Origin of the sequence: Comamonas resistens (assembly GCF_030064165.1) — a bacterium.
Lineage (GTDB): Bacteria > Pseudomonadota > Gammaproteobacteria > Burkholderiales > Burkholderiaceae_C > Comamonas > Comamonas resistens.
Window position 1 is genome coordinate 4,606,891 of sequence record NZ_CP125947.1, and the last position, 57,671, is coordinate 4,664,561.

At 62.7% G+C, this 57,671-nt stretch carries 48 protein-coding genes (1 of these 48 running past the window's edge); 25 read left to right on the forward strand and 23 right to left on the reverse strand.

All coding sequences use genetic code 11. From position 1 onward, the window contains the following. Nucleotides 1–208: 208 nt before the first annotated feature. From QMY55_RS21425 to QMY55_RS21460, 8 genes are all read left to right on the forward strand, one after another. Nucleotides 209–2,137: an AMP-dependent synthetase/ligase gene (locus QMY55_RS21425; protein ID WP_283486125.1), complete on the forward strand. Its 1,929-nt coding sequence runs from the start codon at nt 209–211 to the stop codon at nt 2,135–2,137. An 11-nt stretch (nt 2,138–2,148) separates the two neighbouring features. After that, nucleotides 2,149–2,934 carry an ABC transporter ATP-binding protein gene (locus QMY55_RS21430; protein WP_283486126.1) on the forward strand — a complete coding sequence of 262 codons (786 nt, stop codon included), beginning with the start codon at nt 2,149–2,151 and terminating at the stop codon, nt 2,932–2,934. A gap of 10 nt (nt 2,935–2,944) precedes the next feature. Next, nucleotides 2,945–3,874 carry a branched-chain amino acid ABC transporter permease gene (locus tag QMY55_RS21435; protein WP_283486127.1) on the forward strand — a complete coding sequence of 310 codons (930 nt, stop codon included), beginning with the start codon at nt 2,945–2,947 and terminating at the stop codon, nt 3,872–3,874. Between the two features lie 18 nt (nt 3,875–3,892). Then, a complete protein-coding gene (locus QMY55_RS21440) occupies nt 3,893–4,957 on the forward strand; it encodes a branched-chain amino acid ABC transporter permease (RefSeq protein WP_283486128.1) in 1,065 nt (354 codons plus the stop codon). 182 nt (nt 4,958–5,139) lie between these two features. After that, nucleotides 5,140–6,456 (forward strand): ABC transporter substrate-binding protein, encoded by a 1,317-nt coding sequence (locus QMY55_RS21445; protein WP_283486129.1) that lies wholly within the window; start codon nt 5,140–5,142, stop codon nt 6,454–6,456. A 202-nt stretch (nt 6,457–6,658) separates the two neighbouring features. Continuing rightward, entirely contained in the window at nt 6,659–7,498 is an 840-nt protein-coding gene (locus QMY55_RS21450; RefSeq protein ID WP_283486130.1) for an ABC transporter ATP-binding protein, read from the forward strand. A 154-nt stretch (nt 7,499–7,652) separates the two neighbouring features. Beyond that, nucleotides 7,653–8,900, forward strand: coding sequence for a phenylacetate--CoA ligase family protein (locus QMY55_RS21455; protein WP_283486131.1), 1,248 nt, complete (start codon nt 7,653–7,655; stop codon nt 8,898–8,900). A 169-nt stretch (nt 8,901–9,069) separates the two neighbouring features. Further along, nucleotides 9,070–10,062 (forward strand): tripartite tricarboxylate transporter substrate-binding protein, encoded by a 993-nt coding sequence (locus tag QMY55_RS21460; RefSeq protein WP_283486132.1) that lies wholly within the window; start codon nt 9,070–9,072, stop codon nt 10,060–10,062. A 68-nt stretch (nt 10,063–10,130) separates the two neighbouring features. On the opposite strand, the gene QMY55_RS21465 is transcribed toward QMY55_RS21460, so the two are convergent. The 3 genes from QMY55_RS21465 to QMY55_RS21475 form a co-directional block, all read right to left on the reverse strand. Next, nucleotides 10,131–10,460, reverse strand: coding sequence for a DUF1840 domain-containing protein (locus tag QMY55_RS21465; RefSeq protein WP_283486133.1), 330 nt, complete (start codon nt 10,458–10,460; stop codon nt 10,131–10,133). A gap of 11 nt (nt 10,461–10,471) precedes the next feature. Continuing rightward, a complete protein-coding gene (locus QMY55_RS21470; RefSeq protein ID WP_407650554.1) occupies nt 10,472–11,734 on the reverse strand; it encodes a class I SAM-dependent methyltransferase in 1,263 nt (420 codons plus the stop codon). A gap of 87 nt (nt 11,735–11,821) precedes the next feature. Further along, nucleotides 11,822–12,439, reverse strand: coding sequence for a hypothetical protein (locus QMY55_RS21475; RefSeq protein WP_283486135.1), 618 nt, complete (start codon nt 12,437–12,439; stop codon nt 11,822–11,824). A gap of 44 nt (nt 12,440–12,483) precedes the next feature. Between QMY55_RS21475 and QMY55_RS21480 the strand changes: the two genes are divergently transcribed. Continuing rightward, on the forward strand, nt 12,484–13,671 hold the full coding sequence (locus QMY55_RS21480) for an aminopeptidase (RefSeq protein ID WP_283486136.1): 1,188 nt from the start codon (nt 12,484–12,486) through the stop codon (nt 13,669–13,671). Nucleotides 13,672–13,769: 98 nt separating this feature from the next. Beyond that, a complete protein-coding gene (locus QMY55_RS21485; RefSeq protein WP_283489032.1) occupies nt 13,770–15,455 on the forward strand; it encodes a phosphoethanolamine transferase in 1,686 nt (561 codons plus the stop codon). Nucleotides 15,456–15,579: 124 nt separating this feature from the next. Here the strand turns inward: QMY55_RS21485 and QMY55_RS21490 are convergent, their stop codons facing one another. The 6 genes from QMY55_RS21490 to QMY55_RS21515 all read right to left on the reverse strand — a co-directional run bounded on the left by QMY55_RS21490 (nt 15,580) and on the right by QMY55_RS21515 (nt 21,619). Next, on the reverse strand, nt 15,580–15,834 hold the full coding sequence (locus QMY55_RS21490) for an acyl-CoA-binding protein (RefSeq protein WP_283486137.1): 255 nt from the start codon (nt 15,832–15,834) through the stop codon (nt 15,580–15,582). Between the two features lie 180 nt (nt 15,835–16,014). After that, nucleotides 16,015–17,220: a porin gene (locus QMY55_RS21495; protein WP_283486138.1), complete on the reverse strand. Its 1,206-nt coding sequence runs from the start codon at nt 17,218–17,220 to the stop codon at nt 16,015–16,017. 242 nt (nt 17,221–17,462) lie between these two features. Next, nucleotides 17,463–18,434 carry a quinone oxidoreductase family protein gene (locus QMY55_RS21500; protein ID WP_283486139.1) on the reverse strand — a complete coding sequence of 324 codons (972 nt, stop codon included), beginning with the start codon at nt 18,432–18,434 and terminating at the stop codon, nt 17,463–17,465. A gap of 96 nt (nt 18,435–18,530) precedes the next feature. Then, nucleotides 18,531–19,499 carry a Bug family tripartite tricarboxylate transporter substrate binding protein gene (locus QMY55_RS21505; protein ID WP_283486140.1) on the reverse strand — a complete coding sequence of 323 codons (969 nt, stop codon included), beginning with the start codon at nt 19,497–19,499 and terminating at the stop codon, nt 18,531–18,533. Between the two features lie 17 nt (nt 19,500–19,516). After that, a complete protein-coding gene (locus tag QMY55_RS21510; protein ID WP_063663679.1) occupies nt 19,517–20,575 on the reverse strand; it encodes a BKACE family enzyme in 1,059 nt (352 codons plus the stop codon). A 195-nt stretch (nt 20,576–20,770) separates the two neighbouring features. Continuing rightward, nucleotides 20,771–21,619: a TauD/TfdA dioxygenase family protein gene (locus QMY55_RS21515; protein ID WP_283486141.1), complete on the reverse strand. Its 849-nt coding sequence runs from the start codon at nt 21,617–21,619 to the stop codon at nt 20,771–20,773. Between the two features lie 158 nt (nt 21,620–21,777). Here QMY55_RS21515 and QMY55_RS21520 point away from each other — a divergent pair, with 158 nt between their 5' ends. Then, the gene (locus QMY55_RS21520) at nt 21,778–22,812 is read left to right on the forward strand and encodes an AraC family transcriptional regulator (protein ID WP_283486142.1); all 1,035 of its coding nucleotides are present in this window, start codon (nt 21,778–21,780) and stop codon (nt 22,810–22,812) included. Here QMY55_RS21520 and QMY55_RS21525 read toward each other — a convergent pair. Beyond that, entirely contained in the window at nt 22,799–24,010 is a 1,212-nt protein-coding gene (locus QMY55_RS21525; RefSeq protein ID WP_283486143.1) for a M20 aminoacylase family protein, read from the reverse strand. The genes QMY55_RS21520 and QMY55_RS21525 overlap by 14 nt on opposite strands. A gap of 84 nt (nt 24,011–24,094) precedes the next feature. Further along, complete coding sequence (locus QMY55_RS21530) at nt 24,095–25,252, reverse strand: ABC transporter substrate-binding protein (RefSeq protein WP_283486144.1); 1,158 nt, start codon at nt 25,250–25,252, stop codon at nt 24,095–24,097. 156 nt (nt 25,253–25,408) lie between these two features. Here QMY55_RS21530 and QMY55_RS21535 point away from each other — a divergent pair, with 156 nt between their 5' ends. Further along, the gene (locus QMY55_RS21535; protein ID WP_283486145.1) at nt 25,409–27,460 is read left to right on the forward strand and encodes a molybdopterin-containing oxidoreductase family protein; all 2,052 of its coding nucleotides are present in this window, start codon (nt 25,409–25,411) and stop codon (nt 27,458–27,460) included. 155 nt (nt 27,461–27,615) lie between these two features. Beyond that, entirely contained in the window at nt 27,616–29,220 is a 1,605-nt protein-coding gene (locus QMY55_RS21540) for a sensor domain-containing diguanylate cyclase (protein ID WP_283486146.1), read from the forward strand. A gap of 114 nt (nt 29,221–29,334) precedes the next feature. On the opposite strand, the gene QMY55_RS21545 is transcribed toward QMY55_RS21540, so the two are convergent. From QMY55_RS21545 to QMY55_RS21555, 3 genes are all read right to left on the reverse strand, one after another. Beyond that, entirely contained in the window at nt 29,335–30,309 is a 975-nt protein-coding gene (locus QMY55_RS21545) for a Bug family tripartite tricarboxylate transporter substrate binding protein (protein WP_283486147.1), read from the reverse strand. Nucleotides 30,310–30,394: 85 nt separating this feature from the next. Further along, on the reverse strand, nt 30,395–31,453 hold the full coding sequence (locus QMY55_RS21550; protein WP_283486148.1) for a TraB/GumN family protein: 1,059 nt from the start codon (nt 31,451–31,453) through the stop codon (nt 30,395–30,397). 19 nt (nt 31,454–31,472) lie between these two features. Continuing rightward, the gene (locus tag QMY55_RS21555; RefSeq protein WP_283486149.1) at nt 31,473–32,546 is read right to left on the reverse strand and encodes a fumarylacetoacetate hydrolase family protein; all 1,074 of its coding nucleotides are present in this window, start codon (nt 32,544–32,546) and stop codon (nt 31,473–31,475) included. A gap of 109 nt (nt 32,547–32,655) precedes the next feature. Here QMY55_RS21555 and QMY55_RS21560 point away from each other — a divergent pair, with 109 nt between their 5' ends. The 3 genes from QMY55_RS21560 (at nt 32,656) to QMY55_RS21570 (ending at nt 35,214) form a co-directional block, all read left to right on the forward strand. Further along, entirely contained in the window at nt 32,656–33,447 is a 792-nt protein-coding gene (locus QMY55_RS21560; protein WP_283486150.1) for an IclR family transcriptional regulator, read from the forward strand. Nucleotides 33,448–33,511: 64 nt separating this feature from the next. Next, nucleotides 33,512–34,651: a DUF3108 domain-containing protein gene (locus QMY55_RS21565; RefSeq protein ID WP_283486151.1), complete on the forward strand. Its 1,140-nt coding sequence runs from the start codon at nt 33,512–33,514 to the stop codon at nt 34,649–34,651. Nucleotides 34,652–34,917: 266 nt separating this feature from the next. Next, nucleotides 34,918–35,214: a BTH_I0359 family protein gene (locus tag QMY55_RS21570; RefSeq protein WP_283486152.1), complete on the forward strand. Its 297-nt coding sequence runs from the start codon at nt 34,918–34,920 to the stop codon at nt 35,212–35,214. A gap of 89 nt (nt 35,215–35,303) precedes the next feature. Here the strand turns inward: QMY55_RS21570 and QMY55_RS21575 are convergent, their stop codons facing one another. Further along, entirely contained in the window at nt 35,304–35,534 is a 231-nt protein-coding gene (locus QMY55_RS21575) for a hypothetical protein (protein WP_283486153.1), read from the reverse strand. Between the two features lie 3 nt (nt 35,535–35,537). Then, nucleotides 35,538–36,632, reverse strand: a complete 1,095-nt coding sequence (locus tag QMY55_RS21580) for an AbrB family transcriptional regulator (RefSeq protein ID WP_283486154.1) — start codon at nt 36,630–36,632, stop codon at nt 35,538–35,540. A 216-nt stretch (nt 36,633–36,848) separates the two neighbouring features. Here QMY55_RS21580 and QMY55_RS21585 point away from each other — a divergent pair, with 216 nt between their 5' ends. Further along, nucleotides 36,849–37,754 (forward strand): ChaN family lipoprotein, encoded by a 906-nt coding sequence (locus QMY55_RS21585; protein WP_283486155.1) that lies wholly within the window; start codon nt 36,849–36,851, stop codon nt 37,752–37,754. Nucleotides 37,755–37,759: 5 nt separating this feature from the next. On the opposite strand, the gene QMY55_RS21590 is transcribed toward QMY55_RS21585, so the two are convergent. Together QMY55_RS21590 and QMY55_RS21595 are read right to left on the reverse strand one after the other, a co-directional pair. Next, nucleotides 37,760–38,083, reverse strand: coding sequence for a hypothetical protein (locus QMY55_RS21590; protein WP_283486156.1), 324 nt, complete (start codon nt 38,081–38,083; stop codon nt 37,760–37,762). After that, the gene (locus tag QMY55_RS21595; RefSeq protein WP_283486157.1) at nt 38,083–40,791 is read right to left on the reverse strand and encodes a sensor domain-containing protein; all 2,709 of its coding nucleotides are present in this window, start codon (nt 40,789–40,791) and stop codon (nt 38,083–38,085) included. Before QMY55_RS21595 ends, QMY55_RS21590 begins: the two co-directional genes overlap by 1 nt. Nucleotides 40,792–40,842: 51 nt before the next feature. On the opposite strand from QMY55_RS21595, the gene purU reads away from it, so the two are divergent. The 6 genes from purU (at nt 40,843) to QMY55_RS21625 (ending at nt 48,323) form a co-directional block, all read left to right on the forward strand. Further along, nucleotides 40,843–41,691, forward strand: coding sequence for a formyltetrahydrofolate deformylase (purU, locus tag QMY55_RS21600; protein ID WP_283486158.1), 849 nt, complete (start codon nt 40,843–40,845; stop codon nt 41,689–41,691). A gap of 24 nt (nt 41,692–41,715) precedes the next feature. Continuing rightward, entirely contained in the window at nt 41,716–42,618 is a 903-nt protein-coding gene (locus QMY55_RS21605) for a LysR substrate-binding domain-containing protein (RefSeq protein ID WP_283486159.1), read from the forward strand. Between the two features lie 235 nt (nt 42,619–42,853). Next, nucleotides 42,854–43,999 (forward strand): ABC transporter substrate-binding protein, encoded by a 1,146-nt coding sequence (locus tag QMY55_RS21610; RefSeq protein WP_283486160.1) that lies wholly within the window; start codon nt 42,854–42,856, stop codon nt 43,997–43,999. Between the two features lie 177 nt (nt 44,000–44,176). Beyond that, complete coding sequence (locus tag QMY55_RS21615; protein WP_283486161.1) at nt 44,177–45,325, forward strand: ABC transporter substrate-binding protein; 1,149 nt, start codon at nt 44,177–44,179, stop codon at nt 45,323–45,325. 128 nt (nt 45,326–45,453) lie between these two features. Continuing rightward, complete coding sequence (locus QMY55_RS21620; RefSeq protein ID WP_283486162.1) at nt 45,454–47,001, forward strand: FAD-linked oxidase C-terminal domain-containing protein; 1,548 nt, start codon at nt 45,454–45,456, stop codon at nt 46,999–47,001. Nucleotides 47,002–47,096: 95 nt separating this feature from the next. Further along, entirely contained in the window at nt 47,097–48,323 is a 1,227-nt protein-coding gene (locus QMY55_RS21625) for a PQQ-dependent sugar dehydrogenase (RefSeq protein WP_407650714.1), read from the forward strand. A gap of 14 nt (nt 48,324–48,337) precedes the next feature. On the opposite strand, the gene QMY55_RS21630 is transcribed toward QMY55_RS21625, so the two are convergent. From QMY55_RS21630 to QMY55_RS21645, 4 genes are all read right to left on the reverse strand, one after another. Further along, complete coding sequence (locus QMY55_RS21630; RefSeq protein WP_283486164.1) at nt 48,338–49,657, reverse strand: D-serine ammonia-lyase; 1,320 nt, start codon at nt 49,655–49,657, stop codon at nt 48,338–48,340. Between the two features lie 189 nt (nt 49,658–49,846). Continuing rightward, nucleotides 49,847–52,978 carry an efflux RND transporter permease subunit gene (locus QMY55_RS21635; protein WP_283486165.1) on the reverse strand — a complete coding sequence of 1,044 codons (3,132 nt, stop codon included), beginning with the start codon at nt 52,976–52,978 and terminating at the stop codon, nt 49,847–49,849. Nucleotides 52,979–52,992: 14 nt separating this feature from the next. Beyond that, entirely contained in the window at nt 52,993–54,303 is a 1,311-nt protein-coding gene (locus QMY55_RS21640) for an efflux RND transporter periplasmic adaptor subunit (RefSeq protein ID WP_283486166.1), read from the reverse strand. Between the two features lie 99 nt (nt 54,304–54,402). Then, entirely contained in the window at nt 54,403–55,671 is a 1,269-nt protein-coding gene (locus QMY55_RS21645) for a TolC family protein (RefSeq protein ID WP_283486167.1), read from the reverse strand. A 149-nt stretch (nt 55,672–55,820) separates the two neighbouring features. On the opposite strand from QMY55_RS21645, the gene QMY55_RS21650 reads away from it, so the two are divergent. Continuing rightward, nucleotides 55,821–56,510: a heavy metal response regulator transcription factor gene (locus QMY55_RS21650; protein ID WP_283486168.1), complete on the forward strand. Its 690-nt coding sequence runs from the start codon at nt 55,821–55,823 to the stop codon at nt 56,508–56,510. Nucleotides 56,511–56,520: 10 nt separating this feature from the next. On the opposite strand, the gene QMY55_RS21655 is transcribed toward QMY55_RS21650, so the two are convergent. Further along, nucleotides 56,521–56,862 (reverse strand): DUF5713 family protein, encoded by a 342-nt coding sequence (locus QMY55_RS21655; RefSeq protein ID WP_283486169.1) that lies wholly within the window; start codon nt 56,860–56,862, stop codon nt 56,521–56,523. An 81-nt stretch (nt 56,863–56,943) separates the two neighbouring features. Between QMY55_RS21655 and QMY55_RS21660 the strand changes: the two genes are divergently transcribed. Further along, on the forward strand, nt 56,944–57,671 hold the 5' portion of the coding sequence (locus QMY55_RS21660; RefSeq protein ID WP_283486170.1) for a heavy metal sensor histidine kinase. The gene runs 649 nt beyond the window's last position; the window shows 728 of its 1,377 coding nt (coding positions 1–728); the start codon lies at nt 56,944–56,946; the stop codon falls past the right edge of the window.

The following is a 57,671-nucleotide window of genomic DNA, read 5'->3' on the forward strand; positions in this document are numbered from 1 at the left end:
CCGGGCCTGCACAACAGCGGGATTTCCACGAGGCAGCAAATGCGTCATTTTCAGCAGCATTTGTTACAGCGGATTTCCACTATGCAGGCTTTCCCTCAAATTGTCGTCAAACAGACATCCTGACGTCAAAGTCATCCATAGCATGGCTGCAAGACTTTCGAGAACGGGCGCAAGACACCGTTTTCTCCCAAGACTCAAAGGACCCGGCATGACAACCACGTTCCCTCAACTGCTGCTCAAGCACGCGACAGAACGCCCTGATGCACCTGCTCTGCGCGAGAAGGAATACGGCATCTGGCAAACCTGGAGCTGGCGCGAGGCCGCGCAAACCGTGCGCCACATGGCCTGCGGCCTGCGCGCCCTGGGTCTTGAGCGCGGGCAGAATCTGGCGTTCATCAGCGACAACCGGCCCCATGTGTATCTGGGATTTCTGGCCGTGCAAAGCTGTGGCGCCGTCCCCATTCCGCTGTATCAGGACGCCGTCGCGGCCGAGATGATGTTTGTGATGGAGGATGCGGAAATCGCGTTCGCCTTTGCCGAGAACCAGGAACAGGTGGACAAGCTGCTGGAAGTGCGCGAGAGCGTGACCAGCATCCGCCACATCATCTATGACGACCCACGCGGCCTGCGCAAATACGACCAGCCCGGCCTGATCAGCACCGAAGAGCTGCTGGCCAAGGGCAAGGAGTGGGATGCGCAGCACGCTGGCGCCTATGAGGCCATGGTGCAGGCGGTGTCTCCCGGCGATGTCTCGGTCATCCTCTACACCTCGGGCACCACGGGCAAGCCCAAGGGGGTGTGCCAGACCCATGCCAGCTTTGGCGAATCGGCTCGCGGTGGCGTACAGACCGACAAGCTCGATGCTACGGACAATGTGATCTGCTATCTGCCCCCTGCCTGGGTGGGCGACCATCTGTTCTCGTTTGCGCAATGGCTGGTGGCGGGCTTCACCATCAACTGCCCGGAGTCGGCGGCCACGGTCTCCATCGACCTGCGCGAGATCGGCCCCAGCTATTACTTTGCACCGCCGCGCATCTTCGAGGGCATGCTAACCTCGGTCTCCATCCGCATGGAGGACGCCTCGCCGCTCAAGCAGTGGATGTATGCCAGGGCCATGGATGTGGCCCGCCGCGTGGGCTCGGACATTCTCGATGGCAAGAGCGTTGGCGCCATGGACCGGCTCAAGTACCAGCTGGGCAACCTCTTCATCTACGGACCGCTGCGCAACGCCATGGGCCTGTCGCGCATCCGCGTTGCCTACACGGCAGGTGCCGCCATCGGCCCCGAGCTGTTTCGCTTCTTCCGCTCCATAGGCATCAATCTGAAGCAGCTCTACGGCCAGACCGAGACCTGTGCCTATGTCTGCCTGCAGCGCGACCGCCAGGTGGAACTGTCGAGCGTGGGCCAGGCCGCGCCCGGCATCGAACTCAAGATTGCCGACAACGGCGAGGTGCTGGTCAAGGGCGTGTCGGTGCTCAAGGAGTACTACAAGCGCCCCGACGCCACGGCCGAAGTCATAGATGCCAACGGCTACTTCCACACCGGCGATGCCGGCGTGATCGACGCCAGCGGCCAGCTGCGCATCATCGACCGCGCCAAGGACGTGGGCAAGACCAGCCGCGGCGCCATGTTCGCGCCCAACTACATCGAGAACAAGCTCAAGTTCTTCCCCCACATCAAGGAAGCCGTGTGCTTCGGCCATGGCAAGGATCAGGTCTGCGCCTTCATCAACATCGACTACGAGGCCGTGGGTAACTGGGCCGAGCGCCAGGGCCTGCCCTATGGCGGCTATGTGGATCTGGCCAGCAAGGCCAAGGTGCTGGAACTGGTGGCCGACTGCATTGCCCAGGTCAATGCCGACCTGGCTTCCGAGCCCGGCATGGCCGACACCCAGGTCGCGCGCTTTCTGGTGCTGCACAAGGAGCTGGACCCCGATGACGACGAGCTGACCCGCACCCGCAAGGTGCGCCGCAACTTCATCGCCGACAAATACGGGGTGCTGGTCGATGCGCTCTACACCGGCAAGTCGGAGCAGTTCATCGAAACCCTGGTGAAGTTCGAAGACGGCCGCACGGGCAGCGTGAGCGCCACGCTGACCATTGTGGACAGCAAGATCCACCCGGCGGCCACGGTCTGAGAGGGAGCGACATGAATACAAGAACCACGGGCGACGTCATTCTGGACATCAAGAACATCAGCCTGCGCTTTGGCGGGGTGAAGGCCTTGACCGATATCTCGTTCAACGTCAAAGAGCATGAAATCCGCTCCATCATCGGCCCCAACGGCGCCGGCAAGAGCTCCATGCTCAACTGCATCAACGGCGTCTATACGCCGTCCGAGGGCTCCATCACCTTCCGCGGCCAGACCTTCAGCCATATGAACAGCCGCCAGGTCGCCGAGATGGGCGTGGCGCGCACCTTCCAGAACCTGGCACTGTTCAAGGGCATGAGCGTGATCGACAACATCATGACCGGCCGCAACCTCAAGATCAAAAGCAACATCCTCATGCAGGCCCTGCGCATCGGGCCTGCGCAGCGTGAAGAAATTGCCCACCGCGAGTTTGTCGAACACATCATCGACTTTCTTGAAATCCAGGCCTATCGCAAGACGCCCGTGGGCCAGTTGCCCTACGGCCTGCAAAAGCGCGTGGACCTGGGCCGGGCCCTGGCCATGGAACCTCAGGTGCTGCTGCTGGACGAGCCCATGGCCGGCATGAACGTGGAAGAAAAGCAGGACATGTGCCGCTTCATCCTCGACGTGAACGAAGAGTTCGGCACCACCATCGTGCTCATCGAGCACGACATGGGGGTGGTGATGGACATCAGCGACCGCGTGGTGGTGCTGGACTACGGCAAGAAGATCGGCGACGGCGCTCCCGATGAAGTACGCAACAACGAGGACGTGATCCGCGCCTATCTGGGTGCAGGCCACTGAAGGAGCAGTCATGGGATTTTTCTTAGAGACATTGTTTGGTGGCTTGATGGTGGGCACGCTGTATGCGTTGATCGCCATCGGCTTTGTGCTGATCTTCAAGGCCTCGGGCGTCTTCAACTTCGCTCAAGGAGCGATGGTGCTGTTCTCTGCCCTGGCCATGGCGCGCTTTTCGCAGTGGATTCCGGACTGGCTGGGCATGGAGCCAGGCCTGATCGGCAATCTGCTGGCCATAGGCGTCACACTGGCGCTGATGGTGGTCGTGGCCTGGGTGATCGAGCGTCTGGCCCTGCGCCATCTGGTCAATCAGGAGCCCATCACCTTGCTGATGGCCACGCTGGGCATTGCCTATCTGCTCGACGGCCTCGGCCCGCTGGTCTTTGGCTCCGAGGTCTACAAGATCGACGTGGGCATGCCCAAGGACCCCGTCTTCATCATGGACGGCTTGTTCCCCGGCGGCGTGATGATCAGCCTGGAAGACCTGTATGCGGCCTGCATCGCTGCCATCATGGTGCTGGCCTTGAGCCTGTTCTTCCAGAAAACCAAGACCGGACGCGCGCTGCGCGCCGTGGCCGATGACCATCAGGCCGCTCAATCCATCGGCATTCCGCTGTCGCGCATCTGGGTCATCGTCTGGTCGGTGGCCGGTGCTGTCGCCCTGGTGGTCGGCATCATCTGGGGCAGCAAGCTGGGCGTGCAGTACTCGCTGTCGCTGGTGGCGCTCAAGGCCCTGCCCGTGGTGATTCTGGGCGGTCTGACCTCGCTGCCCGGCGCCATCATCGGCGGCCTGATCATCGGTGTGGGCGAGAAGCTCTCCGAGGTCTATATCGGCCCCATGGTGGGTGGCGGCATCGAGACCTGGTTTGCCTATGGTCTGGCCCTTTGCTTCCTGCTGGTACGACCACAAGGTCTGTTCGGCGACAAAATTATCGACCGCGTTTAAGGCCGGAGGAGCGCATCCATGTTTTATCGTGAAAACGGCCAGTTCAAGACCAGCTATGCGGCAGACCAGCAGATCTTCGGCGTCGCTCAGGACCGCTGGGCCATTGCACTGGTGCTGGCATTCGCCTTTGTCGCAGTTCCCCTGATTTCCAGCGACTACACTTTTCAGGCGATTCTGATTCCCTTTGTCATCATGTCGCTGGCGGCGCTGGGGCTGAACATCCTGGTCGGCTACTGCGGTCAGATCTCGCTGGGCACGGCCGCCTTCATGGCCGTGGGTGCCTATGCGGCCTACAACCTCCAGACCCGTTTCGAGGGCATGCCTCTGCTGCTGGCCTTGATTGGTGGCGGTCTGATCTCCATGGTCTTTGGCATTGTGTTCGGCCTGCCCAGCCTGCGCATTCGCGGTCTGTATCTGGCCGTGGCCACGCTGGCGGCCCAGTTCTTCGTGGACTGGCTGACCACCCGCGCCGCCTGGGTGACCAACAACTCTTCGTCGGGCTCCGTCAGCGCCAAGCCATTGGCCATCCTGGGCTGGAGCATTGACACCCCGATGGAGAAATACCTGTTGTGTCTGGCCATCCTGTGCGTGCTGGGCCTGGCAGCCAAGAATCTGGTGCGCAGCTCCATAGGCCGCGAGTGGATGGCCATGCGCGATATGGATGTGGCCGCCAGCGTGATCGGCATCCGCCCCACCTACGCCAAGCTCTCTGCCTTTGCCGTCAGCAGCTTCATCGTCGGCATTGCCGGCGCACTCTGGGGCTTTGTGCACCTGGGTGCCTGGGAGCCCGCGGCCTTCAGCCTGGACCGCTCGCTGCAGCTGCTGTTCATGATCATCATCGGCGGCCTGGGCTCCGTCGTTGGCAGCATCTTTGGCGCTGCCTTCTTCGTGCTGCTGCCGCTGCTGCTCAACCAGGTGCCGCACTGGCTGGGCCTGCCGATTTCCACGGCCACGGCCACCTATCTGGAACACATGATCTTCGGCGCCCTCATCGTGTTCTTCCTGATTGTGGAACCTCACGGACTGGCCAAGCTATGGGCGACCGCAAGACAGAAACTGCGCGTCTGGCCTTTCCCGCATTGATGGCTCCCCCTGTGCCGCTTTGCGGCGTCCCCCTGAGGGGGACGGCACCATCGCAGCGAGGCGGCTCTTGCTTGGTGCCTCTGAGTTGGTTCATGCCTGATCGAGATTTGTTGAGTTTTTCCAAGACACCGCAGAGTGCCTGCAACCCGGGACAGCGTCCCATACAACCAAGGAGACAGTCGATGATGTTCAAGAAAATCGCGGTCGCTGCCGCTGTCGTGGCTGCAGGCATGGGGGCACTGGTGGCCTCTCCCGCAGCGCAGGCTCAGGAACAGTTTGTGCCGCTGCTGGTGTATCGCACGGGCCAGTTCGCGCCACTGGGCATTCCATGGGCCGATGGCAAGCAGGACTATCTGAAGCTGGTCAACGCCAAGGGCGGTATCAACGGCGTGAAGATCAAGTTTGAGGAATGCGAAACCGCCTATGACACGGCCAAGGGCGTGGAGTGCTATGAACGCCTGAAGGGCAAGGATGGCGGTGCTTCCGGCTTTGATACCCAGTCCACCGGCATCACCTTTGCCGTGACCGACAAGGCTCCCGGCGACAAGGTGCCCGTGGTTACTCCGGGCTACGGCCTGTCCCAGTCCGTGGACGGCAAGGTGTTCGAGTGGAACTTCCCGCTGCTGGGCAACTACTGGACCGCCGCCGACTCCATCGTGCAGGACATTCTGAAGAAGGAAAAGGGCAATCTCAAGGGTAAGAAGATCGCCTTGGTCTACCACGATTCGCCCTATGGCAAGGAACCCATTCCGCTGCTGGAAAAGCGCGCCGCCAAGGAAGGCTTCGAGCTGATCAAGCTGCCAGTAACCGCCCCCGGCGTGGAGCAGAAATCCACCTGGCTGCAGATCCGCCAGAACCGCCCCGACTATGTGCTGCTGTGGTCGGCCGGCGTGATGACGCCCACGGCCGTGCGCGAAGCCCAGGCTACGGGCTACCCCCGCGAGAAGATGTATGCCGTGTGGTGGGGCGGCTCCGACCATGACGTCAAGGACATTGGCGCAGGCGCCAAGGGCTACAACACCGTGACCATCCACAACACGGCCGACCATGACAAGGTGCATGACGAGGTCAAGGCCCAGCTGTATGACAAAGGTCAGGGCTCGGCCAAGGACACCAAGGAGCTGGGCCAGCTGGCGCATACCCGCGGCATGATGATTTCCATGCTGCAGGTCGAAGCCATCCGCACTGCGCAGGAGAAATTCGGCAAGGGCAAGGTCATGACGCCCGAGCAGGTTCGCTGGGGTTTGGAGAATATGAACCTGACCCAGGAACGCCTGAACGAGCTGGGCTTTGGCAAGCTCATCCGCCCCTTCAAGACCAGCTGCGACAACCACCTGGGAGCCGACTGGGCCCGCATCGCGACCTGGGACGGCAGCAAGTTCAAGGTGAACTCCGACTGGTACCAGGCCGACAAGTCCATGGTCGATCCGCTCTACAAGGAGTACGCGGACAAGTACGCCAAGGAAAAGAACATCAAGGTAAGAACCTGCACCCCCTGAGGCACTGCGTGCCTTCCCCCTCTCTGGCGCTAAGCGCCTGAGAGGGACGACATCCTCGCTGTGGGTGGTACGGCCAGCCCAGGCCCTTGCCTGGTGTCTCTGGGCATGGCTTGTTTCCTCGCAGCCGGATTTACAAAAAATCGGCCTCAAACGCTTATCCATCAAGCGCAGAAAGCTATCTATTTTGAGTTTAGGTGACAGCATGAGCGATACCCCGCAAACCGTTTCCACCCCTGTCCAGACCGCGCCGCTGGTGGAAGTCAATGGCATCGAGGTCATCTACAACCATGTGATCCTGGTGCTCAAGGGCGTGTCGCTGCAGGTGCCGCACCAGAGCATCGTCGCCCTGCTGGGCGGCAACGGCGCGGGCAAGACCACCACGCTGCGCGCCATCTCCAATCTGCTCAAGGGCGAGCGCGGCGAAGTCACCAAGGGCGGCATCACGCTGGAGGGCGAGCAGATCGCCAACCTCTCGCCCGCAGAACTCGTCAAGCGCGGCGTGGTCCAGGTCATGGAAGGACGCCACTGTTTTGCCCACCTGACGATCGAGGAAAACCTGCTGACCGGCAGCTACACACGCACGGACAAGGGCGAGATCGCTGCCAATCTGGAAAAGGTCTACAACTACTTTCCGCGCCTCAAGACCCGGCGCACCAGCCAGGCCGCCTACACCTCGGGCGGCGAGCAGCAGATGTGCGCCATCGGCCGCGCGCTGATGAGCAACCCGCGCATGGTGCTGCTCGACGAGCCCTCGATGGGCCTGGCGCCGCAGATCGTGGATGAGGTCTTTCACATCGTCAAAGACCTCAACGACAAGGAAAAAGTCACCTTTTTACTGGCCGAGCAGAACACCAATATGGCGCTCAAGTACGCCGACTATGGCTACATCATGGAAAGCGGCCGCATCGTGATGGACGGCAAGGCCAGCGATCTGGCCAGCAACGAGGACGTCAAGGAGTTCTACCTGGGCGTGGGCGGCGGCGAACGCAAGAGCTTCAAGGACGTCAAGAGCTACAAGCGCAGAAAGCGTTGGCTGGCTTGATGCCCCCTGAGCGGCTACGCCGCTTCCCCCGAGGGGGACGACAGCCTCGCTGCGCGGCGGCGCTTGCTCGCTGTCTCTCGCTTGGTACATGCCAGTTTTAAGGCTGCGCCCACTGATTTCAGTTTTGCTTGCAGATTTTTCGACAGGATTTGCCATGAGTGATTTCTACGATGCCCTGGAAACCCGCAGCCCCGAACAGCGCGAAGCCGACTTCATGGCCAGCCTGCCGCGGCAGATTGCCCATGCGCAGCAGCGCTCCAGCGCTTTTGCCGAAATTCTCAAGGGTGTGGACGCGTCCCGCATCACCAGTCGCGCAGCGCTGGCCACCTTGCCTGTGACGCGCAAGAGCGAACTGCTGGAGCGCCAGGCAGCCCAGCGCCCGGGACAGATTTTTGGCGGCTTCAACGCCATAGATCCGGGTCATGACATGCCGCGCCTGTTCGCCAGCCCCGGCCCCATTTACGAGCCCGAAAGCCGCCGCCCTGACTACTGGCGCATGGCCCGCTCCATGTATGCCGCAGGCTTTCGCGCGGGCGAACTGGTGCACAACTGCTTCAGCTACCACTTTGTGCCGGCCGGCTCGATGATGGAAACAGGTGCCCATGCCCTGGGCTGCACGGTGTTCCCTGGCGGCACGGGCCAGACCGAACAGCAGGTCCAGGCCATGGCCGATCTGCGCCCCGCCGCTTATGTGGGCACACCCAGCTTTCTCAAAATCATCGTGGAGAAAGCCTGGGAAATGGGCGTCAAGCTACCCAGCCTGAGCAAGGCCATGGTCAGCGGCGAGGCCTTCCCCCCCTCTCTTTGCCAGTGGATGCGCGAGCACGGCATAGACGCCTACCAAAGCTATGGCACGGCCGATCTGGGTCTGATTGCCTACGAAACCTCGGCCAGGGAAGGTCTGGTGCTGGACGAGGGCGTGATTGTCGAAATCGTGCGCCCTGGCACCGGCGACCCCGTGCCCGAAGGCGAAGTCGGCGAGCTGGTCGTCACCACACTCAATCCCGATTACCCGCTGATTCGCTTCGGCACCGGTGATCTGTCGGCCTTCATGCCCGGACAATGCCCCACGGGCCGCACCAACGCCCGCATCAAGGGCTGGATGGGCCGCGCCGATCAGGCCACCAAGGTGCGCGGCATGTTTGTCCACGCCAAGCAGGTGGCCGAGGTGGTCAGGCGCTTCCCGCAGATCGTCAAGGCCAGGCTGGTGGTGACCGGCGAAATGGCCAATGACCAGATGCAGCTGTGGATCGAAACCGTGGAAACAGCTCCTGGCTTTGCCCAGCAGGTCGTGGATGCCTTGCGCGAAATCACCAAGCTGCGTGGCGAGGTACAGATGGTTGCCCCCGGCAGCCTGCCCAATGACGGCAAGGTGGTGGAGGATGCACGCAGCTACCAGTGATTGGCACCTGTTTGCCTCAACTCAAAGTCAATGTGAATACTCGCTCAATCAGGGGATAACACTTAGAAAAAAGATAAAACCCCATGGATTCAGTCTCCCTAGAATGCGGATTCGCCTCGGGACAGGCCAGCCTTCCTGGTCTGTCCTACCGCATATTTAGGGAGACAGAATGAAGACTTATTTCAAGATCGCCGCCGTTGCTCTGGCCGCTACCGCAGCCATCAGCAGCCACGCCGACAGCAGCTACCCCGCTGCAGGCAAGACCGTGACCATCATCGTGCCCTTTACCGCCGGTGGCCCCACCGACAAGGTCGCACGCGATCTGGCCGAGTCCATGCGCAAGCACCTGAACAATGCCACCATCGTCATCGACAATGCCGACGGCGCTGGCAGCACCATCGGCACGGCCAAGGCCGCACGCGCCAAGAATGACGGCTACACGCTGCTGCTGACGCACATCGGCATGTCCACCATCCCGACGCTGTATCGCAAGCTGTCCTTCAACGTGCTCAACGACTTCGAGTACGCCGGCATCATCAATGATGTGCCCATGACGCTGATCGGCCGCCCCACCCTGCCCGCCAAGAACTTCGCCGAAGTCAAGGACTGGGTGGGCAAGAACCAGGGCAAGGTGAACCTGGCCAACGCCGGCGTGGGCTCTGCCTCGCATCTGTGCGGCCTGATGTTCCAGGCCTCGCTGCAGCAGGAAATGACACCCGTGCCCTACAAGGGCGCGGCTCCCGCGATTGCCGACCTGATGGGCAACCAGGTCGATCTGCTGTGCGACCAGACCACCAACACCACATCGCAGATCGCCGCCAAGAAGGTTCAGGCCTACGCGGTCACCACCACCAAGCCCCTGACCACGCCCGCACTCAAGGACCTGCCCACCCTGCAGTCCCTGGGCATGAAGGACTTCAATGTGACCATCTGGCATGGTCTGTACGCCCCCAAGGGCACGCCTGCCGAGGTGGTCAAGAAGATCAACGAGGCCATGAAGGCATCGCTCAAGGATCCCGAGTTTATCAAGCGCCAGGAAGCTCTGGGTGCCGTGATTGCCTCGGACGACCGTACCAACCCCGCCGGCCACAAGAAATTTGTGGAAGGCGAAATCGCCAAGTGGGGCAAGGTGATCAAGGCTGCCGGCATCTACGCCGACTGATCCACACCTGCCTGAAAAAACAAAGCCCGCTCGATGCGGGCTTTTTTGTGGGCATGCGCTGATTCAGCTCACCAGACGACTTCCTTGCCCTCTGCCGCACTGCGGCGCAGCATCTCCACAAAAGGCGCCACGCGCCGGCTCAGGCCCACGCTGTCCTTGTTTGCGGCAGCACCTTCGTCCTCTTGTGGCTGCTCCTCGTCCTCGGGCTTGGCACTGCGCCTGGCGGCATCTTCAGCTGCTGCGGCTTCCAGGGCGGCAATCGCTGCGGGAATCTGCTCGGCGGTGATGATGCCGTGCTCGTCATCGGGCGACTTGCCGATGATCTCCAGCACCTGGCGGCCATTGGCTTCCAGCATGATGAGGTCTGCCGTGGCGCGTGATTTGAATTTATAGGGCATGAATCAATCCTTCAGCGGTAGATGTATTCGCGGTTGAAAGGATAGCTGCTCTGCGCGCCCTTCATGACACCGGTCTGCAGGTTTCCATCGGGTTTGCTGCACAGCAGCTGATGCAGGGCAATCCAGCCTCTCTCGAATGCCATGGCACAACCCGCCAGGTACAGCCTATAGGCACGCAATGCGCGCTCGGCCCTGCCGGCGTCGTACTGCGCCACCAGAACGGCACGCGCCTCGTCCATTCGCGCCTCCAGCGCATCGGACCATGCCCATAGCGTGCGCGCATAGTGAGGCCGCAGGTTCTCGGTATCGACCATCTCCAACCCGCTTTGCCCCATGTCGTGCTGCACGCGGCTGACATGCATCAGCTCTCCGCCCGGAAAGATATAGCGGCTGATGAAGTCGCCCATGCCCGCGCCCAGTTCTGCATTGCCCACGCCACCGGCCGTGATGCCATGCACCAGCGCCAGACCACCGGGCTTGAGCATGCCGTGAATGGTCTGGAAATACCCGGGCAGATTCGCACTGCCCACATGCTCGAACATGCCTACCGAGCCAATCTTGTCGAAGGGCTCCACTCCGTCCATCTGCCGGTAGTCGCGCAGCTCCACCTGCACCCGGCCCTGCAGGCCTTTTTCGGCAATCAGGCGCTGCACATATTCATATTGATTGCGCGACAAGGTGATGCCATGGGCCTGCACGCCATAGTTCTCGGCCGCCCAGAAGATCAGCCCCCCCCAGCCCGAGCCTATGTCCCAGAAGCGCTCCCCCGGCTGGAGCCTGAGCTTTTTGCAGATGTGATCGAGCTTGGCCTCCTGTGCCTGAGCCAGCGTCATGTCGGCGCTCTGGTAATAGGCGCAGGAGTAGACGCGGCGCGGGTCCAGCCACAGCGCGTAGAAGTCGTCCGAGAGGTCGTAATGAAACTGGATCTGCTCTGCATCACGGCTCAGCGTATGCATGGCCAGGGACTTGGCCTTGGAGACCGTTTGCTCCAGCCATGTCGGCCGGTGCTGCACAGGATCGGCCTGCAACAGGCCTGCGGCCGCCGCCATGATGTCGCGAGCCTGACCTTTGACGTCCACCCAGCCTTCCACAATCGCGGCGCCCAGCGAGCCGACCTGACCATCCAGCAATGCGGCCAGCGCCTTGGGGGAACGAAAAATCAGCTGAACCGCGCTCTGTTCCGGTCCAATGCGTTCGCCGGAGGCAAGCTGCACCGACGCAGTCACGGGAAGTTTGGCAAGCAGTGGCTCCAGCGTGCTCAACAGGTTTTTCATGCAACCCATTGTTCACACACGGTATTGCAGGGTCAAGTCTGGAGCCTGGCCAGCCCTGTCAGCAAATGCCGCAAGCCCTAACGCCGCTCAGTTGCGTGCATGCACCAGCTTCTCGTAGGCCTTGCGGGTGGCCGGTGCAATGGAATCGAGCACCTGTTCATAGGCGGTCTTGTGGCGCGCAAGCAGACGCATGGCCGCTATCGTGCGGCTTTTGCAGAACCAGTGACAGCTGTGCTGCATCAGCATCAGCTCGGCCGTCATGGTGAAGGCACGACTCTTGCGCTCGTCCTCATCGCGGGCCTGGCCGACCTGCACCGCAGCGATGGCCTGGGCATGGAGCTTCATGGCCGCACGCATATCGAGCGTGGCCGATGGCACCAAGCGGTCCATATAGGGCAATGCCAGCGGCAAGGTGCTGGCACGGGTCTGCTCTACTGGCAACTGGGCAAATTCGTCGGCAAAACGCTGGAACTGGCTGACCAGGCTGATCTCGGTGTTCTCCAGCACGGTCCAGATCTGCTCGCGGCGCTGGGCATCAGGCTCGGCTATGACACGCAGATAGCCCTCCATCAATCCACCCATGAGCTTTTCGATCTGAAAACGCGACAGGTGCAGGGCCAGCAACTGGGTGTGCTGCCGCTGCTCCTGCTTCTTGAGCACGTAGAGCACGGTGGTGACAATGATGGCGAGCGTTAAAAAATCCATGAACTAGAACCGGACAGGCGAGAGACAGGGCAATGCAAAAAACAATGAGTGTAGTCAGCTTGGCAGCCATCGCGGCCGCCAGTGCGGCAATTGTCACACTGGCTGGCTGCAGCAGCACCGCCTATTACTGGCAGGGCTTCAAGGGTCAGATGCAGATCATGCAGGCCGCACGCCCGATTGACGAGTGGCTGGCCGACAGCAGCGCCAGCCCGGCATTGCAGCAACGCCTGCGGGCCGCCCGGCAGATGCGCCGCTTTGCCAGCGAGCAGCTCGCCCTGCCCGACAACGCCAGCTACACCCGCTATGCGATGCTGCAGCGCAAATATCCGGTCTGGAACGTGGTGGCCGCTCCGCCCGACAGCCTGCAGATGCATCACTGGTGCTTCCCCATCACGGGCTGCATCAGCTACCGCGGCTATTTCGCCCAGGCCGATGCGCAAAAACAGGCCAATGAGCTGCAGGCTCAGGGCCTGGAAACCAGCGTCTATGGCGTGCCGGCCTATTCCACGCTGGGCTATCTGAACTGGCTTGGCGGCGACCCGCTGCTCAGCAGCTTCATCGGCTGGCAGGAGGGCGATTTCGCGGGCCTGATGTTCCATGAGCTGGCCCATCAGCTGATCTATGTGAAGGATGACACGGCCTTCAACGAATCCTTTGCCACGGCAGTGGAGCGCATCGCCACGCCGCTATGGCTGCAAACCCATGCCAGCGAGGCCACACAGCAACGCTGGCAGCAGGCGCAAAAGCGTAGGGCACTCTGGCAGCAGCTCACACGCGGCACACGCGCGCGCCTGCAAGATATTTATCAGCAAAAAACCAATCAATCCATTGATACGCAAGCGCTAGCAGCTATCAAAAAAGATGTATTTAGCGATTTTCAGAGTCGTTATGCACAGCTGCGTGCGCAATGGATAGCTGCCGATACGCCCCTGCTGACCAGCGATGCACTGCGCCAGCAGTACTTTGAGCGGCTGGCCCAAACCGATGACTGGGTAGCGAATGCCAACAACGCCAGCTTTGGCGCCCTGGCCGCCTACGACGACTGGGTGCCTGCCATGACCCATTGGTGGCAGCTGCTGCAAAACGGCCAGCCCGCATCCCCCGAAGGCTGGAAGCGCTTCTATGCCCGGATGCGGGAGCTTGCCGCCATGGAGCCCGAACAACGCCAGCAGCAGCTGTGTGCACACCAGCCAGCGGATATCAGCGCGCCCGCTGCTTGCAAGCCGAAATAGACACATGCAAGCAGAGATACCCCTATAGACAGCTTCAGGCAGCCTTAAGAAAGTCCTGCCACAATTTTTGCTAACCTTTTCCTCATTCCTTGTCTGCTTTGTCCCCCTCCGACCTGTCCTCTTCGTCTGGCAACGACAGACGCTTCTTCAAGCCTCGCTCCCCTCAGTTCATCGCCTTCTGGCTGGCCATCTGGCTCACCGCCACGGCCAATTGGGCGTTGTGGCTGCGCCTGCCCACGCTGGACGGCTATCACGGCAGCCTGGCGATGCTGGCCCTGCGGGTCGTGCCGCTGGTGATTGGCTTTGTGCTGCTGCTGACCAGCCTGTTTGCATGGCCCCGGTGGATGAAGCCTTTCTGGATCGTGTTGCTGCTGATCGCAGCCAGCGCCCAGCATTTCATGATCTCCTACGGCACCATCATGGACCGGGGCATGATCAACAACATCCTACAGACCGATCTGCGCGAAAGCTCGGACCTGTTCAACCCCAAGCTGCTGCTGGAGTTGCTTGTCATCGCCATCCTGCCTGCCATCTGGCTGTGGAAGACACCGCTCAAGGGTGCGGGCAAAGTCTGGCGCAATGTGCTGCGCACCGTGCTGCTGTTTGCAGCTGCCGCGGCCATGGTCGCCACCTCGCTTGCCGTCTCGTACAAGGATCTGGCTCCCGTGGTGCGCAACAACCTCTGGCTGCGCTTCATGGTCAACCCCGTCAACCCGGTGCTGTCGGCGTCCGGCGTGCTGCTGGCCCCCATCTTCAACAAGCCCCGCCCCTTTGTCAGCACCATTGAAGGCGCGGCTCTGGGTCAAAGCTATGCCACCGACAAGAAGCCGCCGCTGCTGGTACTGGTCGTGGGCGAGACCGCCCGCGCCAAGAACTTCAGCCTCAATGGCTATGCGCGCGATACCAACCCGGAGCTGGCCAAGCGCGATGTGCTGAGCTGGCGCAACGCCACCTCCTGCGGCACCAGCACGCGCGAATCCGTGCCCTGCATGTTCTCCAGCCTGGGCCGGGAGGGCTTCTACAACTCCAAGGAAGAACACAGCAATCTGCTGGATGTGCTGCAGGCCGCAGGGCTGGCCGTGCTCTGGGTGGACAACCAGGCCGGCTGCAAGGGTGTGTGCAAGCGCATTCCCATGGCGGATACCGCCGATCGCGTGAACACCCCCGAAGGCAAGGCCTTGTGCAGCGCCGATGGTGAATGCCTGGACGGCATGCTGCTGGTCGGCATCGAGGAACGCATCGCCCAGCTGGACCCCGCGCGCCGCGCCAAGGGCGTGGTTCTCGTCATGCATCAGATGGGCAGCCACGGCCCCGCCTACTACAAGCGCTCCACTCCAGAGCTCAAGGCCTTCAAGCCCGAGTGCGCGACCAATGCCCTGTCCAGCTGCCCTTCGGAAGATGTGGTCAACGTCTATGACAACTCCATACGCTATACCGACCATTTCCTGGGCCAGACCATAGACTGGCTCAAGACCCAGCAAAGCCAGTATGAGACCGGCATGTTCTACATGTCCGACCATGGCGAGTCTCTGGGCGAAATGGGCGTCTACCTGCACGGCATGCCCTATGCCATGGCACCCGTGGATCAGAAGCATGTCCCCATGATTGTGTGGACCGGATCGCTGGGCGCACGTACCCATCTCGACCAGAGCTGCCTGCAGAAGGGGCTGGACACCCCCGTTTCACACGACAACCTCTATCACACGATTTTGGGAATGGTGGACGTGGTCAGCCCCACCTACAAGCCTGCGCTGGATGCGCTGGCCAGTTGCCGCGGCAACTAAAGACCTTGGCTCATGACAAAGCGGCCTGCCAGATTGATGTTCTGGCAGGCCGCTTTTCATTGACCATCAAGCGCAAGCAGCTATCGAATTTGATAGCCCCTCAGGCGCCAATGCAGAGACAAGCTTATTTCAGCGAGCCGATCAGGTCGATGTAGAGCTGCTTGGCCTCATCAGGGGTCGTGCCTTCCAGCTTGGCCCAGGCATCCCATTTGGCGCGCGCCACCATGTCGGTGAAGCTGGGCTTCTTGGTCTCGTTGTCACCCTCGGTCGCCTGCTTGTACAAGGCATAGATCTTGAGCAAGGTGGCGTTGTCGGGACGCTCGCTGAGCGAGGTGGAATTCTTGACGGTCTCTTCAAACTTGGCGTTCAGATCGGACATGCTAGGTCTCCTGGTTCTATAAAAATCCAGGTCAGTGTAGCGAAAAAAGCGTCAAATTAGAACGACCGTTCTTTTTTATTCACATCCATAGCCCTTCGCAAGAACCGGCAAGATGCGGAAGCGGATTGCCGCAGTTCTGAAAAAAGCCTGTGCATGCTTCTTCATTGGAGTTCAGCTCATTCAGAAGATCATGCGTACGCCGAAATCTGCACCCAGGGCGCTGCGCGGCTGCATTCCAGGCGCATTGCTGTAAGCCGGCTGCGGCATGATCACGGGGCTGCTGACGGCAAGCGGCGTGACACCCATAATGGCGGGGTTGTTGTGCCCGTTGCCGACGCTGATACGCGACACCGTGGAATACAGGGCAGTGCTCTTGGAAAGGTTGTGCACATAGCCCAGCGCAATCTTGTTCACCGAGGCATCGCCAGTGCCCTGTCCGTTTTTGTATTGCACGCGGGCAATGGACGCACGGATTTGATGAATGCCCACGGGAATCTGTACCCCGGCCAGCACACCGTTATAGCGGTCCGTCGCATTGGTGTCGCTGCGAGCGTTACGCACCTGAGACAGCTCGCCCAACACCTTGACCGGGCCGAAGTTGTAAGAACCGCCCAGGTTCAACGACTTGATGGTTTCCTTGTGGCCATTGAAGGTACCGAGCATGCTTTCGCCGTAGCCCAGAGCCACATCCGTGGGGCCACCCGTCCAGCCCAGGCGACCGCCGGCATAGCGTCCCCGCTTGGAATTGTTCTCGGGAAACGCATACATCAGCTGGCCATAAATACCGCCCAGCCCCGCAGGCAGGTGATAGCCAATGGAGTTGCTGGCTCGCAGATAGTTATCCGTGCCCGCCGACAGGCCATTGCCCAGCAAGCGCTCCGTCAAGGTACCGGTGGTCTGGGTCCCCAGGGCCCGGTTAATGGCCAGATTGCTGCTGACCACGGCCAGCAGGTTCACACCCACGCCATTGACCGTATAGGGGTCAAACGCCCAGTCATTCAAAAAGGACGGGGTGTGGTCTCGGCCCAGCCGTACCTCACCCCAATTGCCCGCCAGACTGACGGTGGAGCGGCGCCCGAAATTCAGGGCACCGCCACCAGTATCGTTGGTCACAGGGGCTTCCAGCCAGAAGCTGGCGGAAGTGCCCCCCCCCAGATCCTCGGTGCCGCGAACGCCGATGCGGCTGGCCAGGTTCCCCGATGGCGATACACCCCAGATGCCTTGGCTGGATGTTCTTCCAGAGCCATCCCAGGAGTTGCTGCGCACCGAATAGCGGCTGACGCTGGCATCCATCACACCGAACAGCACGACCGATGACTGCGCGCAGGCCGCTCCGGCCGCAGAAAGCGCAAAAAGGCCCAGGAAATATCGTGATTTACGTGGCATGTCTTGTCTCCATCTCTTTATGAATCAACGGTTTTTCACCGCAAAATCACTCTAGAAAAGGAACGTTTCTGCCCTTGTGCAGTTGGCGCCATGCATTGCTTATTTGGTGCCAAACACCCAAAGTGGAATCCCTAGGTTTCGCACCTGCGGCACATCGCCCTCAGGAAAAAAGCCAGTGCTTTCAAGGGCACTGGCTTGTGGATGATGAGGCTCTGTTGCAAGCCTCAAGGGCACCCCGATCATCACGGGATCAGGACTGTGGCCCCCACGGTCTTGCGCGCTTCAAGAGCACGATGCGCCTGGGCCGCATCCGCCAGCGCAAACTCTTGCTGTGGCTCGCTGACGATACGCCCCGCCAGCACATGCTCGAACAGCTCCTTGGCCATGTCCAGCATATGCGCGCGCGGCTGGATGTAATGCATCATGGCGGGCCGGGTCATCCAGATCGAACCCTTGGCTGCCAGCAGCGAAGAATCCACCACCACAGGCCCCGAAGAGGTGCCATTGCTGACCAGCGAGCCACGCGGCTGCAGGCAGTCCAGCGAGTCCATCAGCGTATCCTTGCCCACCGAGTCATAGACCACGGGCACGCCTTTGCCGTCCGTGATTTCCTTGACACGGGCCACGATGTTTTCGCGCGCACTCACAATCGTGTGCGTGCAGCCATTGGCCTTGGCCAGCGCCGCCTTCTCATCCGTGCTGACCACACCGATCATGTTGACGCCCATGGCTCTTGCCCACTGGCAGGCAATCAGCCCCACACCGCCGGCCGCCGCGTGATAGAGAATGGTTTCGCCCCCCTGCAGCGGATAGACCTGACGGAACAGATACTGCGCCGTCATGCCTTTCATCATGAGCGTGGCGGCCGTACGATCAGAAACGCCGTCGGGCAGCGGGATCAGCACCTCTGCCGGCATGACTCGCAGCTGAGAGTAGGCGCCTTGCGGACCAATCAGATAGCCCACGCGGTCCCCGACCTTGATATCGGTGACGCCCGGCCCTACGGCCTCGACCACCCCCACCGCATCCGAGCCAAGACCATTGGGCAAGGCCAGCGGATAACGTCCGGTGCGGAAGTAAACATCGATGAAGTTAAGCGCAATATAGGTATGCCGCACACGCGCCTGGCCCGGGCCAGGATCGCCCACTGCAACACTTTCCAGTTGAAGAACTTCCGGGCCGCCGGTCTCGTAAAAACGGATCGCCTTGGTCATGCATTGCTCCTGCCGATCAGAACATGGGATTGGTCTGCCAATAAAAAGTCCGGGTCCTCGGTGGCGAGGCTTCCCGGACTGCATTGGGTGCTGAACCTAGTTCAGCTTGATGCCGAAATTCTTGACGATCTCGCCGTTGCGGTTGTACTCCGCCTGCAGATCGGAAGACAGCTGCTCCAGCGTGCGTTCCTGGCGAATCAGTTCAAAACCGGTGGCCACATAACGTGCCTGCACAGCCTGGCTTGCATTGACCTTCTGCAAGGTGGCGTGGATTTTCTCCATCAGTGCCGGTGGCGTTTTGGAGGACGCAAAGACACCCGCCCAATTGCTGAAGTCCACCTCCGGATAGCCAAGCTCTGCCATGGTCGGCACATTGGGATACTCAGGCAGGCGACTCTTGTAGCCAATCGCCAGCAGTTTGACCTTGCCGCTGGGAATCAAGGGCTTGCTGGTCACAGAACCGTCGAACATCAGCGGAATCTGATTGCCCATGACCTGTGCCAGCGCCGGGGCAGAACCCGGGAACGGCACATGCTGCATGTCCAGCCCCGCCTTCTGATTCAGGATCACGCCAGCATACTGGGAGGCGGTTCCCTGGCTATAGGAAGCAAAGGACAGCTGACCCGGATGGGCCTTGATATAGGCAAGCGCCTCCTTGGCATCCTTGGCCGGGAACTGCGGCGAGGCAATGAACACCATGACGGAGCGCGCCATCTGCGAGACCGGTTTCACGTCCTTCATGGCATCAAAGCCGCCTTTGAGCACATGCGGCACCTCGGTCAGGATATTGGTCACCGTCACCAGCAAGGTGTTGCCATCCGCAGGCTGGGAAAGCATGTACTTGACCGCCATGGAACCACCAGCGCCGGGACGGTTTTCCACAATCACCGGCTGCTTGAGCTCATTGGCCAGTTGATCGCTGATGATGCGCGCAAACACATCAATCGTGCCCCCCGGGGGCGCAGGAACAATCAGCTTGACAGGCTTGTCGGTAAAGGCCAGAGCACTGCCTGCCGGCAAAGTGACCGCCAGGGCCATCGATAAGAGAACGAAACTGCGTCGCATGGTGCGCTCCTTCGAAGTCAGGCAATCTTGCGCAGGTAGCCCTGCTGGCCGCCATTGCGGTTGGGTGCAAAGCCGTTCTTCTCCAGTGTTTCCTCCACACTGTCGTAGAACACGCCAATCTTGCAAATCTCGCGCGCTTGCTGGGGCGTGGCGATGGGACGGCTGAATTCTTTGGCCAAGCGCACCAGTTGCTCGATCTGCGCCACGGTGCCCATTTTTTCGGTACGGGTCTGGTTCCACAGATTGTCTTCGGTGCCGCAGCGTACATGCAGCCCCATGGCGATGCCCATGGCATTGATGGGCAGCACGTTCAGCACCGAGCTTTCCACCGTCAGCACTGCACCATCGGGCACGGCGCGCACAAAGTGAGCCAGGCTATAGATATTGGGAGCGTCCATACCGCCACCAATCGCCACCCAATTCATCACCAGCGGCCCCTTGTAGATGCCGCGGCGAATCAGGCGTTCCACCGATTCAAAGCTATTGATGTTGTAGCACTGGAAAGCACTTTGGATGCCGGCCTCGGACAGGCGGCGAATATGCTCCTCGGCCCAGCCTGGCTGTGCCGGCACCGTCATCTCCTTGTATGCATTGAACACGGCCGGGTCTTCCATGGACGTGCCCTTGATGTCGCGAATGTCGAATTGCTCAAGCACATTCATCTGCGAGGTGTTGATGGTCACCGTCACCTGATCGGGTTTGGGGTCCAACTCGGCCAGCATGTGACGGGTATCGTCAGACAGCCATTTGGCGGCCGCACCATCGGTTTCGGGTGCAAAGCTGATCGACCCGCCCACCTGGATGATCATGTCGGGCACACGGGCACGCACACCGGCAATCAGCTCGTTGAACTTGGACAGGCGCTTGCTGCCACGTCCGTCCAGCTCGCGCACATGCAGGTGCAGCACCTGGGCGCCGGCGTTGTAGCAGTCCACCGCTTTCTGGATCTGCTCTTCCATCGTCACCGCAATTTCGCCAGGGAAGTCTCCAGGCAGCCAGGAAGGCGCATAAGGAGCAGCGGTGATGATCAGTGGCTGCTGGTTTTCGGGAAAGAGGTGGCCGTCGAGAAAGTTCATGCTGTTGTCTCCGTTGTTATGAAAGAAGTACGACTTACGCAAATCAGGCTCAGGCAAGACGTTGCCCCATGGGAATGCCGCTGGTGCATTCTTGTTTGCGTAAGTCCCAAAAAGAATGCACCGTACCCCGAGCCGCCGCGCGGCCCATCCGATGTTGCTTGCTCTGCGCCTCGGGCTGCGTGGCCCGGGACCTGTTCAATACGTGGGCGTACCGATGATCCCGGCTCGCTCCATCTTTCGATGGCAGGGCGGGTAGTCCATCACCGCGTAGTGCTGGGTTGCGCGGTTGTCCCAGATAGCCACGCTGTCTGGCTCCCAGCGCCAGCGCACCTGGTATTCAGGAATCGCGGCCTGGTTGATCAGGTACTGCAGCAGACTGGATGCGCCCTGCGTGAAGTCCTGTCCCACACGCACATTGGCGGGCGTGTGGAAGTTGGTGAAATGCGTAGCGAAACCGCTGACGAATAGCACTTTTTCGCCCGTTTCGGGGTGGGTGCGTACCACCGGATGCTCTGCATCCGGGTACTGGGCCTTGAGCGCCAGGCGTTTCTCGATAGGCATCGCAGCGCCAAAAGTGCACTCGATGCTGTGCCGGGCACGCAGAGGATCTATCACTGCCTTGACCTGCTCTGGCAGCCTCTCGTAGGCCAGCGCCATATTGGCCCACATGGTGTCACCGCCGACTGGCGGGCATTCGACGCAGCGCAGCACACAACCCATGGGAGGTATCTCGCGCCAGGTGGCATCGCAATGCCAGGAGTTCTCATAGCGATCCACAGGCTTGTCTGGCGACTTGTAGATCTGTACCAGGCCGGGATGATCGGGGTGACTGCCGACCACCGGATGATCCTCCAGTTCTCCGAAACGACGGGCAAAAGCCACATGCTCGGCGGGGGCCAGCTTCTGCCGCCGCAAAAACACCACCTTGTGCTTGAGCAAAGCCTGCTTGATCGCTGCGAAAAGCTCATCGTTGTGTACAGCATCCGCCAGTTGCACATCGAGCAGCTCTGCACCGATAGCGCAGGTCAGAGGGTTTATCCGCATCACTGTCTCCTACACTTTTTATGAGTCCAGGCTGTTTCTTGATCCATGCCGCCTGGTGAGTCCACTGTAGAAAACCTGTGTCGCATAGGTTGTGCATTTCGCGCCTCTCGCTATGCATCTCATGCCAGAATTTCACTGCTTTTTTGCGTGGAGCAGTCATGATCACCTTTGTGCGAGCGGCATCTCTGACGAACTATGCGGAACTCTTCCGAGCGATGGGAGGAGACCCCGACAAGGCATTGCGTCAGGCTGGCCTGCGGCCATCCGTGGTGCTTGAGCAAGACCAGCTCATAGACGCACTGGTCGCCGGACGCCTGCTTGAGGATGCTGCGGCCTCCACGGGCTGCGAGAACTTTGGTCTGCGCATGGCGCAATCTCGCCAGATCTCGAACTTCGGAGTCGTCAGCCTGTTGCTGCTGCATCAGCCCACGCTGCGCAAGGTGCTGACCACGCTCATCGAGCATGTACACATGCTTAACGAGTCTTTGGTGATACAGATGGAAGACGCCAACGGCGTGGTTGTCCTGCGCGAGGAGTTCACGCTGCCGGAGGCCCTGACGCAATCCATGGAGTTGGCGATCGGCGTTCTGTTTCGCACCTGCAATCTCCTGCTCAATGACCGCTGGCGTCCACAACAGGTCTGCTTTACGCACCATGCGCCCCGCGATCTCAGCCTGCATAAACAGCTGTTTCGCTGCCGTGTGGAATTTGATGCGGACTTCAACGGCATTGTCTTTCGCACCGAAGACCTGGATGCTCCCAACCCCCTGGCAGACCCGGTACTGGTGCGCTACGCACAGACCGTGGTGGACACCAGCCAGCAGGGCCGCCAGGCCTCTGTTGCGCAGCGTGTGCGCAAGGCCATCTACCTCATGCTGCCATCGGGCAGCGCCACCTGCATTTGCGTTGCTCAGGGGCTGGGGCGCAGCGTGCGCACGCTGCAGCGGGAGCTCAGCGAGGAAGGGCTGAGCTTTACCGATTTGCTCGTCGAGGTTCGCTCCGATCTGGCCCAGCGCTATGTGCGCAATCCCGAGTACTCCGTGGGCCAGATCGCGTCCATGCTGGGCTACAACAGCCACAGCGCTTTTACGCGCTGGTTTGCCACGCTGTTCGGCTGCCCACCCGAGGTCTGGCGCGAGAAAAACATCCCGCAGCGCCAGCCTCAGGCCAGCGGGCCGATCAAGCGCGCGTAGGCTGCGCCAGCCAGCGCTGGGCCAGCTTGACCCAGAAGGTTCCCCCCAGCGGGATCAGCGTGTCGTTGAAGTCATAGCTGGGGTTGTGCAGCGTGCAGGGACCGCCGCCATGGCCCAGGGCGCGGTGGTCACCATCGCCGTTGGCGATGAAACAGTAGGCACCGGGCTTTTCCAGCAGCATGAAGGCAAAGTCCTCGGCCCCCATGGAAGGCTCCTGCGGCACCACGCCGGCATCGCCCAGAATCTCGCGCATCACCGTCTGTGCAAACTCGGCCTCGGGCGCCGTGTTGATGGTGGGCGGGTAGTTGCGTACGAACTCGAATTCGCATTGCGCGCCATGGGCCGCACAGATGGCCTCGCTGATCTGCTGCATGCGCTGCTCGATCATGTCCAGCACCTCCAGCGTGAAGGTGCGCACCGTGCCCTGCAGCTCCACGCTGTCGGGCACCACATTGGTGGCTTCGCCCGCATGAACCATGGTCACCGACACCACGCCGGCCTCGATGGGCTTGACGTTGCGGCTGACGATGGTCTGGAACGCCATGATGAGCTGAGCCGCCACGGGCACGGGGTCGATCACCATATGCGGCATGGCCGCATGACCGCCCTTGCCGCGCACCACGATCTTGAATTCGTTGCTGGAGGCCATGGCAGGCCCTGCGCCCACGGCCATGGTGCCGGCCTTCATGCCCGGCCAGTTGTGCATGCCGAAAACGGCCTGCATGGGGAACTGCTCGAACAGTCCTTCCTTGACCATCTCGCGTGCGCCGCCGCCGCCCTCCTCGGCAGGCTGGAAGATGGCGTAGACCGTGCCCTCGAAGCTGTCGCGGTGGGCAGCCAGATACTGCACCGCCGCCAGCAGCATGGCCGTGTGGCCGTCGTGACCGCAGGCATGCATCTTGCCCGCATGGCGGCTCGCATGATCGAAGGTGTTGAACTCCTGCATGGGCAGGGCATCCATATCGGCGCGCAGACCGATGGCACGGCCGCTCTTGCCGCCATCCCTGCCATGGATGATGCCGACCACGCCGGTCTTGCCCAGACCGCGATGGGTGGCTACGCCCCATTGCGCCAGCTTCCCGGCCACCAGATCCGAGGTGCGAATTTCCTCGAAGCACAGCTCCGGGTGGGCATGAATATCGCGACGCAGTGCGGCGATGTCAGGGGCGCTTGCATGAAGTTCGGGCAGCAGGGCCATGCGCTCTCTCCTTGGGGTCATCAATGGCAAAGACGCCATGATGACCCAAAGCCGGAGCCGTTGCGCCCTTGCGGCCTCAAAGCCTCACACCCGTACCTTGCCGTCCCCCGTGAGCATGGACAGCTCCACAAAGCGGGGCTTGCCCGCCTGAGGCCGGAAAGCGATGGGAAAACCCGCCACCTGCTGGCCGTTCAGGGCATCCAGCGCTGCCACCAGACCCGCGCGCTGCAGGCGTCCCCCCGCAGAGGCGGACTTCAGGGCCTCGGCCACGACACGGGCGGCCAGATAGCCTTCCATGCTTGAATAGTTGGGCTGCAGGGCCGCTGCGCCTTTCTGCAGCGCGGCCTGGAACTCGCGCGCCAGGGGGTGCGATGTCTTGTAGGGCGATGGCACGACCTGGGTGACCACCACGCCTTCGGCCTCTTTGCCCAGCGCCTGCGCCAGTGCCGACGTTCCCACAAACGACACGTTGTAGAACTGCCCGCCATAACCGGCCTGGCGCGCGGCGCGCACAAAAGCGGCGCTGGCGGCATAAGTGCCCACCTGTACCACCACGTCGGCGCCCAGCGGCACCAGGGTCTTGACCGCCTTGCTCACATCCTGGGAGTTGCGCTCCACCGTGGCCGTGCCCACTGGCTTGAGACCATGGCCTTGCAACGCCTGGGTCACACCATCGAGGCCAGACTGGCCATAGGCATCGTTCTGATAGAACACCGCAATCTTCTTGAGCCCCAGCGACACCAGTTGCTTGACCATGAGTGCGGTTTCATCGGCATAGGAAGCCCGCAGGTTGAAAACCGTCTGCGCCAGCTTGGGGTCGCGCAGACCAGCGCCACCGGTCAGCGGAGCGATCAGCGGCATCTGGGCCTTCTGCAGCAGAGGCAGGGCGGCCATGCTGGTCGGGGTGCCCAGGTAGCCGAACAGGGCCATGACATCGTCTGCCAGGAACTTCTGGGTATTGGCCACGCAGCGCTCGGGCTCATATCCATCGTCCAGGGTACGCAGCTCCACCATGCGGCGGCCGATGCCACCCTGGGCATTGAGCTGATCAAAGTACAGCTTGGCGCCCTGCGAGAACTGCGTCCCCAGCTGGGCCGAAGGGCCGCTGAGCGCACAAGACTGCCCCAGGACAATAGGTCCCGATGCCTCCTGCGCCATGCTGCTGGCGCTCCAGACTCCTGCCGCTGCGCCTGCAGCAGTCACAAATTGGCGACGATTCCATCGCATTGGCTTGTCTTGCATTGCTCTCGCTCTCCCTGCTTGGTGCTTGTTGTACGACTTGGATTCATTCGCTGCGGTTGTGGTGCATTTCATGTTTTTCTGCATGAATGCGAGTCGCATAATAGGCCGACATCGCCGTCGTTCACCGCGAATTCCCCTCAGTCTCAGAGCTCCAAAATGCCCCACATCGCACAAGTACGCGGCGCCTGTCCGCATGACTGCCCGGACACCTGCGCCCTGGTCACCACCGTGGTCGACGGCACGGCCACCAAGGTCCAAGGCAATGCAGAACATCGTCACACCGGCGGCGTGCTGTGCAGCAAGGTCAGCAAATACACGGAGCGCACCTACCATGCAGACCGTGTGCTGCAGCCGCTCAAGCGCAGCGGCCCCAAAGGCTCGGGCCAGTTCACCCCCGTGAGCTGGGACGAAGCGCTGAGCGACATTGCCCAGCGCCTGCACCAGATCGCACAGCGCCAGCCCGAAGCCATACTCCCCTACAGCTACGCGGGCACCATGGGCCAGGTGCAGGGCCAGAGCATGGACCGGCGCTTTTTCCACCAGCTGGGCGCCAGCCTGCTGGACCGCACCATCTGCGCCAGCGCCGGCAGCGAGGCCCTGGCCGCCACCTATGGCGGCAAGCTGGGCATGCGCATGGAATTCTTTGCCGAAAGCCGGCTGATCCTGATCTGGGGCAGCAACAGCATCACCAGCAATCTGCACTTCTGGCGTTACGCCCAGGAGGCCAAGCGCCAGGGCGCCAGGCTGGTCTGCATAGACCCGCGCAAAAGCGAGACGGCCGACAAATGCCACGAGCACCTGCAGTTGCTGCCCGGCACCGATGCCGCGCTGGCCTTTGCGCTGATGCACGAGCTGATCGTCAACGATTGGCTGGACCATGATTACCTCGCCCGTCACACACTGGGCTGGGAGGCCCTCAAGGCCCGCGCCCTGCAATGGCCGCCCGAGCGGGCAGCCCAGGTCTGCGGCCTGCCGGTAGAGCAGATCCGCCAGCTGGCGCGCGACTATGGCAGCAGCCAGCCAGCGGCCATCCGCCTGAACTACGGCATGCAGCGTGTGCGCGGCGGCGGCAACGCGGTACGCGCCATTGCCTGCCTGCCAGCGCTGATCGGTGCCTGGCGCCACCGCGCGGGCGGGCTGCTGCTATCAAGCTCCGGCGTGCTGCCCTTTGACATGGCGGCGCTGCAGATGCCCAGGCTGATGGGCGAACGCCGCCCGCGCACGCTGAACATGAGCAGCATTGGCGATGTGTTGCTGCACCCGGGCGATGCCAGCTTCGGGCCCAAGGTGGAAGCCGTGGTCGTCTACAACAGCAACCCCGTGGCCGTGGCTCCCGAATCAGCCAAGGTGGCCGCAGGCTTTGCCCGTGAAGACCTGTTCACCGTGGTGCTGGAGCATTTCCTGACCGACACCGCCGACCATGCCGACTATGTGCTGCCCGCCACCACCCAGCTTGAGCACTGGGACATTCACGGCAGCTACGGCCATACCGATGTGCTGCTGAACCGCCCCGCCATCGCGCCCGCAGGCCAGGCCCGCAGCAATGCCCGGATCTTCCGCGACCTGGCTGCGCAGATGGCCAAGCTGGACCCCTTGTTTGCCGCCAGCCACTTTCATGACTCGGATGAGGCTCTGGCCCGCCAGGCAGTTGCGCATACAGCTATCAGTTTTGAAGAACTGCTGGAACGTGGCTTTGCCACCATCCCCTTGCCTGAGGCTCCTTTTGCCAGCGGCGGCTTTGCAACGCCATCGGGCAAATGCGAGTTCGACAACCCGGCGCTGGCCGCGCTGGGCGTCAGCACCCTGCCCGATCATCTGCCCAACTACGAAGCGCCCACGCCCGACTATCCGCTGGCCATGATCTCGCCGCCGGCACGCAATTTTCTCAACAGCACCTTCACCAATGTCGCCAGCCTGCAGCGCATGGAGGAAAGGCCGCTGCTGGAAATACACCCCGACGATGCGGCCGCGCGCGGCATTGCCGACGGCGATCTGCTGCGCGTCTTCAATGCACGGGGCGAACATGTCTGCCATGCCAGCCTCAACGGCCGCGCACGCCAGGGCGTGGTGGCGGGCCTGGGCATCTGGTGGCGCAAACAGGGCGCCAACGGCACCAATGTCAACGAGCTGACTCACCAGCAGCTCACCGACATAGGTCGCGGCCCCTGCTTTTACGACTGCGCCGTACAGGTTGCCAAGGCCCTCTGAACACGACGCCAGCTGCACGCCATACCTGCGTCATTGCGGTTATTCGCGCGGCCCGATAAAGGCAGGCGCCAGATAATGCAGACCAGCTACGAATAAAACACGGCAGAAGAGAGACACCCGCAGGAAAACTCCCGCGCATCTGCCGACCTGACCAGATGTCATCACCGAAGATAAAAAAAACGACCAGGATTGCTACCCGTCTGGATCTGCGCCGCCTGATCCTGGTGCTGACGATCTGCAGCGCCTTGATCCCGTTTGCCAACACCTTCTATGCCGGCTATCTGGTGCAGCGCCAGCAGCTGATCGATACCACGCTGGAAGGCCATTACGCCTATGCCACCAAGCTGGCCCGCAGCACCGATGACTTTCTGCAATCGGCGCTGCAGCAGCTGGACTACAGCGCCAAGCTGATGGCCGGGCACATGGATGACCTCCACTATCTGGGCGAAGAAGCCGCGCGCCTGCGTCTGCAGACCAAGAGCTTCAACTCCGTGACCGTCATAGACCAGACAGGCTATGTCCTGGCCACCTCCCCCGAGACCTTGCAGATCGTGGGCAAGACACTCAAGAGTGCCGGTGTCACCGAAGCCCTGCAGGCCAAGGGGCCGATCATCAGCCAGCCCTATATGGCGGTGACGGACAACTTCATCATCTTCATCTCCCAACCCATTTTTGCGGCAGACGGCCAGTATCTGGGTGCCGTGGGCGGCAGCATCTACCTCAAGCAGGAGAGCATGCTGGATACCTTGCTGGGCTCGCACTTCTACCAAGACGGCTCTTATGTCTTCGTCGTGGACAAGAACAAGCACATCATCTATCACCCCAACAACAAGCGCGTGGGTGAACGGATCAGCAATAACGAGGCCATCAATCAGGTCAGCCAGGGCGAATCCGGCAAGACGCCGCTGATCAACAGCCAGGGCATAGAAATGCTGGCCGGTTACGCCGTCGTGCCATCCACAGGCTGGGGCATCGTGGCCCAGCGCCCCAAGACGGTCACGCTGGCTCCGCTCAACGCGCTGATGCGCTCCGTGCTCTACAAGACCCTGCCCATCGCCCTGCTGATGCTGCTGGTGATCTGGTGGAGCGCCCGCCGCATCACCAGCCCGCTGCGCCAGCTGGCCAACGGTGCGCGTGCCATGGACAGGCCCGAAACCGCCCAGCAGATCCAGTCCGTCAAATCCTGGTACTTCGAATCGCAGGAGCTCAAGAAAGCCATGCTGCGCGGCATCGGGCTGCTGCAGCGCAATATCACCAAGCTGCGCGAGGATGTGAACACCGACCCGCTGACCGGCCTGGGCAACCGCCGCCACCTTGAGGCCGCCATCACCGCTTTCCAGGCCGAGAAGATGCCGTTTGCCGTGATCGCCATCGACATCGATCACTTCAAGAAGATCAACGACGGCTTCGGCCATGACGCGGGCGACGAGGTGATCAGGCAGCTGGGCCGGCAGATACGGGAAGTGTCCCGCGCCGACGACGCGCCCTGCCGCGTGGGCGGTGAGGAATTTCTGCTGCTGCTGCCCGCCGCCCCGCTGCACAGCGCGGCCCAGGTTGCCGAGCGCCTGCGCGCGCTGGTCGAGCATACCGAGCTGCCCACGGTGGGCCGGATTTCGGTCTCTCTGGGCGTGGCGCACTGGCCCGACAGCAACGACGACATCAAGACCGTGTTCCAGCAGGCCGACGCCATGCTCTACGCCGCCAAGCGCGCGGGCCGCAACCGGGTGGAAGTCGTTCCACCGGCCACGACGGCCCGGTGATTACTCACGTATTGATAGCCAACAGCGCTTTATGAGAGAGCGCTAGATCCGTTTTTCATGCATGAAAAAGGCCCGGAAGCTCCGGGCCTTTTTTCGCCAGTTCCTGGCGGCGGCTCAGTCCAGCTTGGTGCCGGCAGCCTTGATGACCTCACCCCAGCGCTTGGCTTCGGCGCGGGCCATGGCATGAAACTGCTCGGGCGTGCCTGGCAGGGCTTCCATGCCGAAGTCCGCCATGCGCTTGACCACCTCGGGGTCCTTGAGCGCTTTTTGCAGGTCGCCGTTCAGGCGCTGCACCATGGCCGGCGGCATGGCCTTGGGGCCCAGAATGCCCTGGAAGGCATAGACCTCGGAATCCTTGACGCCCAGCTCGGCCAGCGTGGGCACATTGGGCAGCGTGGGAATACGCTTGGCCGTACCGATGGCCAGGGCGCGCACCTTGCCCGACTGGATCATGGGCAGGCCCGCAGGCAGATCCAGGAACATGCAGGGGACCTGGCCGCCCATCACATCGGCCACGGCCGGGGCTGCGCCCTTGTAGGGGATATGGGTCAGGCTGGTGCCGGTGCGATTCTTGAACAGCTCCATGGCCAGGTGATGGGGCGAGCCATTGCCGGGCGAGGCGTAGTCAAGCTTGCCGGGGTGGGCCTTGGCATAGGCCAGGAACTCCTTGAAGTCCTTGGCCGCGAAAGCGGGGTTCACCACCAGCGCCATGGGGAAGCGGCTGATGCCGCCGATATAGCTGAAGTCCTTGTCGGGATTGAAAGGCAGCTTGCTGAACAGATGCTCGTTGAAGGCCAGGATGGCGTTGTCGGCCGACATGATGGTGTAGCCGTCCGGCTTGGCCGAGGCCACGATCTGACCGCCGATATTGGTCGATGCCCCGGGGCGGTTGTCCACCACGATGGTCTGGTTCAGCGTCTTGCGCATGGCTTCGGCCACGGTGCGGGCCAGCACATCGGTGCCGCCTCCCGGTGGGTAGGGCACCACCCAGCGCACGGGGCCGGAGGGCCATTCCTGCGCCATGGCCCAAGGGGAAACGGCAGCAGCCGAGCCGGCAGCGGCGGCTGCCAGAAATTGACGTCTATCCATGGTTTTTGTCTCCTTGTGAATCACGGTTGGTTTTCCGTATCCGCGCTGCGGCACTATCACTATTGATAGCAGACAGCGCTTGCATTTATTGCGTTACACCCTGTTTTTTCTTGAGTGCATTCAGGGGCACGCGCTCGACCTTGTAGCCTTTTTTGCGCAGCAGCACGGGCAGGCCATGGGGCCCGACCATGTGCAGCGCGCCCACGGCGGCAAAGACGGTGTCGCCCTCCTTGAGCAGGTTGACGATGCCGTCGGCCATGCCGGGATTGCGGCCGTCGATCAGGCGTTGGAGCTGGGCACGCTCGTGCGGCGTGTTGGCGCAGTCGCACCAGTCGGCGTAGTTTTCCAGCCGGTCCTGCCTGCCATCGGCCCACAGATCGGCAATCAGATTGACCATTTCGGGGGCCTTGCCGCTCTCCAGCTGCTTGAGACCTTCGCTGACGCTTTCCGACACCTGCGCCGGGTCGTCGGAAAACAGCTCCCGAATCTGCAGCTCCGGCGTCTCCAGTCCCACCACGGGCTTTCTGAGACCCGCAGCCATGCCTGCCAGCATCATGTCCACGCCATAGTCGGGATACACCCCCAAAGGCCGCCCGGCCAGGGCCTGCAAGGCCACCACCTGGGCATCGGGGCGCAGCGGCGCGATGTCCTGGGCACAGGCCTTCTCGCGCTGCAACTCCAGCCGTGCCGCCAGCGCTGCGCTCAGCTCGGGCGCATCATCGCGCGCCTTCATGCCCTGGGCCAGGCTCTTGCTCACCTCCGGGTCCAGCACATTGAGCTCCAGCGCCAGCTTGTCGGACTTCATCATGGCGCCCATGACCGTCCGGCCGGGCATCAGCCATTCGCGGCGGCCCACATGCGATGTGCCATAAAGCCAGCTGTCGCGCCCGTCATGGCTCACGCGCCAGAGCAGACCGCGGTCCTGCGCGTCGCGCACCATGGCCTGCATCTCGCTCTTGCCCGGCACCGTCGCCTTGGCGGGGCAGGTGGCAGGGGCGGCCACGGCAGGCATGGGAATGTCCTTCAGCGATGGATCGGCTTCGGGGGCCGCCTGGGCCAGGCCGCTGCACAAGCTCAGCGCCATGGCCAAATTCAGCAAACGGCTTTGGCGTTGCATCACAGGGGGCATCCGCAGAACGCGCATAGAGGTCTCCGTCAGGGTTTCAATCCTGCGCAGTATCCATGACCGTTTCCTGATCGCCGCGCTCGCTGTCATTGCCGCCGGGCGGTGCAATGTTCTGGTCGATGGCGCCAAAGATGCTCTGGCCGTCCTTGCCCTTCATCTCGATGCGGATGGTGTCGCCGAACTGCATGAACTCGGTCTTGGGCGCACCGTCCTGGATGGTCTCTATGCAGCGCTTTTCGGCGATGCAGCTATAGCCCTTGGGCCATTCCATGCGTTTTTCCTTGCCCTTGCCGGTTTCCACGCCACGATTGCTCACCGTGCCGCTGCCGACGATGGAGCCGGCGCGCACATTGCGGGTCTTGGCGATATGGGCAATCAGCTGGCCGAAGTGGAAGGTCATCTCCTCGCCCGCATCGCACATGCCGACCTTGCGGCCGTTCCAGGTCGATTGCAGCGTCAGATGCAAACGGCCGCCCTTCCAGGCATCGCCCAACTCGTCCAAGGTCACAGCCACAGGGCTGAAAGCCGTGGCGGGCTTGCTCTGGAAAAAGCCGAAGCCCTTGGCCAGCTCATTGGGGATCAGATTGCGCAGGCTCACGTCGTTGACCAGCATCACCAGACGGATGCCATCGAGTGCTTCCTGAGCGTCCGTGCCCATGGGCACATCGCCGGTAACGACGGCAATCTCGGCCTCGAAATCGATACCCATGGCCGTGCTGGGCACGATCACATCGTCGCAGGGGCCGATGAAATCATCGCTGCCGCCCTGGTACATCAGCGGATCGGTGTAGAAATTGGCCGGCACTTCGGCGTTGCGTGCCTTACGCACCAGCTCCACATGGTTGATATAGGCCGAACCATCGGCCCACTGGTAGGCGCGCGGCAGCGGAGCCATGCAGCGCTGGGGGTCGAAGGGGAAGGCATGGCGGGCCTTGCCATGGTTGAGCTCATGCGACAGATCCTGCAACTGCGGGGCCATATAGCTCCAGTCGTCCAGCACCTGTTGCATGCGGTTGGCAATGCCCGTGGCATAACAGGCCATGCTCAGATCACGGGAGACGACGACCAGTTGACCATCGCGGGAGCCATCCTTGTAGCTTGCCAGTTTCATGCGTTTTTCCTGTCCTCGCGGCACACGCTGCTGGCACAATTCCAGGCAACGCTAGCCAAATTACGATTGGTTAAATTGATTTAACTAAACAAAACACGATTCTATGGCAATGGATAAGGAACGCGCAGGGATTCAGTCGGTCGAGGTGGGTTTCTCCCTAGTCGAAGCCCTGGCGCAGGCCAGCGGTCCGCTGATGCTCAAGGACGTGGCCGCCGCTGCCGGCATGAGCGCTGCCAAGGCCCACCGCTATCTGGTGAGCTTTCAGCGCATAGGCCTGGTCGCACAGGACGAGCGCAACTCGCGCTACGACCTGGGGCCTGCAGCGCTCAAGATAGGCCTGGCCTCTCTGGCCCGCCTGGACCCCGTGCGTCTGGCGCGCGAGCGCATGCCCGGCCTGGTCGAAGCCCTGAACCACACGGTGGCAATTGCGGTCTGGGGCAACCACGGGCCGACCATCGTGCACTGGGAAGAATCGGCCCAGGCCGTCACCGCCAATCTGCGCCTGGGCGATGTCATGCCCATGCTGGCCTCGGCCACGGGCCGCTGCTTTGCTGCCTGGCTGCCGCGCGAAGCGACAGCGCCGCTGCTGGAGCCCGAGATGGACCGAGCCCGCAAGGCCCGTCGCCAGGACCTGCCCTTGAGCGAAGAGGCCGTCTGCTCCATGCTGGCAGAAGTGCGCGAGCGCGGTACGGCCCGTGTGGTCGATACGCTGCTGCCCGGCATCGTGGCCTTCTGCGTGCCGGTCTTCGACGCTTCGGGACACCTGGTGCTGGGGCTGATGACCCTGGGCTCGCTGGCGACTTTCGACCCGGAATATGGTGGTGCCATAGATGCACCGTTGCAGGCTGCCGCCCGCCAGCTGTCCAGCGACCTGGGCTGGGCCGCCGGCGCCGCAGGCTGAGGCCTGCATCCACCGTCTACCCACCGCGCTTCTGGCGCAGACTCATCATCGCAAAGACCAAGGCATGGGCAGCTCCACCAAGACCTACAGAGCCCTGATTCCCGTCACCGGCCTGGTGCTGGGCGCGCATGCCGTGGTGCTTCTGGGTCTGCCATCGCTTTCGGGACCTGTCCCGCCTGCACCCGCCCCGGTGGTCATGGAGACACGCCTGGTGGAGCCGGCTGCGCCCCCGCCGCCTCCCCCTGCTCCAGCTCCGACCCCGGCACCCGTTCCAGCACCCAAGCCCAGACCCAGGCCAGTAGCTGCTCCGGCTCCAGCCAAGCCAGCCCAGCCGGCCACAGCAGCAGACGAACCTATAGAAAATTCAGCCCAACCGATGGAGGAGTCTGCGCCGCCAGCTCCTGAATCAGAAGCACCTACATCTTCGCCCGCACCATCGCCTGCACCAGCCCCAGAGCTTCCCGCCGATGCGCCCGAAGCCAACGGCGCCGACACCGCGCGCCCTCTGCAGGTCAGGCCAGGGGGTGGAGAGCCCTTACCACCCGGCACGCTCCTGCCCGTGGCCCTGCCCGGCTCGGCCACGCTGGAGTTCAATGCTTCGGGCCAGGTCAAAGGCTTTCACTATTCGGCCGGAGCCCAGCTGCAATGGCAGCAGGACGGCCAGTATTACCAGGCACGCCAGTCCATCAGCATGTTTCTGATGGGCGAGCGCTCCCAGACCAGTGACGGGCTGATCACGCCCCAGGGACTGCAGCCGCTGAATTTCACCGACAAGGGCCGCAAGACACAGTCCGCCCACTTTGACGTGGCAGGCGGCAAGAGCCATTACAGCGACGGCACGGCCGATGCGGCGATCTCGGACGGCATTCAGGACCGCCTGAGCGTGTTCCTGCAGCTCTCGGCCCTGATCGCCGGCGCCCCTGAGCGGTATCCGCCCGGCACCTTGATCGAGCTGACCTCCAGCAGCGCCCGCGCCGCCGCACGCTGGCAGTTCCGCGTGGGAGCCACCGAAGCGCTGGAGCTGCCCGTTGGCAGCATCATGGCCCTGCGCCTGGACAAGCTGCCCGGCAAGAGTAGCGATCAGCGCGGCTCCGTCTGGCTGGCCGCGAGCATGCAATATCTGCCGGTGCGCATCAGGCTGGATCAGGGAAATGACGACTTTGTCGATCTGCAACTCAAGAAATACCTGGCTGCACCACAGTGATGACCCGGCACAAACCCTGAGAGAAAACCAGAAACCGCGGCAGCACAAGTGCTCACACACCGTACAGCTCCCGTCTGGCACAGGATTGCAGTTCCGGCGTTGCGGCCTACTGCAGCTTCGGAAAGCCGGTTCGTCCCCAGGCATTCAAATCCATGGAATACTGTACTCAGATGCTCCGGGCAGGCGCTTCACCCTTGAAATGCTGCATCCAGCCTCCATCTCCCGATGGCAGGCATGCTCACAACGGAAGTGAAAGGAGGAACACCATGCAAATGCTTTACGACTCTGAATCCTTTGCGGTGCTCCATCTGCGACCAGACATGGAAGCAGACGCTCCGGCAGGCACCGCCGAGGCTGAGCCCCAAGCCCATCAGCTGCCCCGTCACGGTTTTGAGATCGTTGACAAGCGCTCTGGCAAAGAGGTCTATCTGGACGGTTCATGGGCCGAGATGTTCCAGAAGCAAATCCTGGCCTGGCAACAGGACGCCCCTTCGGAAGAAGAGGTCGAGGAAGCTCTGGACAAATACACCGGGCTGGCCCAACAGCCTGTCGTCATCCACTAAGCATTCCGCTTGAATTCTCAAAAAAGCCACTCAATTTCCTGAGTGGCTTTTTTCATGCTCTACCCATACAGGACATACGCATTTCGCTATCACTTTTTTAGCAGCCACATCACCAGGCTGGCCGGCAGCATGCAGCTCAGAAAGCCTATCAGCCACCCACCCGCACCCAATGTCAGCCAATAAGCCCAGTCGACGCCCTGCTCCGCGCAGTGAATTTCGCATTGAGAATTGTGCTGCCAGGCCATCCACATCACCAGACCTCCAAGCAGGAATGCCACGCTCAGGCTAATGACCAGGCAGGTGAACCAGGGCTTTTTCATGATTCAGGATGATAGCGAGGCGCGGTTGAGCCAGCGATACAGCGGTGCCACCAGCAGCAGCACGGCAATCAGGCGGCAGACCTGAAAGGCCGTGACCACCGGCACACCCAGCTGCAGCACCTTGGCGGTGATGGCCATCTCGGTGATGCCGCCCGGCGATGTGCCCAGCAGCAGTGTCACCCAGGGCAGGCCTGTGCCCCAGTGCAGCAGCCAGGCAAAACCCGCACAGATCAGCATCAGGCCCACGGTGCCCAGGGCCACCATGCCCAGCCAGCGCGGCGCGGTGTGCAGAAATTCACGGCGAAAGCGCACGCCCAGGCTGACACCAATCACCAGCTGCGCGGCATTCATCAACCACTGCGGCACGGCCGACAGCTCGACTCCCGCCATGGTCAGCCCCATGGAAACTATGAGAGCCCCCAGAAACCAGGGATTGGCCCGTTTGAGTTTGAGCATCAGCAGCGCCCCGGCCCCCGTTGCCAGCATCAGCCAGGCCAGACCCGGCCATTGCACGATGCGGATGCTGGGCGCAATCAGGCTGGGGTCGCCATGCAGCCCTGCCCATTGCAGCGCAAACGGGATGGTCACGGTGACGATAACCAGACGCAGGCTGTGGCTGGCCGCCACCAGATCGGTGCGCGCGTGTTCGCGCTCGGCCAGCAGCGTCATCTCGGAAGCCGCGCCAATCGAGCCTGAAAAATAGGTGGTGGCGCGCAGCCGCGCCTGTGTCATGTCCGGCAATTGCAGCATGCTGGGGGCCTGCACCCGGTACAGCCAGCGGCCAAAGGCCCAGCCCAGCAATAGCGCCCACCCAATGGCCAGCGCAATCGCCCACCACAGCCCGGCCACCAGCGCAGTCACGGCAGGCGTGAAATACAGACCCAGAGCACCGCCAATCGTCCACTGTCCCAGATTGCGCAGCCGACCCCAGCTTTGCGTGGGCGCCCCGGCAATCGATGCCAGGGAGACCGAAATCAGCGGCCCCAGCATCCAGGGCAGCGGCGTGTGCAGCACCAGGCACAGCTGCGCCGCCAGCCAGGCCAGCAGCAAAGTGACGGCCACCTGGGCCAGAAAACGGGGGGAAGGCAAGGCAGACATGTGCACGGGAAACCGACAAGGCACGACAATGGCGGATGCCGCAGTATCGTGGCAAATTCGGTGGGCAAAGCCACAGCTACGAAGCCATGCCCCGTCTTTCAAGATTGGACTGGTCAAACTATGTGGACTGCATCTCGGGCATCTATGCGCCTGACACCTCATCACGACTTACGCAAATCAGGTTCAAGCAAGAAGTTTTCCCGATGGGAACGCTCCTTGTGCATCCTTGTTTGCGCAAGTCCTACTCATTCTTCGCGCCCCGCGCTTTCTTTTCTGGCCACGGCCGCCGCATTGCTGCTCGGCGGCTGCGCCCATCAGGCCAGCACGCTGACCTCCAGTGCCGACTGGCAGCAGACGCTGGCGCAATGGACCGATGCCCAGGTCATCGCTCTTGGCGAGCAGCATGACCAGATTGCCCATCATCAGTGGGAAGCACAAACCGTGCAGTGGCTGGCAGCCGGGCAGCGCCTGGGGGCGCTGGTGATCGAGATGGCTCCAGCCGGGGGCAGCACGGCCGGTCTGGCCACCACCTCTACAGAGGAGCAGGTGCAGCAGGCACTGCAATGGCAAAGCGGCGCCGCTGGCGGCGGCTGGCCCTGGCAGGACTACGGCCCCATGGTGATGAACGCCGTGCGCGCCGGTGTGCCCGTGCTGGGCGGCAATCTGCCGCGCGCGCAGATGAAGCAGACCATGGGCCAGTCCCGCTATGACAGCCACCTGCCGGCCTCGGGCTGGCAGTTGCAGCTGGACGCTATCAAGGATGGTCACTGCGGCCTGCTGCCCGAGTCCCAGTTCGCCCCCATGGCCCGCATCCAGCTGGCCCGTGATGAATCCATGGCCAAGGTCGCTGCCACCGCCGTGCAGCAATGGAGCCGGCCCGGCCAGTCCGTGCTGCTGGTTGCGGGACGCAGCCATGTGCGCAGCGATATCGGCGTGCCCACCTGGCTGCCCAAGGATTTGAGGCAAAAAGTGGCGATAGCCCAATCAGATAAAGCGCCAAAAGCTATCAATATGAAAGCAGACAAGCTTCTGACACTGGCGGGCAATGCCTCACAGGACCAATGCGCCCAGTTGCGCGAGCAGTGGAAAAGCCGCCCAGCCCCCCAGACACCGGCCAACTGATCTGCTCAGTCCAGCAGGCCCTTGCCCCTGAGGGCCTGCTCCAGCAACCGCGCCAGCCGCTCATCCGGCAACTGGGCGGTGTAGTTCAGCGTGTGAAACCAGGGGTTGGGGTGCACGGTCTCGAAATCGCAATCCAGCATGAGGCGATAGCCGCTGCGGGAAGGCGGGTGCTCCGCCAGGTATTCGGCCATCCAGTCCTGCAGCCAATCGCCGCAGTCATCGAAGTTGCCGCACCCAAACACGGCCTCCACCAGCCTCAGCGGCAATTTGAAAGTGAAGCTTGGAGCCTTCTGATAAGGCTGGTAGGGCGGGCACATGGCTGAGTTCATCAGGCTGTCACGCCGCTCTGCACATCGACCAGGGGCTGGCCGGCGCCTGCTTTTTCCAGCAGCCGTGCAAAGTCCTCTGCCGGCAAGGGGCGGCTGCAGAAATAGCCCTGGAAGAAGTCACAGCCCTTGTCTTGCAGAAAAGACAGCTGCTCCTGCGTTTCCACGCCTTCGGCCAGCACCTTGAGTCCCATGGCATGACCCAGGGCAATGACGGAGCTGCTGATGGCCATGTCGTCGCCGCTGTTGGGGATGTCGTAGATAAAGCCTCGGTCGATCTTGAGCAGATCCAGCGGAAAGCGCTTGAGGTGGGCCAGCGATGAATAGCCGGTACCAAAGTCGTCAATCGCCAGACGCAGGCCCAGATCGCGCAGACGGCTGAGCACGGCCAACGCTTCCTCGGGTTTTTCGGCCAGCGCGCTTTCGGTGATTTCCAGTTCCAGCAGATGCGCAGGAAAGCCCGAAGTCTCCAGCACCTGGGCGGTCTCGCCCGCGATATCGGTGAGAAGGAATTGATGCAGCGAGACATTCACCGCAATCGTCAGCTCCGGCAACCCGGCCTCGCGCCAGGCCTGACCCTGACGGCAGGCTTCGCCCAGCACCCACAGCCCCAGCGGGCCGATGACGCCCGAGCTCTCGGCCACGGGAATGAAGCGCGCCGGAGAGATCAGCCCCTCCTCGGGGTCATGCCAGCGCAGCAAGGCCTCGGCCCCGGTCAGCCGCCCCGTGTGCAGATCCACCTGCGGCTGATAGAACAGCCGCATATGGCCCAGTTCCAGCGCCCTGCGCAGCCGCGCCTCCAGCGCCAGCCGCTCGCGTGCGGCCTGGGTCATGTATTCATGAAAAAAGCACCAGGCATTGGAGCCTCGGTTCTTGGCGCCATAGACGGCGGCGTGCGCGCCCTGCATCAGGTCCTCGGTGGTCAATGCATGGTCGGGATACAGACAGATGCCCACACTCACGCTCACCACCACAGGCAGGCCATCGGGTGTGATCCAGGCCTTGGCCGCTGCAGCCATCAGGCGCTCGGCAACTTCCACCGCCTCCTTCTCGCTGCTCAGATGCTGGGCCACCACGCAGAGCTCGTCACCCGCCAGTCGGCCGATGATGTCGCCATAACGCAGCGCGCCCTGCACCTGAAAGGCAATGTGCTTGAGCACCTCGTCGCCGACGGAGTGCCCATAGCTGTCGTTCACATCCTTGAAGCGGTCGATATTGAGCAGCATTACCGCCAGGCCTCGCTGCTCGGCCTTGGCGCGCTCGACCGCATCGCCCAGCATGAGCGCAAAATGCGAGCGGTTGGGCAGGCCCGTCAAGACATCCCGGTGCGCCAGAAACTCCAGCTGCTGCTCACGGGCCTTCTCGGCCGAGATATCGGTGAACATGCAGACGTAATGGGTGACGGTTCCCGCCGCATCCTTGACCGCGCTCAACGACATGCGCTCGGGAAAGATCTCGCCGTTCTTGCGACGATTCCAGATTTCGCCCTGCCAGTGCCCCGTGGCATGCATGCTGGCCCACATGGCATCGTAGAACTCCTTGTCATGGCGGCCGGACTTGAACATGCGCGGCGTCTGGCCCAGCATCTCCGCCTCGCTGAAACCCAGCAGGCGGGTGAATGAGGGGTTGACCGAGAGAATGCGGCTGCGCGCATCGGTGACCACCACACCCTCGATGGTGTTTTCCACCACGGCGGCGGCCAGACGGCGGCGCTCGTCAGCCTCGCGGCTGGCCGTCTGATCGGTCAGCAAGCCGGAAATGCGCAGCAGCCTGCCATCCACGTCCCTGTGCGCCTGACCACGGGCGCGGAACCAGCGATACAGGCCGTCAAAGCACAGCAGCCTGGCCGTCAGCGCCAATATGCTGCCCTGTTCCAGCGTCTGCCGGATCTCCGAGCGCACCGCATCCGCATCATCAGGATGCAGACGCGTGTAGAAATCAAAATCGTGGGACAGATCCTGGCCCCTGTAATGCAGCAGCGCACTCATGCCCGAGGACAGGTTCAGCTTCTGCTGCACGGCGTCCCACTCCCAGACCCCGCTGCCGCTGCCTTCCAGCGCCATGCGCAGCATGGTTTCGCTGCGTGTCAGCGCATTGCGGGCGCTGACCATCTCGCTCAGATCCTGCAACACGCACACCAGCGCCACCGGTCCGCGCACGCCCGAAGCCGCCACACGGCTGGTCGTGCACAGCACGGGCGTGACCTTGCCCGTAACCGCATGGGTGCAGTGGCGCAGGGCCTGAAAATAATCCTGACGGCCATCGAGCAATCGCCCGAGCTGCTGCTCGACCTCCACTCGGTCATCGGCCGGCACCAGACTGCGAAAGTCCTGCCCGGCCATGGACTCAACGCTGCAGCCCAGCCAGCCGGCCAGCTTGGCGTTGGCCCAGACGATCTCGGCACCGCCCACATGCACGCGCGCCATGCCTGCGGGCGCATGGCGTACCACCAGCTCCAGCTCCTGCGCCGTCTCCTGGCGCACCTGGTCGGCTCTGCTCTTGCGCGTGATCAGCCAGACCGCCACGGCCGACGACACCAGCAACCAAGCGATGAACAGGCCTATCTGCCAACGTATCGACTGCCTATGTGTCGATACATCAAAATAGTTGAGCACCCAGGCCTGTGCGCCCAACCACAACACTCCTGCGCACACGTAGAGAGTGACGAGCACCCAGGGTGTGACGCGAGAATGCCCCCCCACGCTTTTCATGTATTTCCTTTGTCCGCAGGGTCGATGCCTTGCTGCGACAATTGCCCAGCTATGACCCAAGCCTATATTTTGACTTTATCCTGCCCAGACCGACTGGGCCTGGTGCATGCCGTTTCGGGCTTTTTGCTCGAACAAGGCGGCAATATCGAAGAAGCTGCGCAGTACAACGACCCCGTCACCGGCCTGTTCTTCATGCGCGTGCAGTTTGCCTGCGACGGCAAGGACGCCGCCTCCCTAAAGGCATCCGTTGCTCAATTAGCTGATCAATATCAAATGCAGTGGAGTTTGCACTCCAAAGCCGAGCGTATCAAGACCGTCATCATGGTCAGCAAGGAAGGCCACTGCCTCAACGACCTGCTGTTCCGCTGGAAGTCGGGCCTGCTGCCTATCGAGATCAAGGCCATCATCAGCAACCACCGCGAGTTCTATCAACTCGCCGCCAGCTACAACATCCCCTTCCACCATATCCCCGTGACTGCCGCCACCAAGGCCCAGGCCGAAGAGCGCCAGTACGAGATCATCGAGGAAGAAGGCGCCGAACTCGTGGTGCTGGCGCGCTACATGCAGGTGCTGTCCAACGACCTGTGCAAGAAGCTGTCTGGCCGCGCCATCAACATCCACCACAGCTTCCTGCCCAGCTTCAAGGGTGCCAAGCCTTACTACCAGGCTCATGACCGCGGCGTGAAGCTGATCGGCGCCACCGCCCACTATGTGACGGCCGATCTCGACGAAGGCCCGATCATCGAGCAGGACGTGGCCCGCGCCGACCACACCGACACCGTGGAAGACCTGACGGCCCGTGGCCGCGACACCGAGAGCCAGGTGCTGGCCCGCGCCGTGAAGTGGCATAGCGAACGCCGCGTGATCCTCAACGGTCACAAGACCGTGGTGTTCCGCTAAGTTCTCAGGCTTGGGACTTTCCGCATGACCGGCAGCCACAGCGCCTGGACCAGTGTCACTGCCCGGCGGATTCCGCCGATTCAGTGTCTGCTCACCTTCGAGGCGCTGGCGCGGCTGCGCTCGGTCACGCAGACGGCCGAGGAGCTGTGCGTCACGCCCAGTGCCGTCAGCCACCGCGTCAAGCAGCTGGAGCAGATCCTGGGCACGCGCCTGTTCGGCCGGGCGGATTTTTCGCTAACCACCGACGGCAGTGCCTATCTGGCCCATGTGCGCGAAGGCCTGGGCGCGCTGCAGCGCTTTCCCGGCGCCTCGGCCGCGCCTGGGCGCAGGCGGCTGAAACTGGCCGTCACCCCGACATTTGCCCGCGTGATCCTGATTCCGCGCCTGCGGCAGTTCACCGAGGCTTATCCCGAAATCGATATTGCGCTGCAGGTCTCGATTCCGCTGCTGGACGTGATTGGCGAGGACGCCGACCTCATGGTGCGCTTTGGCGCCGGCCACTATGCCGATGTGGAGCACATCGAACTGGCCCGTGACACCGTCACTCCACTGGCCTCGCCGAGCTTTGTGCGTGAGCACGGCCCCTTCGAACACCCCGAAGACCTCGAAGGCATGCCGCTGCTGCGCAGCCCGCTCGAGCCCTGGCGCACCTGGTTTGCCGCCACCGGCCTGGACATGGCCGAGCCCAACGAAGGCTCGCAGTTCAACGATATCGGCCTGATGTGTGACGCCGCCTCGGCTGGCATGGGCATTGCCTTGGTGCGCCACAAACTGGGCGCCCCCTGGCTGGAAAACGGCACCCTGGTGCGCCTGTTCGACACCGATGCCCCCAGCCCTCATGCCCACTATCTGTGCTGGAAGACCGGCATCATGGACCGCTGGGAATGCTCGGCCTTTGCCGAGTGGCTGCACAAGTCCATGAACTGATGACTTTCAAAAGCATAGCTTTCAGCGCTTTCCAGCAAACGGATTGAAGCCTTTTTCATATCAATAGCGCTTTTCCCCTCATGCGGGTTGCGCCATATCAAAACCAGCCGCATTCCCCAAGTCACAGCTGCCTAACGTCGCCCCGGCGCGACACAGCCGTATTCCTCCTCATCTGCCTGGCGTCTGCCCTTGACCAACATCGGGGCACAACATTTATGACAGCAGGAGGAGACCCATGCATTTGCCCACATCACAACCGCTGCGACGCGCACTGCCGCAGGCGCTGGCCTTGAGCGCCGCCCTGAGCCTGGGCACGGCCTCGGCACAGGAGGCCATCATCATCGGCGCCAGCCTGCCGCTCAGCGGCTCCCAGGCAGCTGCGGGCAAGGAGGGCCAGGCCATCATGCAGGCCCAGATCGATGCCTTCAACCGCGAAGGCGGCGTGGGCGGGCGCAAGCTGAGCCTCAAGCTGCTGGACGACGGCTACGACCCTCAGCGCGCCGCAGCCAACGCACGGGCACTGGCAGAGCAAGGCGCAGTGGCCCTGCTCAACTGCTGGGGCACGGCCAATTGCGCCGCCATGCAGCCCGAGCTGGAGCGCGGCCAGACGCCGCTGATCGGCGCCATCGCCGGCGCCGGCCCGCTGCGCCAGCAGCCCGGCCGCCTGGTCTATCCGCTGCGCGCCAGCACCCGGGGCGAAATCAATGCCATGCTGCAGCAGATCCAGACCCTGGGGCAGTCCCGCATCGCCATCGTCTATCAGCAAGACGGCTTTGGTCAGAGCAGCCTGGACGTAGCCCACGCCGTGCTCAAGGAACGCGGCATGAGCGCAGCGCTGGAGCTGGCGGTCGACGCCTCTGGCAGCAATGCACAGGCCGCCGTGCAGCAGCTGAGGCAGGCCGATCCCGCCGTTCAAGCCATCATCGTGTTCGCCGGTGCTTCGGCCACCGTCAATCTGGTGACACAGGCGCGCCAGGCACAGCTGCAGCAGTCAATCTACAACCTGGCAGCCCAGGCCAACCAGGCCGTCGTCAAAGGCCTGGGCAGTCACACCCGGGGCATTGTCTTCACCACCCTGGTGCCCAGCCCCTGGCGCACCTCGGTGCCGGCCGTCAAGTCCTACCAGCAGTTGCTGAGCGCCAGCGGCATGCCACAGCCTTCCTATCTGGGCCTGGAAGTGTTCATCAACACCCAGGCACTGCTGGACGGCCTGCGCAAGGCCGGCCCCGGCGTGCAGCGCAGCAATCTGCCTGCGGCGCTGGAGGCCCTGGGCGAGCTGCGCTACGGCCATATGCAGGTGCGTCTGGCCGCCCCCGCGCGCACGGGCTCCAGCTATGTGGGACTGGCCATGATCGACCAGTCCGGCCAGTTCCGCGAGTAGGTACGGGCAAGCGCGAACCGGCCCATGTGCCTGACTGGCCGCTGCGGAGCATGGATTGCCGCCCCTGAAAAGGCTAAGCAATCTAACCCTAACACTCTGTTGCGACTTAGGCAGGCCAGGGAGTGCGCAGTGGCAGCATGAACTCCATCCCATCAAAAACAACAGAGGGAGGAGACCATGCAGCATTCACCCAAGCCGCTTCGCGCGGTATTCACAGGGGCCGCTCTGGCCCTGGCCGCCGCTTTCGCGGGCGATGCCGCCGCGCAAAGCAGCACCGGCCCCATCATCATCGGCACCAGCCTGCCTCTCACCGGCCCTCATGCCAGCACCGGCAAGGAGCTGCTGAGCATCATGCAAAGCTATGTACAGCGCAGCAATCAGCAAGGAGGCATCGCCGGGCGCAATCTGCAGCTGGTCGCGCTGGACGATCACTTCAGCGCTTCGCAGACCGAGCTCAATGCGCGCCGTCTGGTGGAAAACGGCGCCGTGGCCCTGCTCAACTGCCTGGGCACCAGCAGTTGCAACGCCATGCTGCCCACGCTGCAGACCAGCCACACGCCGCTGGTTGGCGCCATGGCCGGCAGCGGCCTGCTGCGCGAGTCTGCGGCACGCTATGTGTTCAATCTGCGCGCATCGACCGAGAGTGAAATCACGGCCATGGTGCACCAGATCCAGTCCGTGGGGCAGAACCGCATTGCGCTGGTCTACCAGAGCGATGAATTCGGCCGCAGCAGCCTGCAGACCGCCCACAACGCTTTTCGCGCGGCCAAGCTCACACCTGTCATCGAGCTGGCCCTGGAAGCCGACGGCCGCAACGCCGCAGAGCTTGGCAAGACACTGTCTGCGCTGGACAACCTGCATGGCGTGATCGTGCTGGCATCGGCCCCGGCCACCACCGCTCTCATCACCCAGTCGCGCAAGCAGCAAGTCGGCGTGCAGTTCTACAACCTCGCAGCCCAGGCCAATCAGGCACTGGTGCAGGGCCTGGGCGAGCACACCCGCGGCGTGGTGTTTGCCACCCTGGTGCCCAGCCCCTGGAAGGCGGCCATTCCAGCGGTCAAGAGCTACCAGCAGCTGCTGAGCAGCCCTGGCCAGCCCCAGCCCTCCTATCTGGGCCTGGAGGCCTACCTCAACATCCACACGCTGGTGGAGGGCCTGCGCAAGGCCGGTGCCGAGACCAGCCGCGCCAAGCTGGTCAGCGCGCTCGACAGCCTCGGCGATATGCAATACGGCCCCATGCGCGTGCGCTTTGCCCAGGGCCGGCACCAGGGCTCGGGCTATGTGGGCCTGGCCATGCTCAACCAGCATGGCGGATTTATTGAGTAAAAACGGCTCAAACCCAGTACAGGAAAGCGGTTGCAGCTATCAAAATCACAGGCCGCACAACCGCTTTTCAAACAGCGCTGCAATAAAACTCACGCCACAGGGCGGGAGCATCCTCTACATTTGCAGGCATGACATCCGCCAGCCTTTTCACCGATACCGTCAACCGCAGTACCGAGGCCGCCAATGACGCGCATCGCCAGCCCGAATTGTCAGAACGCGCCCGGCGTCAGGCGGAAGTCCTGGCCGCGCTGCGCCCCCATGTCCCCGCGCATGCCCTGCTCTACCAGAGCGAGGACACCACGCCCTATGAATGCGACGGCCTGACGGCCTACCGCCAGCGCCCGCTACTGGTCTGCCTGCCCGAGACCCATGAGCAGGTGCAGGCCGTACTCAAGGCCTGCCATGCCATAGGCGCACCCGTCATTGCGCGCGGCGCGGGCACGGGCCTGTCGGGCGGTGCCATGCCCCACCCCATGGGCGTGACGCTGTCGCTGGCCAAGTTCAACAAAATCCTCAAGGTCGATGCCTACAGCCGCACGGCCCTCGTTCAGTGCGGTGTGCGCAATCTCGCCATCAGCGAAGCCGCCGCACCCTACGGCCTGTACTATGCGCCCGACCCCAGCAGCCAGATCGCCTGCACCATCGGCGGCAACGTGGCCGAAAACTCGGGCGGTGTGCACTGCCTCAAGTACGGCCTGACGGTGCACAACGTGCTCAAGGTCAAGGGCTTCACCATCGCGGGAGAGCCCGTGGAATTCGGCTCCGATGCGCTAGATACGCCGGGCCTGGACCTGCTGGCCATCATGATAGGCAGCGAGGGCATGCTGGCCGTGGTCACCGAAGTCACCGTCAAGCTCATCCCCAAGCCCCAGCTGGCGCGCTGCATCATGGCCAGCTTCGACGATGTGCGCAAAGCCGGCGATGCGGTGGCCGCCGTCATTGCTGCCGGCATCATTCCCGCCGGCCTGGAGATGATGGACAAGCCCATGACGGCCGCCGTGGAAGACTTTGTGCGCGCAGGTTACGACCTCACGGCCGAGGCCATCCTGCTGTGCGAATCCGACGGCACGCCCGAGGAAGTCGAAGAGGAAATCACCCGCATGAGCGAGGTGCTGCGCAACGCCGGCGCCACCGCCATCACCGTCAGCGAAAGCGAGGAGGAACGCCTGCGCTTCTGGAGCGGACGCAAGAACGCCTTCCCCGCCAGCGGGCGCATCAGCCCCGACTATATGTGCATGGACTCCACCATTCCGCGCAAGCGCCTGGCCGACATCCTGCTGGCCATCCAGGAGATGGAGAAGAAGTACGAACTGCGCTGCGCCAACGTGTTCCATGCCGGTGACGGCAATCTGCACCCGCTGATCCTGTTCGATGCCAACAACCCCGACGAGCTGCACCGCTGCGAGCTGTTCGGCGCCGACATTCTGGAAACCAGCGTGGCCATGGGCGGCACGGTGACCGGCGAGCATGGCGTGGGCGTGGAAAAGCTCAACAGCATGTGCACCCAGTTCAGCACCGAGGAAAACGCCCAGATGCTTGCTCTCAAGGCCGCGTTTGACTCGCAGTCCCTGCTCAACCCCGGCAAGGTGATTCCCACGCTCAACCGCTGCGCCGAGTACGGCAAGATGCTGGTGCGCGGCGGGCAGATCAGCCATCCCGATCTGCCACGTTTTTAACCGCAGCTCATGGCAAGATCACGGCTCCCAATGCATTTGCGGAGCCGTTGATGATTTCTCCCATCGCCAAGCTAGGCCTGCTCCTGGCGGCCCCCATGTTGCTGGCCCTGGCCAGCCCCCAGAGCGCTCAGGCGCGTGGCTATACCTCCACCGGCAAATGCGGGGCCTATCCCCGCTTGGCCATCACCAGCCCCGCCGGTACCTGCGTGGGCCTGATCGCCGATGAGGCTCATGGCCTGCACTTTCCGCGGCGCGTGCTGGAAATCTCTCCAGGCCGCATCTGGGTGCTGGACATGGGCAACTGGATGCCCCATGTGGGCAAGCTGATCGAGCTGCGCCTGCCGCCCGATGCCGCCACGCCCGCCAATGCCAGCACCACCGCCAAGGCCGTGGAAGCCAAGGTGCTGCTGGACAAGCTCCACTACCCGTCGGGCATGGTGCGCGGACCGGACGGCAAGGTCTATATCGGCGAGGCCGACAAGATCTGGCGCACCGCCATACCTGCGCTGGGCCAGTCGCCTCAACCCGAGGCGCTGACGGGCAATCTGCCTGCCGACGGCGCCCATATGCTCAAGGAGCTGAGCTTCGCGCCCGATGGCAGCCTGTACGTGAACATGGGCAGCTTCAGCGACAGCTGCCGCGGCGATGACCAGAAGCAGCCCATGCCCTGCCCAGAACGCACAGGCGCCATGCCGCGCGCCGCCGTCTGGCGCATGGTGCTGCAATCGGGCAGCAGCCCGGTCAAGGAGTTCAAGCCCTTTGCCATGGGCCTACGCAACTCCATGGCGCTGGCCGTGATGCCCGACGGACCTGCTGCAGGCACGGTCTGGCAGGGTGAGAACAATATCGACTACCGCGATCCCAAGCAGCCGCCCGAAGAGCTGAACCTGCTGCGCGCCGGTGCCGACTATGGCTGGCCCTACTGCGTAGGTGCGCGCCAGAGCGCTCAGGGCTATGAAAAGCGTTTTGACTGCAGCAAGACCGAAGCGCCGCACATGCTCTGGCCCGCCCATGTGGCGCCGCTGCAGATGCTGGCCACGCCGACCGGCAGCGCCTATGGCGGCCAGTTGCTGGTGGCCTGGCATGGGCCGGGCGCAGGCGGTCAGCGCATCGTGGGCTTTGCACGTGATGCCAAGGGCCTGCCCACGGGCGCGCCCATCAACTGGCTCAGCGGCTGGGACAGCAAGGCCGGCCTGCGCCCGCGCGGCCGGCCCACCGGCATGTCCATGGACCACGCGGGCCGCTTGCTGGTGGTCGAGGACTTCAACCGCAGCCTGCTGATGCTGATGAGCGAAACAGGCGGTGCCCCCAAGCCGCGCTAGCGCGGCTCACACCATCAGGCCAGCAGCTCGCGCCCGCGCGCCAGAAAGCGTGCGTATTCCTCATCGGGCACAAACAGGCCGCCCGTGGTCCAGACGATATGCGTGGCGTTCTGCATATGCGGCAGCAGGTTCTGGCGCTGCAGATAATCCTGACCCGCTGCACTTTCCAGCAAGGCGCGCGGGCCGCTGAAGCCTGCGGCCGCCGAAGGCTCGATCTGCAGCCCTTGCGTTTGCTGCAGCAGCGCCAGATGGCGGAACAGCGTTTCGTCCTCCACCGTGAACACGCCGGCCAGAAAGCCGCGCACCACATCGGCCGCCAGCTCGGAAGCGCTGGGCACGGCCAGGCCGTCGGCCTCGGTCCGGTTGTTCAGGCCCAGCTCATAAACCGATGGATGCCGCGCCATGCCTGGCAAGGCCGCGGTGCCCGCCAGCATCTCCACCATGAAGCAGGGCGACTGCACGGGTTCGGCGAAAAAGCAATGCACATGCGGGCCAAACGCCTGCTGCAGGCCCAGGGTCACACCACCGGGCGCACCGCCCACACCGCAGGGGATATGAACAAACAAAGGGTGTTTTTCATCGACAACGAGCCCCTGCTCTGCGAGTTGCGCTACCAGATACGGAGCAGCTGCCGCATAACCGAGCAGCAGGGACAGCGAATGCTCGTCATCCACAAAGTGGCAATGCGGATCCTGCTCGGCCAGGGCGCGGCCTGCCGCCACGGCCTGGGCATAGTCGCCTTCATGCTCAACGACCTGAACGCCGCGCGCGCGCAGGCGCTGCTTTTTCCACTGCTTGGCATCGGCCGACATATGGACCGTGGCCTGGAAGCCCAGGGCCGAGGCCATGACGCCGATCGACAGTCCCAGGTTGCCGGTGGAGCCCACGGCCACCTGATACCGGGCAAACACCGCACGCGCCTGCTCCGACGCCAGCTGCGCATAGTCGCCATCGGCCAGCAGACCGTGCTGCTGCGCCACCTGCTCGGCATACTCCAGCACCTCGTGCACGCCGCCGCGCGCCTTGACCGAGCCGGCCACCGGCAGGCTGTGATCGGCCTTGACCCACAGCTGCCCCATGGCTGGCGGCAGGCCCAGCGCCTGCTGCATCGCGGGCACGGTCAGCAAGGGCGACTCGATACGGCCACCCGAAGCCTGCAATTCAGGAAACAGTCTTTGTAGCAGCGGGGCAAAGCGCTTGAATCTATCCACCGCCTGCTGCACCTGGGCCGGCTCCAGGTGCAGCGTAGAGCGGCAGCCAGCACCGCGCCCTCCCCAGAATGCGGGGCGCGCCTGGCGCAGGGATTCGATGGTCTGGACTTCAATACTTGGCATGATGGCGAGATTCAGATAAGCGGCCTGCATGGTAGCCGCCCTCTCAAACACACATCATGAAACCTGCATTTCTGCAAGCGGTGGATGGCGGCAGAGCCCGTGGATGAAAGAACTTCGAGGACTCGGTGATTGCCGCCGTACAAAGCAAGGGACAGGAGCCTCTGCCGGCCCTCTTCTGCCCCTGCATCCTCAGGCCTGCTTTGCCTCGCGCCGGTAGCCCAGACGATACAGCAGCGGCAGCACCAGCAGCGTCAGCGCCGTGGACGAGAGAATGCCGCCAATCACCACCGTGGCCAGCGGACGCTGTACCTCCGCCCCCGTGCCTGTGGCAATCGCCATGGGCACAAAGCCCAGCGAAGCCACCAAGGCCGTCATCAGCACCGGGCGCAAGCGCGTCAAAGCACCTTCGGTCACGGCCTGCTCCAGTCCCATGCCCTGCTCGCGCAGCGAACGGATATAGGAAATCATCACCAGGCCGTTGAGCACGGCCACACCGCACAGCGCGATAAAGCCAATGGCTGCCGAGATGGACAGAGGAATGCCGCGCAACCACAGCGCCACGATGCCGCCCGTCAGTGCAAATGGAATACCGGTAAAGACGATCAGTCCATCCTTGACATTGCCGAACATGGCGAACAACAGCGTGAACACCAGCGTCAGCGCCACGGGCACCACGATCATCAGACGCTGGCGTGCGGATTCCAGGCTCTCGAAGGTGCCGCCCCAGCGCGTCCAGTAACCCGATGGCAGCTGCACGCTTTCCAGCTCCTGCTGGGCCTGGGCCACGAACGAACCCATATCGCGCCCGCGCACATTGGCGCTGACGACAATGCGGCGCTTGCCGTCTTCACGGCTGACCTGATTGGGGCCGGGTGCCAGTTCGACAGAGGCAATGGTGGACAGCGGCACAAAGCCCTGGCGCCCTTCGCCCATGCGGGGCAGCGCCACAGGCAGACGGCTTATGCCGTCCATATCGTTGCGCAGTGCCTCGGGCAGGCGCACCTGGATGTCAAAGCGGCGGTCGCCTTCGAACACCTTCCCTGCCTCCCGCCCCCCCAGCGCCGTGCTGATGGCGTCCTGCACATCGCCCATGTTCAGGCCATAGCGCGAGGCTTTTTCACGGTCGATCTGGATCGTCAACATGGGCAGGCCCGTGGTCTGCTCGACCTTGACTTCCGACGCTCCGGGAATCTTCTGCAGCATGGCGGCCACGCTTTGCGCGGACTTTTCCAGCTGCTGCATATCGTCGCCAAAGATCTTGATGGCCACATCGCTGCGCACGCCCGAGATCAGCTCGTTGAAGCGCAGCTGAATCGGCTGCGAGAACTCGTAGTTGCTGCCGGGAATCTTCGCTACCGCCTGCTGTACCGCAGTCAGCAGATCATCACGCGAGCGCGCAGGGTCGGGCCACTGGTCACGTGGTTTGAGCATGATGTAGCCGTCCGAGATATTGGGCGGCATGGGGTCCGAGGCAATCTCGGCCGTACCGGTGCGCGCAAACACACGCTCGATCTCGGGGAACTGCTTGACCAGTTCGCGCTCCATCTGCATCTGCATTTCCACCGACTGCGTGAGGCTGGTGCCGGGAATGCGCAGCGCCTGGATTGCAAAATCACCCTCGTTGAGATTGGGCGCAAATTCGCTGCCCATACGGGTCGCCAGCAGCAGGCTCAGTGCCACGACCACGCTGGCCGCCGTCAACACCACGGCAGGTGCACGCATGACCTTGCCCAGCACGGGCGCATAAGCATGGCGCGCCCAGGTCATGAGGCGGTTTTCCTTCTCGGCCACCTTGTCGCCCATGAACAGCGCAATCGCGGCAGGGATGAAGGTGATGGACAGCAGCATGGCGCCCAGCAGTGCAATCACCACCGTCAAAGCCATAGGGTGGAACATTTTTCCTTCCACGCCCGTGAGCGCGAAGATGGGCAGATAGACCACCATGATGATGAGCTGGCCGAACAGCAGCGGGCGGCGCGCCTCTCTGGCTGCTGCAAACACTTCCTCGAAGCGCTCTTTGCGTGTCAGCGGCCGGCCTGCCGCTGCCTGCGCATGGGACAGACGCCGCACGCAGTTCTCCACGATCACCACGGCGCCATCGATGATGATGCCGAAGTCCAGCGCGCCCAGGCTCATCAGATTGGCGCTGACGCGCATATGCACCATGCCGGTAAACGTGAACAGCATGGACAGCGGAATGATGAGCGCCGTGATCAGCGCGGCCCGCAGATTGCCCAGGAACAGGAACAGGATGACCACCACCAGCGCGGCCCCCTCCACCAGGTTCTTCTTCACGGTGGCAATGGCCTTGTCCACCAGATTGGTGCGGTCGTAGACGGTGACCGCCTTCACGCCTTCCGGCAGGCTTTTGTTGATCTCCTGCATGCGCGCATGCACGGCCTGCGACACCGAGCGGCTGTTCTCGCCAATCAGCATGAAGACCGTGCCCAGCACCACTTCGCGCCCGTTATCGGTGGCTGCGCCGGTGCGCAACTCGCGGCCCAGCTCCACATCGGCCAGATCACGCACGCGAATCGGCTGGCCCTGGGCCGTACCGACGATGACCTCACGGATATCGGCAATGCCATGCACCTGACCGGGTGCACGGATCAGATACTGCTCGCCCTGGCGTTCGATATAACCGGCACCGACGTTGGCGTTATTGCGTTCCAGCGCGGTCACGATCTCGGCCAGAGTGATGCCATAGGCGGCCAGCTTTTCCGGCTGCGGTGCCACCAGATATTCCTTGGCAAAGCCGCCGATGGAGTTGATCTCCGTCACGCCCGGCACATTGCGCAACTGGGGCTTGATGACCCAGTCCTGAATCTCGCGCAGATCCATGGGCGTATAGGCCGAGCCGTCGGGCTTTTTCGCACCTTCGTCGGCCTCCACGGTCCACAGATAGATTTCACCGAGGCCTGTGGAAATCGGACCCAGTGTGGGCGTCACGCCTTGCGGCAGCGCATCACGCGCCTGCTGCATGCGCTCATTGACCAGTTGGCGCGCGAAATAGATGTCCGTGCCATCCTTGAACACTACGGTGACCTGGGACAGCCCATAGCGTGACAGCGAACGCGTCTGCTCCAGATTGGGCAGGCCTGCCATCACGGTCTCGACCGGAAAGGTCACGCGCTGCTCGGTTTCCAGCGGCGAGTAGCCGGGTGCCGAGGTATTGATCTGCACCTGCACATTGGTGATGTCAGGCACCGCATCAATGGGCAGGCGCTGATAGTTGTAGATGCCAAGGCCTATCAGCGCGATGGTGGCCAGCATGACCAGCCAGCGCTGTGCGATGGCAAAACGGATGATGCGCTCAAACATGGGGCTTCATCCTCTCAATGGACGTGTTCGGCTGTGGCCTTGCCCAGCTCGGACTTGAGAATGAAGCTGCCGCCGTTGACATAGCTCTGCCCCGCCGTCAGCCCCTGCAGCACTTCGGTGTTCTGCGCATCGGCCTTGCCCAGCTTCACGGCCTGGGCCTTGAAGCCGCCATCCACCGGTACAAACACCACGGGCTTGTCGCCGTCGATCTTCTGCACCGCAGGCGTTGCAATGCTCACCGCCACCTGCTGTGACGAGGCCGTCAGGTTCACATTCACGAACAGGCCCGGGCGCCAGATGCCGTCCGGGTTGTCCAGTGTGATGCGTGCCGGTGCGGTACGTGTGTCCTGGCCGATCAAGGCGCCCACATAGGCCACGGTACCGCTTGCCCTGGATTCAAAGGCCGTGGCCTGCACCACGGCTTTTTCACCCACACGCACAAAGGGCAGGTCGGAAGCGGCGACCTTCATCTCGGCCCAGACCGAGCGCAGATCGGAGACGGTGAACACCGCCGTGCTGTCCTGCACGGCCTCACCCACGGACAAATGCTTTTCCACCACCACGCCATCAAGCGGCGCGCGTAGCTCGAAGCGGTTGAGTCTGCCCGAAGAGCCAGCACCCGCACCGATCGCGGCCAGCTTTTGCTGGGCATTGGCCGCCGCAATCTCTGCCTCGCGCAAGAGCTGCTGAGCCTGCAGATAGTCCTGCTCGGCAGAGATTTTTTCCTGCCACAGCTGCTTTTCACGCTGATAGGTGGTGCGCGCCAGCGCCAGACGCTTTTGCGAGGCCATCAGCTCGCTGCGCTGCTCGGAAACGGCAGGGCTGCTGAGAACGGCCAGCAACTGCCCCTTCTTCACCACCTGCCCCAGATTGGCGGCCACGCTTTCGGCAACTCCGGCCACGCGCGGTACCACGTGGGCCGTGCGATCTTCGTTGAAGCGTATTTCGCCGGGCAGTTGCAAGCTGCTTCCAATGGCCGCAGGACCTGCTTGCGCCAGTGTGACGCCAGCGGTCCTGGCACGCTCGGCATCGAGTTTGAGCATACCCTCATCGTGCTCCTGCTCACCACGCGCTTCATCCTTGCTCTCACCTTCTTCATGCTCGTGCCTGTCGCCAGGTGCATGCTCTTTTTCTTCCTCATGCTTATGGCCTGACTCGGCATCTTGATCATGCGCTTTTCCCGCATGTTCGTGGCCATTTGCCTCGGCGGCAGGCTTGGCCGGCTGGGTGCCATAGACGATGGCCGTTGCAGCGGCTGCGCCCAGCACCAGAATGGCGGCGATGGCAACGGCGGTACGGCGCTTGGGGGACGATGATTGATTCATGGGTGAAAGAGTTGAAGGACTGACGCAAACAAGCAGGCATCCAGACGGTTTCCTTGAGGCAAAGCTCTTGCCCAAGCCTGATTTGCGCAAGTCGTGGATTTATTCAAGGCCGGGGATATCGCCAAGCTGGCGCGTGATATCGGCTGCAGCGCGGTGCGTGGCCACCAGCTGATCGAGATAGAGACTGCGCGCATCGGCCAGCGTACGCTGCGCATCCAGCACATCGAGGTAGCTGAACTTGCCCAGAGAAAATCCCTTGGCCGCCACCTCATAGGCTGACTGCGCACCGGGCAGCACCTTGCTTTGCAGCTGCAGGGTCTGGGCACGGCTGGTCTGCAGCTGCTCGTAGTTCTGCAGCAGCTGGGCCTGGGCCAGCTGGCGCGCCGCCAGCAGCTCATCCTCGGCCTTGTCGGCCAGACGCAGGGCCTGCAGCTGGTTGCCGCGATTGCTGTCCAGAATCGGCAAGGGGATGGAAACGCCCAGCAGCAGCTGGTTGCGCCCGGCTTCCTCGGCACGCTTGATGCCCACGCTCACCGTCGGATCCGGCAGGCGCTTGGCACGCTCCAGCTCTGCCGTGGACTTTGCCTGCAAATAGGCCTGTTGCGCACGCACCACCTGCGCAGAATGCTCCACTTTCTGAAGCAATTGCTCCTGAGGCGGTAACTGCGGCAGTTGCACCATATCGCCCATGGCCTCGCCCACCGCGATGCCGGAGCCGCCCCACAGCAAGGCCAGTTGCTGCCTGGCAACACGCAAGCCGGACTGCGCCTGGTTCAGCGCCAGCTGCGCACTGGACTCCGCAACCTGGGCCTTGGTTTCTTCCAGCGGCGCGGCCTTGCCAGCCATCACGCGCTTGGCCGCCGCATCGCGGGCCTGCGCGGCGATCTCCAGCGTCTTTTCATTGAGCTGCACACGCTGCTGGGCCGCCAGCAGGTTCGCAAACGCGGCGCGCACATCGGCGCGCAGTGCCGCCCGCGCCGTGTCCAGCTCGGCGCGGGCCAGCTCCACGCCATGCTCGGCCACTTTCATGCGTGCAGCGCGCTTGCCACCGATTTCGATGGGCTGGTTCCACTGCAGCGACGAGGAACGCGTCGCGCGCCTGGTGTCTTCCTGGGAGAACGCCAGCTCCGGGTTGGGCCTGGCCTGGCTCTGGATCATGGCGCCTTCGCTGGCCGCCACGGCCTGCTGGGCAGCGCGCAAGCCAGGGTTCTGGGCCATGGCCTGCGCCAGAGCGGTTTGCAGGGTGACCGCAGGCAATGCAGTACTGGCCGCCATCTCCACCGCTTGAGGCTGTGCCCAGGCGCTGCCACCGGCCAGCAGCAGGCTGGCACTCAGCCAGCAGGCCGGGGCCTGTTTCAAGAAATTCATATCCAAACTCCGCCCCGCCAGCTCTGACACGATGACAGCAGACATTGGGAGCCGTGGCACTCTAGCCCCGGTATCGCGACACAGGCCCAACGCCAAGATGACAAATTCGTCATCTTTGACGGCGGCAGCTTTGCCGGACAATGACAGCCATGAAGCTTTTGGTCATTGAAGACGAAATCAAGCTCGCCGAATATCTGCAAAAAGGCCTGAGTGAGGAAGGCTTTGTGGTCGATATGGCCCACAACGGCATCGACGGCCTGCATCTGGCGACCGAGCAGGCCTACGACCTCATCGTGCTCGACGGCATGCTGCCCGGCATCGACGGTCTGGCCGTGCTGGCTGCGCTGCGCCAGTCCAGGCAGACACCCGTGCTGATGCTCACTGCCCGCGCCCAGGTGGAAGACCGCGTCAAGGGTCTGCAGGGCGGAGCCGACGACTATCTGGTCAAGCCCTTTGCCTTTTCAGAGCTGGTGGCCCGCATCCATGTGCTGCTGCGCCGCGGCCTGCAGGCACAGACCGCCCCCGAGGCCACGCTGCTGCGCATGGCCGACCTGGAGCTGGATCTGATTCGCCGCAAGGCCACACGCGCCGGCCAGCGGCTGGATCTGACGGCCAAGGAATTCAACCTTCTGAGCCTGCTGCTGCGCCGCCAGGGCGAGGTGCTGTCGCGCACCGAGCTGGCCTCCCTGGTCTGGGACATGAATTTCGACAGCGAGACCAATGTGGTCGAGGTTGCCGTACGCCGCCTGAGGCTCAAGCTCGACGCACCGTTTGCAGTGCCGCTGCTGCATACGGTACGCGGCATGGGTTATGTGCTGGAGCTGCGGCCCGTGCCCTGAATGCGATGACTCACCAGTCGCGTGTGGCAATCAGCTCTTCGGTGTCGGCGCCCTCGAATCCGTAGGCATGGGCGATGGCTTCGAAGTCCCCCGCGATGCACTCACGCGCCGCCGTTTCGATCTCGCTGCCCTGCTCGTCAAATTCCTGCTGCAGATCGTTGAAGCGCTCTGTCGCAGCGTGGGTCAGCTCGTACAGTTCTTCCAGAGAGGCAGGCCTTTGCTGCTCGATCTGCTGACACAGCTCCACCAGAATGTCCTCGCCTTTTTTCACCAGCTCGTCAGGGAAATAGTCGTCGTCATACATTTCTGCAAGAAAACGATGGGCAGCCATCTTGGGGTTGCTCAGACTCATGAAAACTCCAGGCAGGTCAAAAAATTGGTTCGCCCGGAGCATAGCAGTGCCAGGTTTCAGACATTTCACAAAGATCACGCCGTGACCTCTCCATCCATCCCGCACCTGGGCAAGCGCCTGTCTCGCTTGCTGGCCCTTCAGACCATGCTGGTGCTGGGCCTGGTCTGTGTAGCCGTGTACTGGGGCAGTCTGCTGACCGTGATGCAGCGCCAGCAGGACAACCTCAACCACAAGCAGGCGGCCTTGCAGCATCTGCTGCAGGAAGGCCGGGCCTCGCACACACCGGGCGTGATGATGCACATGCTCAGCGACTTTCTGACCGGACATGACGAGCTGTCCCTGCGCATCACCGGCAGCAGCGGCCAGTTGCTGTTCGAGCAGTTGCGCCAGCCCGTGGATGACAAACGCAGCGAACGCCGCAGCTTTGCCATTGACCTGCCCTCTGCGCAAGCGGGTCAGCCTGGGCAACCCGTGCAGGTGCTGCTGATGCTGGACAGACGCCCGGACGACGCATTGCTGCGCCAGATGGCCTGGATTCTGGGCCTGGCTGCCATCAGCAGTGCTTTGCTGGTTTCCGTGAGCAGCGCCTTTCTGGTGCGGCGCGGTCTGGCGCCGCTGCACTCCCTGGTCGAGCAAACACGCCAGCTGGGAGTCCAGGACCTCACCCGCGACTGGCAAAAGCGCCTTGACGACACCGATCAGCCCCAGGAACTGCGCCCGTTGATCGACCAGTTCAACGCCTTGCTGGAGCGCCTGGCCGTGGCCTACCGGCAAATGGAAGCCTTCAATGCCGATGTGGCCCATGAGCT

Bases quoted from the DNA above. Each gene is read 5' to 3' on its own strand.
- QMY55_RS21635 (WP_283486165.1), bottom strand. From the start codon at position 52,978: ATGTTTGAGCGCATCATCCGTTTTGCCATCGCACAGCGCTGGCTGGTC.
- QMY55_RS21440 (WP_283486128.1), top strand. From the start codon at position 3,893: ATGTTTTATCGTGAAAACGGCCAGTTCAAGACCAGCTATGCGGCAGAC.
- QMY55_RS21515 (WP_283486141.1), bottom strand. From the start codon at position 21,619: ATGCGGATAAACCCTCTGACCTGCGCTATCGGTGCAGAGCTGCTCGAT.
- QMY55_RS21435 (WP_283486127.1), top strand. From the start codon at position 2,945: ATGGGATTTTTCTTAGAGACATTGTTTGGTGGCTTGATGGTGGGCACG.
- QMY55_RS21475 (WP_283486135.1), bottom strand. From the start codon at position 12,439: ATGGATTTTTTAACGCTCGCCATCATTGTCACCACCGTGCTCTACGTG.
- QMY55_RS21455 (WP_283486131.1), top strand. From the start codon at position 7,653: ATGAGTGATTTCTACGATGCCCTGGAAACCCGCAGCCCCGAACAGCGC.
- QMY55_RS21620 (WP_283486162.1), top strand. From the start codon at position 45,454: ATGACATCCGCCAGCCTTTTCACCGATACCGTCAACCGCAGTACCGAG.
- QMY55_RS21645 (WP_283486167.1), bottom strand. From the start codon at position 55,671: ATGAATTTCTTGAAACAGGCCCCGGCCTGCTGGCTGAGTGCCAGCCTG.
- QMY55_RS21595 (WP_283486157.1), bottom strand. From the start codon at position 40,791: ATGAAAAGCGTGGGGGGGCATTCTCGCGTCACACCCTGGGTGCTCGTC.
- QMY55_RS21610 (WP_283486160.1), top strand. From the start codon at position 42,854: ATGCATTTGCCCACATCACAACCGCTGCGACGCGCACTGCCGCAGGCG.
- QMY55_RS21545 (WP_283486147.1), bottom strand. From the start codon at position 30,309: ATGGATAGACGTCAATTTCTGGCAGCCGCCGCTGCCGGCTCGGCTGCT.
- QMY55_RS21495 (WP_283486138.1), bottom strand. From the start codon at position 17,220: ATGCCACGTAAATCACGATATTTCCTGGGCCTTTTTGCGCTTTCTGCG.
- QMY55_RS21540 (WP_283486146.1), top strand. From the start codon at position 27,616: ATGTCATCACCGAAGATAAAAAAAACGACCAGGATTGCTACCCGTCTG.
- QMY55_RS21525 (WP_283486143.1), bottom strand. From the start codon at position 24,010: ATGGCCCTGCTGCCCGAACTTCATGCAAGCGCCCCTGACATCGCCGCA.
- QMY55_RS21550 (WP_283486148.1), bottom strand. From the start codon at position 31,453: ATGCGCGTTCTGCGGATGCCCCCTGTGATGCAACGCCAAAGCCGTTTG.
- QMY55_RS21430 (WP_283486126.1), top strand. From the start codon at position 2,149: ATGAATACAAGAACCACGGGCGACGTCATTCTGGACATCAAGAACATC.
- QMY55_RS21460 (WP_283486132.1), top strand. From the start codon at position 9,070: ATGAAGACTTATTTCAAGATCGCCGCCGTTGCTCTGGCCGCTACCGCA.
- QMY55_RS21575 (WP_283486153.1), bottom strand. From the start codon at position 35,534: ATGAAAAAGCCCTGGTTCACCTGCCTGGTCATTAGCCTGAGCGTGGCA.
- QMY55_RS21555 (WP_283486149.1), bottom strand. From the start codon at position 32,546: ATGAAACTGGCAAGCTACAAGGATGGCTCCCGCGATGGTCAACTGGTC.
- QMY55_RS21535 (WP_283486145.1), top strand. From the start codon at position 25,409: ATGCCCCACATCGCACAAGTACGCGGCGCCTGTCCGCATGACTGCCCG.
- QMY55_RS21590 (WP_283486156.1), bottom strand. From the start codon at position 38,083: ATGAACTCAGCCATGTGCCCGCCCTACCAGCCTTATCAGAAGGCTCCA.
- QMY55_RS21580 (WP_283486154.1), bottom strand. From the start codon at position 36,632: ATGTCTGCCTTGCCTTCCCCCCGTTTTCTGGCCCAGGTGGCCGTCACT.
- QMY55_RS21425 (WP_283486125.1), top strand. From the start codon at position 209: ATGACAACCACGTTCCCTCAACTGCTGCTCAAGCACGCGACAGAACGC.
- QMY55_RS21640 (WP_283486166.1), bottom strand. From the start codon at position 54,303: ATGAATCAATCATCGTCCCCCAAGCGCCGTACCGCCGTTGCCATCGCC.
- QMY55_RS21470 (WP_407650554.1), bottom strand. From the start codon at position 11,734: ATGAAAAACCTGTTGAGCACGCTGGAGCCACTGCTTGCCAAACTTCCC.
- QMY55_RS21650 (WP_283486168.1), top strand. From the start codon at position 55,821: ATGAAGCTTTTGGTCATTGAAGACGAAATCAAGCTCGCCGAATATCTG.
- QMY55_RS21630 (WP_283486164.1), bottom strand. From the start codon at position 49,657: ATGCCAAGTATTGAAGTCCAGACCATCGAATCCCTGCGCCAGGCGCGC.
- QMY55_RS21465 (WP_283486133.1), bottom strand. From the start codon at position 10,460: ATGCCCTATAAATTCAAATCACGCGCCACGGCAGACCTCATCATGCTG.
- QMY55_RS21570 (WP_283486152.1), top strand. From the start codon at position 34,918: ATGCAAATGCTTTACGACTCTGAATCCTTTGCGGTGCTCCATCTGCGA.
- QMY55_RS21510 (WP_063663679.1), bottom strand. From the start codon at position 20,575: ATGAACTTTCTCGACGGCCACCTCTTTCCCGAAAACCAGCAGCCACTG.
- QMY55_RS21520 (WP_283486142.1), top strand. From the start codon at position 21,778: ATGATCACCTTTGTGCGAGCGGCATCTCTGACGAACTATGCGGAACTC.
- QMY55_RS21500 (WP_283486139.1), bottom strand. From the start codon at position 18,434: ATGACCAAGGCGATCCGTTTTTACGAGACCGGCGGCCCGGAAGTTCTT.
- QMY55_RS21605 (WP_283486159.1), top strand. From the start codon at position 41,716: ATGACCGGCAGCCACAGCGCCTGGACCAGTGTCACTGCCCGGCGGATT.
- QMY55_RS21530 (WP_283486144.1), bottom strand. From the start codon at position 25,252: ATGCAAGACAAGCCAATGCGATGGAATCGTCGCCAATTTGTGACTGCT.
- QMY55_RS21615 (WP_283486161.1), top strand. From the start codon at position 44,177: ATGCAGCATTCACCCAAGCCGCTTCGCGCGGTATTCACAGGGGCCGCT.
- QMY55_RS21625 (WP_407650714.1), top strand. From the start codon at position 47,097: ATGTTGCTGGCCCTGGCCAGCCCCCAGAGCGCTCAGGCGCGTGGCTAT.
- QMY55_RS21445 (WP_283486129.1), top strand. From the start codon at position 5,140: ATGATGTTCAAGAAAATCGCGGTCGCTGCCGCTGTCGTGGCTGCAGGC.
- purU (WP_283486158.1), top strand. From the start codon at position 40,843: ATGACCCAAGCCTATATTTTGACTTTATCCTGCCCAGACCGACTGGGC.
- QMY55_RS21655 (WP_283486169.1), bottom strand. From the start codon at position 56,862: ATGAGTCTGAGCAACCCCAAGATGGCTGCCCATCGTTTTCTTGCAGAA.
- QMY55_RS21490 (WP_283486137.1), bottom strand. From the start codon at position 15,834: ATGTCCGATCTGAACGCCAAGTTTGAAGAGACCGTCAAGAATTCCACC.
- QMY55_RS21560 (WP_283486150.1), top strand. From the start codon at position 32,656: ATGGATAAGGAACGCGCAGGGATTCAGTCGGTCGAGGTGGGTTTCTCC.
- QMY55_RS21480 (WP_283486136.1), top strand. From the start codon at position 12,484: ATGAGTGTAGTCAGCTTGGCAGCCATCGCGGCCGCCAGTGCGGCAATT.
- QMY55_RS21505 (WP_283486140.1), bottom strand. From the start codon at position 19,499: ATGCGACGCAGTTTCGTTCTCTTATCGATGGCCCTGGCGGTCACTTTG.
- QMY55_RS21450 (WP_283486130.1), top strand. From the start codon at position 6,659: ATGAGCGATACCCCGCAAACCGTTTCCACCCCTGTCCAGACCGCGCCG.
- QMY55_RS21565 (WP_283486151.1), top strand. From the start codon at position 33,512: ATGGGCAGCTCCACCAAGACCTACAGAGCCCTGATTCCCGTCACCGGC.